Source organism: Synechococcus sp. N19 (assembly GCF_900474045.1).
Lineage (GTDB): Bacteria > Cyanobacteriota > Cyanobacteriia > PCC-6307 > Cyanobiaceae > Parasynechococcus.
In genome coordinates this window covers 109,856-153,246 of sequence record NZ_UCNR01000004.1, presented here as the reverse complement: position 1 = coordinate 153,246, position 43,391 = coordinate 109,856, and the positions used below count along the sequence as shown (strand labels likewise).

At 61.3% G+C, this 43,391-nt stretch carries 48 protein-coding genes; 19 read left to right on the top strand and 29 right to left on the bottom strand.

Features of this window, described 5'->3' with window-relative positions:
• The first annotated feature begins 304 nt into the window (after positions 1-304).
• Entirely contained in the window at positions 305-820 is a 516-nt protein-coding gene (fldA, locus tag DXY02_RS01880) for a flavodoxin FldA (RefSeq protein ID WP_114987753.1), read from the top strand.
• A gap of 1,258 nt (positions 821-2,078) precedes the next feature.
• On the opposite strand, the gene DXY02_RS01875 is transcribed toward fldA, so the two are convergent.
• Together DXY02_RS01875 and DXY02_RS12060 are read right to left on the bottom strand one after the other, a co-directional pair.
• Positions 2,079-2,447 carry a hypothetical protein gene (locus tag DXY02_RS01875; protein ID WP_114987752.1) on the bottom strand — a complete coding sequence of 123 codons (369 nt, stop codon included), beginning with the start codon at positions 2,445-2,447 and terminating at the stop codon, positions 2,079-2,081.
• Positions 2,448-2,714: 267 nt separating this feature from the next.
• A complete protein-coding gene (locus tag DXY02_RS12060; RefSeq protein ID WP_206749620.1) occupies positions 2,715-3,068 on the bottom strand; it encodes a hypothetical protein in 354 nt (117 codons plus the stop codon).
• A 211-nt stretch (positions 3,069-3,279) separates the two neighbouring features.
• On the opposite strand from DXY02_RS12060, the gene DXY02_RS01870 reads away from it, so the two are divergent.
• The 3 genes from DXY02_RS01870 (at position 3,280) to DXY02_RS01860 (ending at position 4,653) form a co-directional block, all read left to right on the top strand.
• Positions 3,280-4,026: a phycobilisome rod-core linker polypeptide gene (locus DXY02_RS01870; RefSeq protein ID WP_114987751.1), complete on the top strand. Its 747-nt coding sequence runs from the start codon at positions 3,280-3,282 to the stop codon at positions 4,024-4,026.
• A gap of 25 nt (positions 4,027-4,051) precedes the next feature.
• A complete protein-coding gene (locus tag DXY02_RS01865) occupies positions 4,052-4,378 on the top strand; it encodes a ferredoxin (protein WP_114987750.1) in 327 nt (108 codons plus the stop codon).
• 116 nt (positions 4,379-4,494) lie between these two features.
• Complete coding sequence (locus DXY02_RS01860; RefSeq protein WP_114987749.1) at positions 4,495-4,653, top strand: metallothionein; 159 nt, start codon at positions 4,495-4,497, stop codon at positions 4,651-4,653.
• Positions 4,654-5,542: 889 nt separating this feature from the next.
• Here DXY02_RS01860 and DXY02_RS01855 read toward each other — a convergent pair.
• The 3 genes from DXY02_RS01855 to DXY02_RS01845 form a co-directional block, all read right to left on the bottom strand.
• Positions 5,543-5,677: a high light inducible protein gene (locus DXY02_RS01855; RefSeq protein WP_114987765.1), complete on the bottom strand. Its 135-nt coding sequence runs from the start codon at positions 5,675-5,677 to the stop codon at positions 5,543-5,545.
• Between the two features lie 342 nt (positions 5,678-6,019).
• The gene (locus tag DXY02_RS01850) at positions 6,020-6,199 is read right to left on the bottom strand and encodes a hypothetical protein (protein ID WP_114987748.1); all 180 of its coding nucleotides are present in this window, start codon (positions 6,197-6,199) and stop codon (positions 6,020-6,022) included.
• Positions 6,200-6,562: 363 nt separating this feature from the next.
• Positions 6,563-7,960, bottom strand: coding sequence for a site-specific integrase (locus DXY02_RS01845; protein WP_206749619.1), 1,398 nt, complete (start codon positions 7,958-7,960; stop codon positions 6,563-6,565).
• Positions 7,961-8,484: 524 nt separating this feature from the next.
• Between DXY02_RS01845 and DXY02_RS12335 the strand changes: the two genes are divergently transcribed.
• Entirely contained in the window at positions 8,485-8,637 is a 153-nt protein-coding gene (locus DXY02_RS12335) for a hypothetical protein (protein ID WP_170951434.1), read from the top strand.
• 485 nt (positions 8,638-9,122) lie between these two features.
• Here the strand turns inward: DXY02_RS12335 and DXY02_RS01835 are convergent, their stop codons facing one another.
• Genes DXY02_RS01835 through DXY02_RS01810 form a run of 6 tightly spaced genes read right to left on the bottom strand, consistent with a single transcriptional unit; the run spans position 9,123 to position 12,143 of the window.
• The gene (locus DXY02_RS01835) at positions 9,123-9,428 is read right to left on the bottom strand and encodes a TIGR03894 family protein (protein ID WP_114987745.1); all 306 of its coding nucleotides are present in this window, start codon (positions 9,426-9,428) and stop codon (positions 9,123-9,125) included.
• 58 nt (positions 9,429-9,486) lie between these two features.
• On the bottom strand, positions 9,487-9,723 hold the full coding sequence (locus DXY02_RS01830; RefSeq protein WP_114987744.1) for a high light inducible protein: 237 nt from the start codon (positions 9,721-9,723) through the stop codon (positions 9,487-9,489).
• A gap of 38 nt (positions 9,724-9,761) precedes the next feature.
• Positions 9,762-10,499, bottom strand: coding sequence for an MBL fold metallo-hydrolase (locus DXY02_RS01825; RefSeq protein WP_114987743.1), 738 nt, complete (start codon positions 10,497-10,499; stop codon positions 9,762-9,764).
• Complete coding sequence (locus DXY02_RS01820; RefSeq protein WP_114987764.1) at positions 10,496-10,906, bottom strand: transcriptional repressor; 411 nt, start codon at positions 10,904-10,906, stop codon at positions 10,496-10,498. The genes DXY02_RS01825 and DXY02_RS01820 overlap by 4 nt, the downstream gene beginning before the upstream one ends.
• Positions 10,907-10,956: 50 nt before the next feature.
• Entirely contained in the window at positions 10,957-11,865 is a 909-nt protein-coding gene (locus DXY02_RS01815) for an oxidoreductase (RefSeq protein ID WP_114987742.1), read from the bottom strand.
• A 20-nt stretch (positions 11,866-11,885) separates the two neighbouring features.
• The gene (locus tag DXY02_RS01810; protein WP_006852028.1) at positions 11,886-12,143 is read right to left on the bottom strand and encodes a hypothetical protein; all 258 of its coding nucleotides are present in this window, start codon (positions 12,141-12,143) and stop codon (positions 11,886-11,888) included.
• 54 nt (positions 12,144-12,197) lie between these two features.
• Here DXY02_RS01810 and DXY02_RS01805 point away from each other — a divergent pair, with 54 nt between their 5' ends.
• Both DXY02_RS01805 and DXY02_RS01800 read left to right on the top strand, forming a co-directional pair.
• Positions 12,198-12,650 carry a protein phosphatase gene (locus DXY02_RS01805; protein WP_114987763.1) on the top strand — a complete coding sequence of 151 codons (453 nt, stop codon included), beginning with the start codon at positions 12,198-12,200 and terminating at the stop codon, positions 12,648-12,650.
• Positions 12,647-13,270 carry a 2OG-Fe(II) oxygenase gene (locus DXY02_RS01800; protein WP_114987741.1) on the top strand — a complete coding sequence of 208 codons (624 nt, stop codon included), beginning with the start codon at positions 12,647-12,649 and terminating at the stop codon, positions 13,268-13,270. The genes DXY02_RS01805 and DXY02_RS01800 overlap by 4 nt, the downstream gene beginning before the upstream one ends.
• On the opposite strand, the gene DXY02_RS01790 is transcribed toward DXY02_RS01800, so the two are convergent.
• Complete coding sequence (locus DXY02_RS01790; RefSeq protein ID WP_244276102.1) at positions 13,246-13,650, bottom strand: hypothetical protein; 405 nt, start codon at positions 13,648-13,650, stop codon at positions 13,246-13,248. The two genes, DXY02_RS01800 and DXY02_RS01790, sit on opposite strands and share 25 nt — an antisense overlap.
• Before the next feature lie 88 nt (positions 13,651-13,738).
• Here DXY02_RS01790 and DXY02_RS01785 point away from each other — a divergent pair, with 88 nt between their 5' ends.
• The 5 genes from DXY02_RS01785 to DXY02_RS01765 are packed head-to-tail and all read left to right on the top strand — an operon-like array spanning position 13,739 to position 19,705.
• Positions 13,739-16,483, top strand: a complete 2,745-nt coding sequence (locus DXY02_RS01785) for a valine--tRNA ligase (protein ID WP_114987740.1) — start codon at positions 13,739-13,741, stop codon at positions 16,481-16,483.
• A gap of 4 nt (positions 16,484-16,487) precedes the next feature.
• On the top strand, positions 16,488-17,462 hold the full coding sequence (locus DXY02_RS01780; protein ID WP_114987739.1) for an ATP-binding cassette domain-containing protein: 975 nt from the start codon (positions 16,488-16,490) through the stop codon (positions 17,460-17,462).
• The gene (locus DXY02_RS01775) at positions 17,462-18,259 is read left to right on the top strand and encodes an ABC-2 family transporter protein (protein WP_114987738.1); all 798 of its coding nucleotides are present in this window, start codon (positions 17,462-17,464) and stop codon (positions 18,257-18,259) included. The genes DXY02_RS01780 and DXY02_RS01775 overlap by 1 nt, the downstream gene beginning before the upstream one ends.
• Positions 18,259-19,047 carry an ABC transporter permease gene (locus DXY02_RS01770; protein WP_114987762.1) on the top strand — a complete coding sequence of 263 codons (789 nt, stop codon included), beginning with the start codon at positions 18,259-18,261 and terminating at the stop codon, positions 19,045-19,047. The genes DXY02_RS01775 and DXY02_RS01770 overlap by 1 nt, the downstream gene beginning before the upstream one ends.
• 34 nt (positions 19,048-19,081) lie before the next feature.
• Positions 19,082-19,705, top strand: a complete 624-nt coding sequence (locus DXY02_RS01765) for a TVP38/TMEM64 family protein (RefSeq protein WP_114987737.1) — start codon at positions 19,082-19,084, stop codon at positions 19,703-19,705.
• Here the strand turns inward: DXY02_RS01765 and DXY02_RS01760 are convergent.
• From DXY02_RS01760 to DXY02_RS01750, 3 genes are read right to left on the bottom strand one after another with little or no spacing between them, the layout of a single operon-like run.
• The gene (locus DXY02_RS01760) at positions 19,681-19,866 is read right to left on the bottom strand and encodes a hypothetical protein (RefSeq protein WP_114987736.1); all 186 of its coding nucleotides are present in this window, start codon (positions 19,864-19,866) and stop codon (positions 19,681-19,683) included. The two genes, DXY02_RS01765 and DXY02_RS01760, sit on opposite strands and share 25 nt — an antisense overlap.
• Positions 19,863-21,905, bottom strand: a complete 2,043-nt coding sequence (ligA, locus tag DXY02_RS01755) for an NAD-dependent DNA ligase LigA (RefSeq protein WP_114987735.1) — start codon at positions 21,903-21,905, stop codon at positions 19,863-19,865. The genes DXY02_RS01760 and ligA overlap by 4 nt, the downstream gene beginning before the upstream one ends.
• Complete coding sequence (locus DXY02_RS01750) at positions 21,898-22,317, bottom strand: hypothetical protein (RefSeq protein ID WP_114987734.1); 420 nt, start codon at positions 22,315-22,317, stop codon at positions 21,898-21,900. The genes ligA and DXY02_RS01750 overlap by 8 nt, the downstream gene beginning before the upstream one ends.
• 78 nt (positions 22,318-22,395) lie before the next feature.
• On the opposite strand from DXY02_RS01750, the gene DXY02_RS01745 reads away from it, so the two are divergent.
• Both DXY02_RS01745 and DXY02_RS01740 read left to right on the top strand, forming a co-directional pair.
• Positions 22,396-22,938, top strand: coding sequence for a SprT family zinc-dependent metalloprotease (locus DXY02_RS01745; protein WP_114987733.1), 543 nt, complete (start codon positions 22,396-22,398; stop codon positions 22,936-22,938).
• Between the two features lie 105 nt (positions 22,939-23,043).
• Positions 23,044-23,580 (top strand): hypothetical protein, encoded by a 537-nt coding sequence (locus DXY02_RS01740; RefSeq protein ID WP_114987732.1) that lies wholly within the window; start codon positions 23,044-23,046, stop codon positions 23,578-23,580.
• Here the strand turns inward: DXY02_RS01740 and DXY02_RS01735 are convergent.
• The 7 genes from DXY02_RS01735 to DXY02_RS01705 all read right to left on the bottom strand — a co-directional run bounded on the left by DXY02_RS01735 (position 23,577) and on the right by DXY02_RS01705 (position 30,225).
• On the bottom strand, positions 23,577-24,014 hold the full coding sequence (locus DXY02_RS01735) for a hypothetical protein (RefSeq protein WP_114987761.1): 438 nt from the start codon (positions 24,012-24,014) through the stop codon (positions 23,577-23,579). The genes DXY02_RS01740 and DXY02_RS01735 overlap by 4 nt on opposite strands.
• 90 nt (positions 24,015-24,104) lie before the next feature.
• Positions 24,105-24,704: a chorismate lyase gene (locus DXY02_RS01730; protein ID WP_170951438.1), complete on the bottom strand. Its 600-nt coding sequence runs from the start codon at positions 24,702-24,704 to the stop codon at positions 24,105-24,107.
• On the bottom strand, positions 24,701-25,378 hold the full coding sequence (locus DXY02_RS01725; protein ID WP_244276101.1) for a pilus assembly protein PilZ: 678 nt from the start codon (positions 25,376-25,378) through the stop codon (positions 24,701-24,703). The genes DXY02_RS01730 and DXY02_RS01725 overlap by 4 nt, the downstream gene beginning before the upstream one ends.
• 24 nt (positions 25,379-25,402) lie before the next feature.
• Positions 25,403-27,334 carry a tRNA uridine-5-carboxymethylaminomethyl(34) synthesis enzyme MnmG gene (gene mnmG / locus DXY02_RS01720; protein ID WP_114987730.1) on the bottom strand — a complete coding sequence of 644 codons (1,932 nt, stop codon included), beginning with the start codon at positions 27,332-27,334 and terminating at the stop codon, positions 25,403-25,405.
• Positions 27,335-27,355: 21 nt separating this feature from the next.
• Positions 27,356-28,759, bottom strand: a complete 1,404-nt coding sequence (gene dnaB / locus DXY02_RS01715) for a replicative DNA helicase (RefSeq protein WP_114987729.1) — start codon at positions 28,757-28,759, stop codon at positions 27,356-27,358.
• A 71-nt stretch (positions 28,760-28,830) separates the two neighbouring features.
• Positions 28,831-29,289: a 50S ribosomal protein L9 gene (rplI, locus tag DXY02_RS01710; protein ID WP_114987727.1), complete on the bottom strand. Its 459-nt coding sequence runs from the start codon at positions 29,287-29,289 to the stop codon at positions 28,831-28,833.
• A gap of 78 nt (positions 29,290-29,367) precedes the next feature.
• Entirely contained in the window at positions 29,368-30,225 is an 858-nt protein-coding gene (locus DXY02_RS01705; protein WP_371639843.1) for an acyl-CoA desaturase, read from the bottom strand.
• A 201-nt stretch (positions 30,226-30,426) separates the two neighbouring features.
• On the opposite strand from DXY02_RS01705, the gene DXY02_RS01700 reads away from it, so the two are divergent.
• The 4 genes from DXY02_RS01700 (at position 30,427) to DXY02_RS01685 (ending at position 35,444) form a co-directional block, all read left to right on the top strand.
• On the top strand, positions 30,427-31,719 hold the full coding sequence (locus DXY02_RS01700) for a methionine gamma-lyase family protein (RefSeq protein ID WP_114987723.1): 1,293 nt from the start codon (positions 30,427-30,429) through the stop codon (positions 31,717-31,719).
• Between the two features lie 10 nt (positions 31,720-31,729).
• A complete protein-coding gene (gene gcvH / locus DXY02_RS01695) occupies positions 31,730-32,119 on the top strand; it encodes a glycine cleavage system protein GcvH (RefSeq protein WP_114987721.1) in 390 nt (129 codons plus the stop codon).
• A 70-nt stretch (positions 32,120-32,189) separates the two neighbouring features.
• Entirely contained in the window at positions 32,190-35,060 is a 2,871-nt protein-coding gene (gcvP, locus tag DXY02_RS01690; RefSeq protein ID WP_114987719.1) for an aminomethyl-transferring glycine dehydrogenase, read from the top strand.
• Between the two features lie 129 nt (positions 35,061-35,189).
• Complete coding sequence (locus tag DXY02_RS01685; protein ID WP_114987716.1) at positions 35,190-35,444, top strand: hypothetical protein; 255 nt, start codon at positions 35,190-35,192, stop codon at positions 35,442-35,444.
• A 2-nt stretch (positions 35,445-35,446) separates the two neighbouring features.
• Here the strand turns inward: DXY02_RS01685 and DXY02_RS01680 are convergent, their stop codons facing one another.
• From DXY02_RS01680 to DXY02_RS01655, 6 genes are all read right to left on the bottom strand, one after another.
• Positions 35,447-35,653, bottom strand: a complete 207-nt coding sequence (locus DXY02_RS01680) for a hypothetical protein (protein ID WP_114987714.1) — start codon at positions 35,651-35,653, stop codon at positions 35,447-35,449.
• Positions 35,654-35,742: 89 nt separating this feature from the next.
• Entirely contained in the window at positions 35,743-36,498 is a 756-nt protein-coding gene (locus tag DXY02_RS01675; protein ID WP_114987712.1) for a pirin-like bicupin family protein, read from the bottom strand.
• Between the two features lie 8 nt (positions 36,499-36,506).
• Complete coding sequence (locus DXY02_RS01670) at positions 36,507-37,022, bottom strand: NADPH-dependent FMN reductase (protein WP_114987710.1); 516 nt, start codon at positions 37,020-37,022, stop codon at positions 36,507-36,509.
• 36 nt (positions 37,023-37,058) lie between these two features.
• Positions 37,059-37,772, bottom strand: coding sequence for a rubrerythrin family protein (locus tag DXY02_RS13140; protein ID WP_114987759.1), 714 nt, complete (start codon positions 37,770-37,772; stop codon positions 37,059-37,061).
• A 93-nt stretch (positions 37,773-37,865) separates the two neighbouring features.
• Positions 37,866-39,668: a diflavin flavoprotein gene (locus tag DXY02_RS01660; protein ID WP_114987709.1), complete on the bottom strand. Its 1,803-nt coding sequence runs from the start codon at positions 39,666-39,668 to the stop codon at positions 37,866-37,868.
• Positions 39,668-41,416 (bottom strand): diflavin flavoprotein, encoded by a 1,749-nt coding sequence (locus DXY02_RS01655; protein ID WP_114987708.1) that lies wholly within the window; start codon positions 41,414-41,416, stop codon positions 39,668-39,670. The genes DXY02_RS01660 and DXY02_RS01655 overlap by 1 nt, the downstream gene beginning before the upstream one ends.
• 82 nt (positions 41,417-41,498) lie before the next feature.
• Between DXY02_RS01655 and DXY02_RS01650 the strand changes: the two genes are divergently transcribed.
• A complete protein-coding gene (locus tag DXY02_RS01650) occupies positions 41,499-42,794 on the top strand; it encodes an NRAMP family divalent metal transporter (RefSeq protein WP_170951437.1) in 1,296 nt (431 codons plus the stop codon).
• 127 nt (positions 42,795-42,921) lie between these two features.
• Here DXY02_RS01650 and DXY02_RS01645 read toward each other — a convergent pair whose 3' ends face one another.
• Positions 42,922-43,314: an Hsp20/alpha crystallin family protein gene (locus DXY02_RS01645; RefSeq protein ID WP_006849794.1), complete on the bottom strand. Its 393-nt coding sequence runs from the start codon at positions 43,312-43,314 to the stop codon at positions 42,922-42,924.
• Positions 43,315-43,391 lie beyond the last annotated feature (77 nt).

Genomic DNA, 43,391 nt, shown 5'->3' with positions numbered 1-43,391 from the left:
CCATGCACAAGCGAGCGAGCTAGGCCGTCTCTTCCACCTGGGAGGGGCGGCCTCCTCTTTGCAAAGCAAAATCGTTCGATATTACTTTTCAGCGAATAATTTGGCTACAATCTATTTAGTCAAGCAGGTTGAGGGCTCGGATCCTATTGATCAAGTATCCGGCAAGTTTTCCTAATCGTTAGTGGAGGCTGTGCGCCTTAGAAGCATAAATAAGTCGTATAGGTGCTTTGGGTGACTTCGTTATGTCAAATAAGAACAAGGGGCATAAAGCTGATATTTACTATTGATTATCCGCCTTAATTTTATGCGCTTTACTATTGTTTATGCGTCTGCAACTGGTCATACAGAAGACATCGCGGAAAGGCTGAAAGTGCTATTGCCTGGATCGGAATTAAAAGACCTTGATAGAATAGATTTTACAAAAGAGTTGGAAGAGTCTGAGGCACTCATTTGTTGTACTCCAACGTGGAATACGGGTTCTGAAACCAAGAGATCAGGTACAACATGGGACGAGCATATTGATAATATTCCTCATTTATCTCTACAAGGTAAGCCTATTGCGATTGTAGGTTTAGGTGACTCTGCGGCCTTCAGCAAGTATTTTTGTGATGCAATGGAAGAGCTTTATAGATCATTCGAATCTGCAGGAGGTCGGATGATCGGCCATGTATCAGTTGAGCAATATATCTTTGATGATTCCAAAAGCGTTGTTGACGGCATGTTCTGCGGTCTCCCATTAGATGAAGATAATGAATCCGAAAAAACCGATGAGCGACTTCAGTCTTGGTCCAGGCTAATTATGCAGGAGGCGAGTATATAAAAGTCTGAGAGCGCAATAATTGCCATTACGAAGCTTCGTCAGCTTGTTTTGGCTTCCTCATTCTTGGTTGAACTGTTACCAAGCCTTACTTTAAATTTCCCCTCTAAAAAATTAACAGGTAAGCCGCCAAAGATAGCAACAAGGGCTGGAGTTAATGCCATGCTTACAACTAATAGGCCAATTGGCTGTCTTGTTGACTCGCGAATGGCTATAATAAGAACCCCGCTGCACATAAGTGTGTAGAGAGAGAAAATGAATATAATCTTCAATGAACGCTTCATAATCTCTTGGGTTTTGTAGACAAAATACTCTGTGTAAAAGAAGGATGACTAGGTGTCTTTAGGCTCATCACATCAGTAGTCAAATAACGCTGATCTGACTCCCCGCATCGTCAGAGAGGGAGTCAGTGGTGCTATCAGCGCCCAATGGTCATCACTCCATTGGATGGAGGTTCCGAGGCTCCGCAACAAGCATGGCGTTGTGGATGGATGCTGTTACGTCGTGATGAGGCAATGGCAGTAGCCAAATGATCGTTGCCTATGTTTCGATGTGGTGGAGTCAATAATCAGACAACGCTGAACTGGCTTCCCACTAAAGAAGAGAAGCCAGTTACTCTCCAGCGCCCCAATGACTGTGGATAGGCCATTGGATGGAAAGCCCTAACGGCAGAACTTCCATAAACATCCTGACCTTTGCTGTAGGTTGACTACTAATCCGATGATGTAGAGGCAGTTATCAAATGAGTCTTATCAATTTTGCCAAAGATGCCTGTTAATGCGTACTTTCGCTTTGGCTCTGAGGATTAGTCCCGTAGATGATGTGACATAACACCAGTACTAGGCCAACGATTGGCAGCACGAAAGGAATCATGGTTTAGGATCTGGCTTGGAATACATGATGAACAGCGCACGAGCAGATCGCACATGCAAATATCACTTTTTGATGTTCAGGCGCCAGTAACGCTTAACTGACTCCCCCCGTTTAGAAGAGGAGTCAGTCCCTGAACAGCGCCCAATGGTCAGCACTCCATTGGATGGAAGTGCTGTAATAGAACTTCCAAAAGAATTGTCTCTCTAGCTATGAGCTAAGTGCAGTACAGATGAGGTAATAGCTTCATCCAATGTACGCCAGATATGTTGTGGAATGTCTGGCACTAATGCCCTAGAAAAAGTAAGGCATCATTATTCGCTTTTACCTGTGGTCATCGAGCCTTAGAATTATTACTAGTTCTAAGGCATCAGTTAATGTTTAGGTGCGATTAAATCAGACCTAGTATCGAGAAAAGACCTCTGCTTAGAACTATTAATAATGCAATTGATGTGCAAGTTATCAGGTTTAGTGATACCAGCTGAAAAATGATTGGACTTTGCATTTGTTCAGGAGTTCCCTCGTTTTTTTGTTTTCCAAGGGGTTTGTCCCAATAGGCAAAGACCAGCCCTTTCTTGCCCTCAAGTGTGTTGCGTGTGTTGAGCGCGCCGTATCCAAACTCACTAATTATTTCTGTTTGTCGCCGTATTTTTTTGCTCTCATTGACAAAGATTGATTGAATCCAATCGCTGTGTGTTTTGATTCCAGCGGCAATCCAGAAGATCGCGGTAACCCCAACAAGAACATTGAGAATGTCCATTAGTTCAAAATCATATCTTCGTTGGCTTCGGTTTTTTTATGAAATAATTTGATAGCAATTCATGTCTGCGATGCTGCTTTTGCTGGGTGAATATCGATCACATTTGGTCGTTAAAACTCCGCTTAAATGCTTGTCTTTTTGCACTCTGATGGTATATTTTTATGCTTTTTCTGGTAGCCTGAATTTCTGCTCATATTATACAGAGAAGACTTGGCTTGATTAGACATATCATCTACTTGTTTTCCTGTTCAGCTTTGTTGAGCTCCCCTACTTTTCTGGCTTAGTTGTTTGATTTGGTGGCATCGCTTTTGACTTGTCTTTAGGCTGCTTTTTGCTAGATATTGAACCCTTCTCCTTGGCTGGCTTTGGCTGTTCTCCCGCAGAAGCTTTTTCTTTGTTAGTGCTTGTCGTATTAATATTTTTCTCTATTTTCTGGCTTTTTGCTTCAGGGTCTTTCTGGTCAGGTGCGGGTGTTTCTTTTGTGACCGTTGTCTTTTTTTTGGGTTTAAGTTTGCTTGTATCTAAGGAGCCCTCGCCTAAAGACTTATATCCTAAATAGATTATACCACCCACAACTGGGATTGAAGTAATTCCACCTATCGCAATTTCGAATTCGCTCAACGCCATGGTTCATTTCCCGTGATGATCAACCCCATCATTGAGGAGCGTTGCCACATCGAACTTTTAAAAATTACCTAATGTGGTATCAAATGGTTTTAATAATATGCCTTTTGTGATCGCTGTATGTCTCGATTATCTTCGTTAGAGGTATTCATTGTTTTTACCAGTAATTTTTTGATGTCTTTAATAATGAATTGTCACCTCAGATTAATTGGCCTCCCTTTTTGCCAGGGCTCGCTTGCCATTCAAGCCATCCAGTCAAAACTCTCGAGTTGATTCAATATCAGCTTCGCTTCAGCCTTGTTTAGATCTAGCGCCTGATTTGTCTTCAGAAATAATTGAAAGGTGTTATCGGCAGATATATTTTCATGCAATGAGTTGCGATCGTGACCGTTTTTTAGAATCACAGCTCAGGTCAGGTTCCATCACTGTAAGAGATTTTATAAGAGGACTACTACTCTCCGATCGTTTTTATAGGGGCTATGTCGAATGCAATGGGAACGATCGAGTAGTTGAGCAGGTCATAGGCCGTGTCCTTGGTCGTCCTGTTTACGGACAAGATGAAGTGAAATCTTGGTCCATTGTTATTGCCGATCAGGGATTTGCAGCTTTTGTTGATGGCATCCTGGAATCTCCTGAGTATTTTGAGAGATTTGGAATTGATGGAATCCCCGCTCAAGTAAATCGTATTTTGCCAGGACGCTCTCAAGGAGAGATGCCTATCTACCAGCGACTTCCTCGCTATGGAGAAAGTTGGCGTGATCGACTGATTCGTGATGGATTAATGATCTCTGTAGATGCCTTCAATAAAATCAGTCGGCCAATGACGGTATCCCGTCTCATCTATGAAAAGCCTGAGGGTCGTCTTTTTAAACTCTGGTTTGTTTTCTTGTTTGTTTTAGGCGTCGGAAGTGTTTCCTTGGTTCTTTTAGTCTTCCGCCAGATGTTTACGATTTGAGTGTGTTATTGATTTAAACAGAATTATGTACATTTCGGAAAAATCAGTTGAAGCAGCTTTCTCGGCTAAATCAGTTAATTGTAATGGTCTACGCACTGGGCTAGAGCCATCTTTGGGTGGAGCATTGCGTGAAAAAGCAGTTTGGGTTGATGAGTCTGATTGCATTGGTTGTCGTTACTGTGCACATGTGGCCTCTAATACTTTTGTTATGGTCCCAGAAACAGGTCGTTGCCGTGCTGTGCGACAAGATGGCGATTCAATAGATCGAATCCAGGAGGCGATTGATACCTGTCCTGTTGATTGTATTCATTGGGTAGACTTTGAGTATCGTGATGACGGCGTAGAGATTTGAGCTATGTGAACACTTTAACTCTTCCTTGATTGAAGATACAAGTTGCTATGAATATGTTTGAGGGATGCGTCGATTGATTTTTGATCTATAAAGGGGGGGAATACTTTGTAAACGCCATGCAAACCACAAACCTCCCATGCGCATGTGAACCCTGTGGCTGCAGAGTTGATCCAGAAGCAGCCATCAAGAAAGAAGGCAAGATTTACTTCTCTCAGTCATGTGCTGATGGTCAGGCCGGTGATGACCAATGTTGCTCTAGTTGTAATTGCTGCTAATTATTCGCAGCAGTCACACCCCTGCAAATCATCCACTTTGCATTTGTTTAAGGGTACCACCGATACACAGCTAACTACATTTGAATCCCTAAGTACTCTTACTTGAATCCCGCCGTTCGATTCCTCTACTAATTCCAGAGCTAGGCCAACTAGCTCTTCATTATCTGTATTCTTGTAATTCAATATGACAAGACGTTGAAGTGCTTTTGAATTCAACACCATTAAAAATTCCTGGGAAGTTGATTAACGCTGAACTGACTCCCCCGTCGATGCTCATGGCGGAGAAGTCAGCGGAACTCAGCGCCCAATGGCTGTAGTTAAACCATTGACTGGAGGTTGTGGATGCTCCAACATTATTTTTGCTCTGCCTATGGATTAAGTGCTGACAATATGAAGCGTTTGCGGCGACTTAATGAGTCTCATGAATGTAGTGCACTCGTTGCCTGCAACTGTTAATACAACGCTGATCTGACTCCTCCCCTTCATAAGAGGAGCCAGGCCGTTGCTTGCTGTGTCGGCGAGGGATTGTAACGCTGACACTCAGCGCCCAATGGTTATTGGAGAAACCATTGGATGGAAGGCCCATGCGACTGAAACTTCCGAACAAAGTATGGAATGTATGTCGGATGTTCGTGCTTCAGATGTTGCCATGAGTAGTTTCAAATGAGCAGCGGCATTGTTGTGATGTCTTTTAAGGACTAGTCGGCACCTCCAGTAGAAAACAGGTGTCAGCTTTCGGATCATTGTCCAATAGCCATGGTTGGCCAGAGGGAGCCAAGTGCTGTGTTCCCACCGACGCAAATCGCTGCCACAAGCATCCCGAAGTAAAGGAGCTTGAAGTACCCAAGACGTGTCTCGGGTACCCAAACATCAATTTCCTCTTTGGGCATCAGCCCATCCCGATCTGAGAAAGGATCCCTTGACCGGTGAGTAGCTCAGTGCCAAGACCAATGATGAAACCCATCATTGCCAGGCGGCCGTTCCAGGTTTCAGCGAAAGATGAGAAGCCGAACTTGCTGTCCATAGCGTCGTTAAAAAACGTAACAATCCTATTGGTCCTCTTCTGCTTCTGTTGTGCCAAATGAATCAATCAGCTCCGCAAGCTTTACCTCTGAGCCTTATGCGGTTTTGACAACTCTTGGGAGCCTCCCGAGAGAACTCGGAGTCAGGTCAGTTCACGGCCTGCGCCAGCCACTGTCTTGGGGGTTTGGAGTACAGCTTGGAGCATGTGCCTGATCAGCTGCTCCGCGAAATTCTTTGGCGATCTGACTTTGTGGGGGCGAAACCATCTCCTTGATCAGGAGGAACTCACCTAAGGTCGGGTCATTGCACGGACCTCGACCGGCGCTGCAGATTGTGGCGTCGGTCAATCTTTTTGCTCCGACGCAGTGAGTTCGAGGAGAAGCTTGCGGCCCTCGGCGGCCACTAATCCGCGGTGGCTCAAGGCTTCGATCACAAGATCAGCTCGCCAGATGTATGAGCTGTTGGTGGAGGGGTCGTGGCGATAGTGCTCGCCGAGATTCAGGCCGCCGCCGCGGACATCCATGTTCCGCTTGAGGGTTCTTTCGCTGCATCCAGCAGCGTCCGCTATTGGGCGGGTCTTCAGCCAGGGCATTCCAAGGACACAAAAAGGGTTTGGTGCAGAGCCCCCCTGTGACCACTTCGTCGGGGCTTTATCTGCTGTTCCACCCCTGGGACCCTTTCTGAGGAGCCAACAAGCTCATGCTGTGCACTGCATGTCACCGTCACCGGTGAATGACGATCCGCGCTCCCGTGTGGGTATGGGTGCGGCCCCGAAGGAAATGATCGTGCCCATCGGTCAGGCCGGGGCCTGACCGTTCCGGTTCGCGACTAATGACCCGAGGGTCGGTGGCAGGAACTGGTTGCAACCTGTCTACTACGTGTCATCTCAGGACGCAACACTTTTGAGGTTCTGGTTGTATTCCTCGACGGCTTTTTCCAGCTCGTCCTCGCTCACCCAGGAGCTGTAATAATCCAGATGAACGCGGATTGTGTGTCCTAGCAACGCGCTCGCCTGGGAATAATGTAATTGCTTTTCGGAGTTCTTATGGGCGCGCCATGCCCATCCGTGCCGTAAACCGTATGGCTTTAATCCTGGCGTTTTTTTAACAAGAATCTTCCAATATCTGTATCGAGTCAGTAGCTGGCTGAAGGCTGCGCCGACTTCCTTGAAGGTGTTCTTCTCTTCGACTTTGGCGATCTCGTTTCTGATCGCCAGAGGGAGCTTCCTCGCTCCCCTGCCGTTGTTCCAGAGCATTGCCAGCTCCTTCCCCAAACCCTCTCTGCCATTGAGGTCTAGGGGTTTGACGAGGCGCTCAGGCTTCTCCGTTCCTTGCTCGATGGCTTTGGCGTCGCGTTTGACTTGGCCGCCGACGTACAGCTTCCCGTCATCCTCGAGCCGCATCACAGCAAGCTCGGATGGCCTGAGCCCATAAAGTCCAATTAAGCCCACGGCCAGCCTCAGTTCAAGCTTTCCGTCTGCTTCGAGATTGTCTAACAATGCCTCGAAATTTTCCGGCAGGACAGGAATGGTTTTTGCCTTTGTGATTGTTTCAGTAACTGCTGAGCCAATCAGGCCGCTCATCTTCTTCGGTGGAAGCGGCAGCCATCGTTCGGGTGCTCCCATTTCTTCGACGCCATGCCGCAGTATCCGGGCCACGTCCCGGAGGTTCCGGCGGCGGCCATCTTTGCCGGGCGGCAGTCTTAATTTTCCGGCCTTTCGGTGATCCGGGGGATAAACCTCGTCGAAGTACAGCCGAGCGAAGGCCCGCATCAGCGATGGGCCGTCGTCCGGTGTTGGCCTGGACTTCAGGGTGAGCTTGAACCGGCGGACTCTGATCCGAAGGTCATCGAGGGTTCCTTCACGACGGCTCTCCATCGACTTGAGGAAATCGTCGGCCGCGGCGACCCAGTCGAACTTCCTGAGCGCCGGAGCCTTGCCGCTTTCCTTGCCCAGGGCCTTCAAACGCTTCTCGTTGGCCTCCGGGAGGCTGTGGCCAGCCTTCACGAAGGATCTGACCTCCACAATCGCGTTGAGGATGTCGTTGACCTTGTCGGGCTGCCACGGGATCTCTGTAAGGACAGAGGGCTTTTTGCCGTCTTCCAGCTTCATCGTGATTTGGGTGCGCCCCTTCAGCTGCCGGACTGTCCAGTTTTTGCCGTTCGCGGCCTTATTGGTCGCCCGCATTGCTGCTTCCCAGGGCTGTGCGCTGCGGCTCATTGCGGTGGCGTGCTCCAAATCCGTGGGCGTGCTCCAAAGTGTGCTCCAACTGGTCGTGACACGCAACGACAGGACAGAGCACGGCTCAAGCTCTCTGGCTTGGAAACCAGTCGTGCTCAACGGTCTGGCTAGTGATTTGAAGGTTTTATCGATTTCGGCTTTCAGTTTGACAGTCTCCCTTGCAAGGAGATTGTCACTAGTTCGATCCCACTATCGCCCATTTCAAAACGAAGTGCAGCACTGCGTTTCCTGAGGTTTTGCTTCAGCTCGCCAGCGCTCGCTCTCCAGGAACATCGCTTGTTGGCTGGGCGCTGAATTCACCGCGCAGGACGCCTTCTGCCCTTCGCATCATTTTCAGGCAGGTCTTCCTGTCAGCAGCGGCGTAGGCAGCATCCATGCATTGCACGTACTGCTCTTCAGGAGTCACAAGCCGTTTGCCGTTGGGCGGAGTATCGGTCCGATTCGAATGGCTTGCCGTAGCTGCAATTACTCATCCGCTCGGTGCGTCGGACGGTTGGGTGTGCAAAGGTGGGGCGACGCCAAAGAGCCTGATTGAAGGCCCACTGCGCGAGAACCGATAACTCGATTCCATGAACAGAAGATCCAGCACTCCCCCGAGGGAGTGGCGAAAGGCTGGCAGCAATGCCAGCAGAATTGACCTCAGCGGCTATGCCTCATCTCAGCATCGCCGTTTCCTGAAGGCGGAAGCCGAGCAGGCCCCAGGGGAGCCCAGGCATCGCTGACGAGGTTCGTCCCTTCAGCGGAATGAAGACGCCTCAGCTGTTGCTGCCATCATCCATGACACGTCTGATCAGGCTTTGCGTGAGCCAAAGCAGACCAATGAAACCGGCCGTGACGATCAACAGAGTCAAGATTCAGGTTGTGGTGCGGACGTAGAGACGTGGCTCGATTTGCCACCACATCATCATTGGAAGGTAGGCCTCAAAGGCACTTTGTGATGCAGTTGGTCTTGGCGCTTGTGGTTCCCGTGGTTCTGCTAATGGGGTTCACTGCGCTTTTGGCAACTGGCAGGTTGTCGATCTCTCGCAACGCTGCGTGGTTGTTGGAACGCCAAGGCAGCATCTGGATGGCTGGAATCGTGGCACTTGCTGCTGCTGCGGCTGTGGTTGCTCTGCAGCGTTAAGCCGTCTCGCCGAAGCGCTTTTAAAAGCTTGACCCATCCCCAGCGAGGGAGCGGGATGGGTGGCTTGTCATTTGGAACTCTTGATCAGCGGCTGTTGGAGCGCTTGCGCACAACCCTGGGAGTCTCCCGCTCGGTCTTGGCATCGGTTTCAGACACCGTCTTGTCTTCGCCGGCCGCTTCTCCCTGCCCGGGCTCATCGTCGGGTTCCTGCGCCTCAATCACTCCAAGCACCATGGCGGCTTCCAGCTGATCGCTCATGTCACCGATGGTGAGCAGGGCTTTTAAGACCAGCTGGGCGCGAGGCGCTTTGGGCAGGCCGGGACGAAGCTTTTTGGTGGTGTTCCACAGCTCCAGGGCCACTTCCTTCAGCAGTTCCTTGTCAGCAGCCATTCGATTCGAACGTGAATCGCACCATTCTCGTCATCGAGGGGGTGGTCCCCCTTCCGAATCAGAAGCAGAAGGGCAGGAATTGGGTGCGGCAGGCGGCATAGCCATCAACCAGGGGACCCAGCCCGATCTGGTGAACGATGCCGGCACCGGTGAGCCCCTCGGTGATGATTCCGATCACGATGCCGACCATGGCGGCACGGCCGTTGAAGCGTTCGGCCTTTTTGAGCTGCTCCATGTGGATGTCGCGGGCAGCGACGCCTTGGAACCAGGAATCGCTGGCTTGCGAGGATTTCATCGAACTCAAGCTGTTGTTACAAAGCTTAATCCGAAAAATCAGTTTTTCAGCAGCAGTCGTTCCCCAGGTGTTGGATCGGTCCAGGAGCTGCTAGCCGGCAGCTGGGCTCCAGTGCTGGCTACGGATCCTTTCATTTGCAGGGCCCGACTCAAGGCGCCGCCAAAGCGCACGTCGCCCCCGGATGTGCTGGCGAGCACCGTGGTGGGTTGGAAGCGTTCCACCAGTTGCGGCACCACGGAGCAGCCTTTAACGAACGCTCCAAGCGCCGGCAGCCCCAGATCCACCATCGGCGTGATCACGGCATCCAGGGGCTGTGGCTCCAGGGTTGGATCGAGAAAACCGTGGGGTTCGAGATAGAGCGATCCGGCCGGATGCTCGAGCAGATAACCGTTTTCCACCATCGGCACCGGTGCACCGGCGCTGGCGCGCACCTGCAGGCCCTGGTGGTTGGTGCTCTCTCCGGGGGAGAGGGCTTTCACGCTGGTGAAGCCAAGGCGTTCCACCACCCGTGCTGCAGCCGCCGATCCAATGACGGGCAGGTCCTTGGGGAGAAGCGCCAGGGTGTCCGGATGGGCGTGGTCTGCAAGCCCCTGGGTGAGCAACAGCAGGTTCAGCTTCTCGGGCACCTTGCGCTCGCACGGCAGTTCCCCTTTGAGCAGCCACTCCCCGGGGGGGAAGCTCAGGCTGCCGCGCAACCAGGGATCCACCAGAACGCGGAGATCATCGAATTCGAGCAACCAGCCATTGGCTCCGTAGTACGTGGCGGCCAGGGTCATGACGGGCTTTGCTGCCGCTCGCGGCAGTCGCTGCAGAGACCAAAGAATTCAAGTGTGTGAAACAGGAGATCGAAGCCTTTGCGACCGTCTTCGGGCACCTCCAGGTCGTGAATCGGGCAGTGGTCGAGCGCCTGGGTCTTGCCGCAATCGACGCAGGTGAGGTGGTGGCGATCCCGCTCCAGCGGCGCATAGAGCGCCTCGCCATTGGGCAGGTGGCGGCAGCGCACCAGGCCCCGTTGCTGCAGCTGGCGCAGATTCCGATACACCGTGGCGAGGCCCATGGCCTGTTCGGGCTCCAGGCTGCGGTGCAGCTGCTGACCGCTCATCTCATCACCACAGGCCTGCAGGTTCGCCAGCAAGACCTTCTGGCGGGCATTGATCTGAGTGGCAGGGCGGCGAGTGGCCATGGTTTCAAAGGGCGACCAACCAGCGGCCACTCAACATCACAGCGTTGGATTCAGCCACTGATCAGCTGCTCGCTCAAGCTCCAGAGCCGCTGCCGTTCGGCGGGTTGGCTCGCTGCGGGCGCCACACGGCAGAGCGCCGGTGCACCCCGCAAGCCACCGAACTGTTCAGGGCCGTAGTGCTCGCCACCCTGTGCCGTCGCCGCGGTGGCGGCATGCAGTTGGGGCAGGGCACCCATGCCGGCGCTTTGGAACAAGGGATCCATCAGCCGGTAGACCAGAGCCTCGAAACGGTTGCCGACGCTGGCGATTGCGGTGGGTTGCAGGTCTGTGCGCGCGATGCCGGGATGGGCAGCCAGGGAGCGGATGGGGCTGCCCTGCTCGTGCAGGCGTGCATCCAGCTCAAGGGCAAACATCACGTTGGCGAGTTTGCTTTGGCCATAGGCGCCATAGCGGTCGTAGCTCTTGCTCCAGCTGGGATCGTCCCAGCGGATCTTGCCGAAGTACTGCGCTCCGGAGGTCACCGTCACCACGCGGGGATCGGGCCGGTTCTGCAGCAGCGGCAGCAGGGCCTGGGTCAGGGCCATGTGCCCCAGGTGATTCACCCCGAACTGCAATTCATGGCCCTGGGCGGTGGTGCGGCGCGGCGGTGCCATCACGCCAGCGTTGTTGATCAGTAGATCAAGGCAGCCGTAGCGCTCCCCGACGGTGGCCACCGCCTGTTGCACGCTGGTCAGGTCCGCCAGATCCAGGTCCACCAGATCCACCGCTCCCCCATCGCGCTCCTGCAGCAACTCCTGCTTGGCCCTCTCGGCTTTGCGGGGGCTGCGGCACGCCAACACCACGGTGGCCCCGCAGCGTTTCAAGGCGCGCGCTGTTTCCAGGCCCAGGCCGCTGTTGGCTCCAGTGATCAGGGCGATACGGCCCTGCTGGTTCGGGATGTCAGCCGCGGACCAACCCATCGCGTCATCTGAGCCTGGGCTCAGTCCTCAGGGAAGAGCAGCTCGGCCAGTTCGTCGGCGTCCACGTCGTAGACGCGGGCCAGGCTCGTTTCGATGGCGTTGGTCACCTCACCCGGCAGGAAGCGCATTGAGTTGAGGGCGTCCTCGGCGATGTCGTCGGTGAGCAGCTTGTCGTCGCTGTCCAGCTTTTCGTCATTGATCACCGCCATCACCCAGCTCTGGTAGGCGTAGACCAGATCGGAGAACTCGAGTTCGGGATCGTTCAGGTCCAGGGCCATGGTGCGAATAGCCAGTCGCCCCAGTCTGACCTTTCGCAGGAGAGGATGAACAGCATGGATTCCGCTGATGCCACTGGCCTGCAGGCCACGCTGTTTGATTTTTCAATCGCTGAGCTGGTGCGGCAGCACCGGGAGAGCTTCCAACCCCTGTGGACGGCGGAAAGTTGGGTGAAGCTGCTGATCTGGTTGTCGCTGAATTGCGGCAGCTCCGGAGATGAAGCCGGCATGGCCCGTTTCGTTGAGGCGCTTGGGCCAAGCCTCACCACCCGGATGCGGCGGGTGTTCTTTGAGCGGGAGCTGGAGGCCCTCGATCTGCAGGTGATGGCCGATCCGGCGGAGCAGCAGGTGCTGGTGTTGCCGATGGGCCCGGGTGTTCCCCTCGATCTGGAGCGCGCTGCCACAGTGATTGAACAGGTGCAGTTGCAGGACCATGTGGTGGCTGACCGGTCGCGTTGGCAGCAGCTCGATGCTGTGGTGGCGATTCCTCGCGTGGAGGCCACGGCATGAACCTGATCGGGCGTTACAGCAATCCCGGTTACGCCTCGGTGGCCGATGCGGTGCGTGAGTTCTTCGAGCGCCGGGTCGACTTACAGCGGCCTGGTGTGGCCTTCGGGCCCGAGGGTGAGGGGGAACCGGCGAAACAGAGCACCGACATCAGCCTGGTGGCGATTGATCGCTCGGAACCTGAATCCTTTGCCCTCTCGCAACTGATCCTGCGGGGGGTAACGGCCGGCCTGGAGCGCTATCTGCAGGAGCGGCCGCTGTTCCGTCAGTGCTGCCCGCAGCAGAGCCTGTTTGTGAATCCGATCTTCAACCTCCAGCACTACGCCCCGGGGGAAGGGTTCAAGCGTTGGCACTGCGATTGGACCATCAGCGATGAGGCCACCGAACCGGTGCACCGGGTGCTGGCCTGGATTCTCTATTGCAACGACGTGGATGAGGCTGGCACCGAGTTCCATTGGCAGGACCACCACGAACCGGCGGAGCGGGGCAAGTTGGTGATCTTTCCGGCTGGTCCGTCCCACATTCACCGTGGCCGGGTGAACGAGAGCGCCAGCAAGTTGATCGCCACCGGTTGGATCAACGCCGGACGCCAGGAGGACTACCTACGGCGTCTGGCTAGCTGAGTTGTTGGCAGGATCGCTGTCTGCTTCGGCCTGGAGCTGATTGCTGGGGCTGCCGAGCCGGTGGGTTTCCTCCTTGGAGGGGGGCCATTCCATTGGATACACCTGCCGCTGCGGGGCTGATCTGCGATTTCATCAACGGAGTTTTTCTGGCTGGACAGGGTCAGTTGCGGGCGGATGTGGGGATCCACGCCCTTGATGTGATCGATGGCTTCTTCGGTCACTTCCCGCAGCCGTTCGTAGTCCTTGCTGGAGATGGTTTCTGCGTTGTTGATCGTGCGCGCCACCTTCACCACCACCGGTGGTCTACAGGAGCTGCAGCCTGCGCTGGTCACGGCGAGTGCGATGCCCAAGGCCAGATGCTGGATCCCGATCGCGGCCATGCCATCGCTTCGATAGGCCGATGCTCGGGACGTTGGCCATTGCGGGCAGGGCTTTGCGAGCATGGCCTGCTGAACCGCTGAGCTTTCCGTGCCCGAACTGGCCAAGACCTACGACCCGGTTGGTACGGAGGCCCGCTGGCAGCAGGCCTGGGAGGACCAGGGAGCGTTCCATCCCGACCCGAAGGCCCCCGGTGAACCGTTCTCGGTGGTGATCCCGCCGCCGAACGTCACCGGCAGCCTGCACATGGGCCATGCCTTCAACACGGCCCTGATCGACACGATCGTGCGCTATCACCGCCTGGCGGGAAAGAACGTTCTTTGCTTGCCCGGCACCGATCACGCCTCGATCGCGGTGCAAACGATCCTCGAGAAGCAGCTCAAAGAGGAGGGCAAGACCCGCCACGACCTCGGCCGTGAGGCGTTTCTGGAGCGGGCCTGGCAGTGGAAGGCCGAAAGCGGTGGCCGCATCGTGGGCCAGCTGCGGCGGTTGGGGTATTCCGTGGATTGGAAGCGCCAGCGCTTCACCCTTGATGAAGGCCTGAGTGAGGCGGTGAAGGAGGCCTTCGTGCGGCTGCACGAGCAGGGGCTGATTTACCGCGGTGAATACCTGGTGAACTGGTGCCCCGCCTCCGGTTCGGCGGTGAGTGATCTGGAGGTGGAGATGAAGGAGGTGGACGGCCACCTCTGGCATTTCCGCTATCCGCTTAGCAGCGGCGACGGCCACCTTGAGGTGGCCACCACCCGGCCCGAAACGATGCTGGGCGACACGGCGGTGGCGGTGAACCCCACCGACGAGCGCTACGCCCATCTGGTGGGCCAGACCCTCACCCTGCCGTTCGTGGGGCGGGAGATTCCGATCGTGGCCGACGACCACGTGGAGAAGGAGTTCGGCACCGGCTGCGTCAAGGTGACGCCGGCCCACGACCCCAACGATTTCGCCATCGGCCAGCGCCACGGTCTGCCCCAGATCACGGTGATGCGCAAGAACGGCACCATGAACAAAGAGGCCGGTCAGTTCGAGGGGCTGGATCGCTTCGAGGCCCGCAAGGCTGTGGTGGCCGGTTTGGAGGAGCTGGGGCTGCTGGTGAAGGTGGAGGACTACCGCCACAGCGTTCCCTATTCCGATCGCGGCAAGGTGCCGGTGGAGCCGCTGCTCTCCACCCAGTGGTTTGTCAAAACCGAGCCCCTGGCGGCTCGCTGTCGTGAGGCCCTCGAGAAGCAGGACCCCCGCTTCATCCCCGAGCGCTGGGAGAAGGTGTATCGCGACTGGCTCACCGACATCCGCGACTGGTGCATCAGCCGCCAGCTCTGGTGGGGCCATCGCATCCCCGCCTGGTTTGTGATCAGCGAGACCGGCGGCAAGTACACCGACACCACGCCCTACGTGGTGGCCCGCAACGAAGCCGAAGCCCTGGAGAAGGCTAAGGCGGAGTACGGCGCGGCGGCGGAGATCGAGCAGGACGAAGACGTGCTCGACACCTGGTTCTCCAGTGGCCTCTGGCCCTTCTCCACCCTGGGTTGGCCCGATGCAGACAGCGCCGACCTGCAGCGCTGGTACCCCACCAGCACCCTGGTGACGGGCTTCGACATCATCTTTTTCTGGGTGGCCCGGATGACGATGATGGCCGGCGCCTTCACCGGTGAGATGCCCTTCCAGGACGTCTACATCCATGGCCTGGTGCGGGATGAGCAGAACCGCAAGATGAGCAAGAGCGCCGGCAACGGCATCGATCCGCTGCTGCTGATCGACCGTTACGGCACCGATGCCCTGCGTTTCGCACTGGTGCGGGAGGTGGCCGGAGCGGGGCAGGACATCCGCCTGGACTATGACCGCAAGAAGGACACCTCCGCCACGGTGGAGGCCTCGCGCAACTTCGCCAACAAGCTCTGGAACGCCACCCGCTTCGCCTTGATGAACCTGGGCGGCGAAACACCGGCCCAACTCGGTGAACCCGACCCCGCGGCCCTGCAGCTGGCCGATCGCTGGATTCTCTCCCGCCTGGCCCGGGTGAACCGGGAGACGGCCGAGCGCTACAGCAGTTATGGCCTGGGTGAAGCCGCCAAGGGGCTTTACGAGTTCGCCTGGAACGATGTTTGCGACTGGTATCTGGAGCTGAGCAAGCGCCGGCTCAACCCCGGTGAGAACCCCTCGGCTGAGGCCCTCGCCGATCAGCGGGTGGCCAAGCAGGTGCTGGCCAAGGTGATCAGCCAGATGCACCTGATGCTGCATCCGCTGATGCCCCACCTCACCGAGGAGCTCTGGCACAGCGTCACCGGCGAGCCGGAGACCACCTTCCTGGCCCTGCAGCCTTGGCCGGAGCTGGATGAAGGTGCTTTGGATGATGCGTTGGAAGCCTCGTTCGCTGAGCTGATCGGTGCCATCCGTGTGGTGCGCAACCTGCGGGCGGTGGCGGGCCTCAAGCCCTCGCAATCGGTGCCGGTGCGCTTCGTCACCGGCCGCGGCGAGCTGGCGGCTGTGCTCACTCAGGGCACGGCCGACATCACAGCGTTGACACGGGCGGAGTCGGTGGCGGTGATGGCGCCGGCAGAAGCCGATGCGGCTCCGGTGGCCAAGGCCCTGGCAGGGGTGAGCGGTGAGCTGCAGGTGCTGCTGCCGATCGAAGGCCTCGTCGATCTCGATGCGCTCAAAGGGCGCCTGGAGAAAGACATCGCCAAGGCGGAGAAGGAGATCAAGGGCCTGGCGGGCCGGCTGGGCAACCCCAACTTCGCCGATAAGGCCCCGCCGGAGGTGGTGGCGGAATGCCAGGCCAACCTCGATGAGAAGCAGGCCCAGGCCGATCTGGCCCGCAAGCGCCTGGCGGATCTGAGCTGAGTCGGTGATTCAGGTTGAGGGGCTGAGCAAGATTTATCGGGTTGCCGAGAAGCAGCCCGGCTTGGCCGGCACCCTGCGCCATTTCATCCGCCGCCGCACCCGGGACGTCACCGCGGTGCAGGACGTTTCCTTCCGGATTGAACCTGGAGAGATGGTGGGCTTTCTCGGTGCCAACGGCGCCGGCAAAACCACCACCTTGAAGATGCTCTGCGGCTTGATCCACCCCAGCGCCGGTGAGGTGCAGGTGGCGGGGCACCGGCCCCAGCGCCGTCAGGCGGAGTTTCTGCGCCGGATCACCCTGGTGATGGGGCAGAAGCAGCAGCTGCTCTGGGACCTGCCGCCGATGGATTCGCTGCGGGTGAATGCGGCGGTCTACGGCATCCCTGATGCTGTGGCCCGGCGGCGGATCAAGGTGCTGGCCGATCTGCTGGAGCTGGGGGAGGAACTCACCCGGCCGGTGCGCAAGCTTTCCCTGGGCCAGCGAATGAAGGCCGAACTGTTGGCGGCCCTGCTGCATGAGCCGGAGGTGTTGTTCCTCGATGAACCGACCCTGGGGTTGGATGTGAATGCCCAGGCCCGGGTGCGGCAGTTCCTGGCCGAGTACAACCGCCGCACGGGGGCAACGGTGCTGCTCACCAGCCACTATATGGCTGACATCACGGCCCTCTGCCCCCGGGTGCTGTTGATCCACCAGGGGCGCTTGTTCCACGACGGCCCTCTGGAAGCGCTGGCTGATCAATTGGCACCGGAGCGGGAGGTGCGGCTCGAGTTGGAGTCGCCCGTTTCGGCCGATGCCTTGGCGGGGTTGGGACGTCTGGAGCAGCTGGAGGGCTGTGATGTGCGGCTGCTGGTGCCCCGCGATCAGCTCACCGCCGTGGTGGCGCAACTGCTGGATCGCTTCCCCGTGCGTGATCTGGATGTGACCGATCCACCGATCGAGGGGCTGATCGGTGGGTTGTTCCGGCAGGGGCGGGTCTGATGCGGATCTTCGGGCTGAACCGCCGGATCATCCGGGTGCTGCTGGGCTCCCAGTACGCCCACATGCTCGAGTACCGCGCCGAGATCGCCCTTTGGGCTTTGTCCGGGGTGCTGCCGTTCATCATGCTCAGCGTCTGGAGCGGCAGCGACGCGCGCTCAGGGCTGGGGCTGGATGGTGTGGCCCTGGATCGCTATTTTCTCAGCGCTTTTCTGGTGCGCCAGTTCTCGGTGGTGTGGGTGGTCTACGCCTTCGAGGAAGACGCCCTGCTGGGCCGGCTCTCTCCTTACCTGCTGCAACCGCTGCATCCGCTCTGGCGTTACGTGGCGGCCCACCTCGGCGAGCAGCTCACCCGTCTGCCCTTCGCGGCTCTGATTGCAGCGGTGTTTTTTGCGGTGCGGCCCCAGGCCTTCTGGTTGCCGTCGTTGGGGGGCTTCCTACTGGCCTGGCTGGCCACCTGGCTGGCCTTCGCCATCGCCTTTCTTTTTCAGAGCCTGATTGCGGCCCTCTGCTTCTGGAGTGAGAAGGCCAGTGCCTTGGAGCGTCTGCAGTTCATTCCCTTCCTGTTCCTGTCCGGTCTGCTGGCACCGCTCACGGCCTTTCCGCCGGCGGTGCGGGCCCTGGCCCAGTGGACGCCCTTCCCGTATTTGATCGACTTCCCGGCCCGGGTGCTGGCGGGGCAGCCGGTGGATCTGTTGGCGGGCTTCGGGGCGCAACTGGCCTGGATCGCTCTGCTGTTGCCGCTGGTGCTGCTGCTTTGGCGGGCCGGCGTGCGGCGCTACAGCGCCATGGGGGCCTGATGGGACGCTATTGGCGAACCCTGCGTCGCTTCTGGGGCACGGCCGTGGCCGTGCAGCTGGAGTATCAGGCCAACGTGCTGATCGAGCTGTTGGCGGTAGCGATGAGCCTCAGCGGCAGCCTGTTCCTGCTCTCGCTGTTCTATGGCCCCGATCAGAGGTTGGGGGGCTGGAGCTGGGCCCAGGCCTTGATGGTGCAGGGGCTTTACACGGTGTTCGATGGCATGGCCACCACGTGGTTGCGCCCGAACCTTGGGGCGATCGTCACCCATGTGCGCGAGGGCACCCTGGATTTCGTGCTGCTCAAACCGATCGACAGCCAGTTCTGGTTGTCGCTGCGCACGCTTTCGCCGGCGGGGCTGCCGGAGATCGGCTTGGGGCTTGGGCTTCTGGCCTGGGGCAGCCATCAGGCAGATGTGGTGTTCAGCCTGTCGTCTCTCTTCACCGTGCTGGTGATGCTGCTGTCCGGTGGCTTAATCCTGTACTCGCTCTGGTTTCTGATCGCCGCCACCAGCATCTGGTTCGTCAAAACCTGGAATGCCACTGAGGTGCTCAGAGCTCTGCTGGCCTCCGGCCGTTATCCCCTCAACGCCTACCCACCTGCCCTACGCCTGCTGTTCACCCTGGTGCTGCCGGTGGCCTTTCTCACCACGGTTCCGGCCCAGGTGCTGTTGGGTGAGGCCGCCACACCGATGCTGATGGCTGGCTTGGCTCTGGCGGTGCTGTTCTTTGCGGCGGCGCGGGCCTTCTGGCTCTTTGCCTTGCGCTTCTACACCTCAGCATCGAGTTAGTGCAATGCTCCAGGCCATGTGTGGGTGACTCCGCTTGATCTCCTTGGTTCAGCACTGGTTGCCGGATGTGTTGGAGCTGCTGCGCTCCCCCGCTGGGGCGTTGCTGTTCATGCCGCTCTATGCCCTCTGGGTGACGCTGCTGCTGCCGGGGGTGTGGGCGTCGATGCTGGCCGGGGTGCTCTATGGCACCTGGCTTGGTAGTGGCCTGGTGTTTGTTGGGGCCTGCCTCGGGGCGGTGGTGGTGTTTCTGCTGGGGCGTTCGGTGCTGCGCGACTGGGCCCGGCGCCGGTTGGAGCAGCTCCCCAAGCTGCAGGCGGTGGAGCGGGCCGTGAGCAAGGAGGGCCTGAAGTTGGTGTTGCTGACGCGCCTCTCGCCCGCCTTCCCCTTCTCGCTGCTCAACCTGGCCTACGGCCTCAGTGAGGTGAGCCTGCGGGATTACAGCATCGGCTTGATCGGCATCCTCCCCGGCACGGTGCTGTTCTGCGGTTTGGGGGCCTTGGCCGGTGATGTGGCCCGTTTCGGTGAGGTGCTGGGGGGTGAGGCCGATGCCGGCACCTGGGCGCTGCGGGTGGTGGGGGTGCTCGCCACGCTGGCCGTGGTCTGGCTGGTGAGCCGAGCGGCTCGCCGTGCGCTTCAGGATGTGGAGACGTCGCTCTGATCGGGATTGGGCAGACGCCAGTCCCGCAGGGCAGCGATGAGGATGAACCAGGCCAGGCGTGCGCGGTTGGCTGGGCCGGTGCGCTGCTGCAGCTCAGCCAACTTGGCTCGTCCGCAGTCGGTTTTGATCCAGCGGTGCAGGGCAGGGGTGGATGGGCTCATGGCTGCAGCAGGGCGGTGAGGTCGGCTTCGCTGAGCACCGTCACCCCGAGGCTTTCGGCTTTGGTCAGTTTGCTGCCGGCGGCTTCGCCCGCCACCAGGTAGTCGGTCTTCTTGCTGACGCTGCCGCTCACCTTGCCGCCGGCCGCTTCGATCAGCGCTTTGGCTTCGCTGCGGCTGAGGTTGGGGAGTGTGCCCGTGAGCACCAGGGTTTTGCCCTGCAGCACGCCATCGGCGTCAGCTCCGGCTTGGCTGGCGGCCTCCTGCTCGGAGGCACTCGCCTCCAGGGAGAGCCCAACGCTGCGCAAGTCCTGCAGCAGTTGTTGGTTGGCGGGGGTGCGCAGCCATTGGCCCAGGCTGGCGCTGATTTCCGGGCCGATGCCATGCAGTTCGGCGATCTGCTCCGGGGCCTCCAACGCTGCTGCCGCCAGGCTGTTGATGCTGAAGAAAGCGGCCGCGAGCGCTTTGGCGTTGACCTCGCCGATGTGGCGGATGCCGAGGCCATAAAGCTGGCGGTGCCACGGCTGCTGTTTGGAGGCCTCCAGGGCGTCCACCAGGTTGGTGGCCGACTTGTCGCCCATCCGATCCAGGCTGGCGAGCAGGGCCGCATCCAGGCGGTAGAGATCCGCCAGCGAGCCCACTAGGCCGCGGTCCACCAGCTGTTCGATCAACTTGCTGCCGAGCCCATCCACATCCAGGGCGCCTTTGCTCACCCAGTGCCGCAGGCCACCCCGCAGGATCGCCGGGCAGCTGCTGTTCACGCAGCGGGTGGCGGCTTCATCGCCCTCCCGCACCAGGTTGGAGCCACATTCGGGGCAGTGCTGCGGCAGTTGCACCGGTGTGGCGTCGCTGGGCCTGAGCTCCGGCAGCACCCGCACCACTTCGGGAATGATCTCCCCGGCTTTGCGCACCACGATGGTGTCGCCTAGGTGCAGATCCAGTTCAGCGATCCGATCAGCGTTGTGGAGGGTGGCGCGGCTGACGCTCGTGCCGGCCAGGGCGACTGCTTCGAATTCAGCCACAGGGGTGATGGCACCGGTGCGGCCCACCTGAGCACCAACGCGGAGCAGACGGGTGGGGGCTTCTTCGGCTGGGTATTTGAGGGCGATGGCCCAGCGCGGGGCCTTCTGGGTGAAGCCGGCTTCGTCCTGCAGCTGAAGGTCGTCCAGCTTCACCACCACGCCATCGGTGGCATAGGGGAGGTCATGACGCCCCTGCTCCCAGTGGTCGCAGAAGCGCTGGATGGCGGCCAGGTCTTCGCAGCGCTCCCGGTTCGGGTTCACGCGGAAACCGGCCCTGTTCAGCCACTCCAGAGCCGCCCATTGGCCGGGGGGTTGGGCGTCACCCGGCAGGTGCAGGGTGTAGGCGAAAAAGTCGAGCCGGCGGGCGGCCACCACCTTCGGATCCAGTTGGCGCAGGGTTCCGGCGCAGGCGTTGCGGGGATTGGCGAACAGCGCTTCACCCCGTTGCTCCCGTTCGGCATTGATCGCCGCGAAGGTGGCATCAGGGATGAAGGCTTCTCCTCGCACTTCCACCCATTCCGGTGGGTTCACGATCTGCAGCCGCAGCGGAATGGAACTGATCGTGCGCACGTTGGCGGTGATCTCTTCACCGCGGCTGCCATCGCCCCGTGTGGCGGCCCGCTTCAGCACCCCATTGCGGTAGCTCAGGGCCAGGGCGTTGCCGTCAATTTTCAGTTCCCCCACCAGGGGCAGGCGGGTGTCTTTGGGACGGTCCAGCACCTTGAGCAGCCGCTCGTGCCAGGCCTGCAGGTCGTCGCGGTTGAAGGCGTTGTCGAGGCTGAGCATGCCCACGCGGTGCTCAACGCTGGTGAACCCCTCCGCCGGAGCTCCGCCCACCCGCTGGGTGGGGCTGTCGGACCGTTGCAGGTCCGGATGGTTCTGTTCCAGCTCGAGCAACTCGCGATAGAGGCGGTCGTAGACCGCGTCCTTCATCACCGGAGCATCAAGAACGTAATAGGCGTGGCCGGCACGGTTGAGCAGCTGCCGCAGTTCCGCGGCCCGCTCGTGCGGATCAGCCATTGACCTGGTTGATGCGGGCAATGCGCCAGTTGTCGTCCACCTTGGTGAAGGTGAAGTCGAGGGGGAGCTCTTCGTCGCCTTCGGACTTCAGCTTCACGGTGAGGATCAAGTTGCCTTCCTGTACGCGGGGGCGGCCGGACTTGAGATTGCGGAACTTGTTCAGCTTCAGGCCCGCCAGGAAGCGGATGAACTGCTGGCGGCTCACGTGCTGGCGGTAGGCCTTGGTGGTGAGCAGGTAGGCGGCATCGATGCGGCCGGCAGCCACCTGGGTGAAGAACTGCTTGATCAGCGGATTGATGCCGCGGGCGTCGAGCACCAGCTTCACGGCGTTGTAGATCCAGTACCCCAGCAGGGTGAGACCCCCGGCCAGCAGAGCTTTGCTGCCGATCTCCCGCACCAGTCCCAGTTCCATCACCAGCTGTCAAAGCAGGGCCGAGTCTGACTGACCACGGCAGGATGGCGCTGATTCGGATCTCCTCCCCCCCGTTCTGTGCCTTTGCAGCCCCTGCTGCCGCTGTTTCACCGCCTTAACCGGGAGCATTTCGGCGGTGCTTTGGTGGATGGGGGCCAGCCGCTGACGGCGGTGCGCTGGAGCGATGGCCGGATGAGCCGCACGGCGGGGTTCTACCGCCGTGGCCCCGGTGTGGGTGAGGGCCGCGGCAGCGAGATCGTCCTGTCGCGGCCGGTGCTTGAGCCCTTGCCGCAGATCGCCACGGAAAGCACGCTCTGCCACGAGATGATCCACGCCTGGGTGGATCTGGTGCAGCGTCGCCGCGAAAGCCATGGGCCGTTGTTCCGGGCCCGGATGGCCGCCATAAATGCCGCCCAGAGCCGGTTTCAGGTGAGCATTCGCCACAGCTATCCCGTGCCGCCCCGGCCGCCCCGTTGGCTGGCGGTCTGTCCCCGTTGCGGCCGCCGCACCCCCTGCCGAAGGCGCACACGCAATGCTGCGTGCCGGGCCTGTTGCGTTGAGCATTTCCAGGGCCGCTGGGATGCCAGCTGCGTGCTCAGTTATGTGGAGGCGGAGGGCTAGATGGAGGTGTTCTGGCTCACCCTGGAGTGCGGCGGTGTGGTGATTGTGTTGCTGGGATTGCGGCGGGAACAGTGGTTGCGCCGCCGCCGTCGGTAACGTCAGGGGATGGAGGAGCGTTTCGATCGGTTGGACCGGTTCCGTGATCAGCGGGATCGCCGTCTCGACCAGTTCTTGGAAACCGGCCGTCAGCTCGTGGATGGGGTGTCCGGTCGGCGACCAGGACAACGGCCTGGAGGGCGGCGCTCCGGTTTGGATCTCGATTCGGTGGGCCGCTGGGTCGGCGAAAAGGTCGAGTGGCTGCTGGAAGAGGACGATGACTGGCAGGAGCCCTGGCAAGAGGCTGGCCGTGGTCGGCCAGAGCCTGCACGTTCGATGCGTTCCGCCCGTCGCCCCCTTGAGGCGATCTCCCGCCGGAGCCGCCGCGGAGCAGCAGCGCAGGCTCCAGCGCCCCCATCAACGCCACCCGTGGCTCAGGAGTTCAACGCAGCAGACCAGGGCGAGTGGCCGGAGGACGACAGCTTCCGGGTGCAGCGCTGGTCGCGCTCTGCCCAGCCGGCAGCCCGTCCAGAGCCCGAAGCCGCGCCCAATCCCGCCGGCTCCCGCCGGGCCTTGCCGCGCTCCAGCCGCCGCCGGATCGACTAATGGCTGGCGTGCAGTGAGCGTGGGCTGACCCGGTAGCGGCAGCCCCGTGCAGCGAGCTGATGGTTCACATCCTCGAGCAGCTCTCCAGGCATCTCTTCCGCCATCTGGTCGGCTGTGGCGGTGATCGATGGGGATCCCACCTGCAGCGCTTCCAGCAGTTGGGTCCACTGCTCCACTTGCAGGCTGCGGCTCATCGGCTCATAGCCCTTCTGTTCCAGCAGCTGACTGCAGACCGTGCGGTTCCAGAGCACCGTGCGTCCCTGGCCATGGGGGCCGGTTTGCATGGCGGCGTTGGCGTCGAGGGCGCTTTGGGTGGGGCGGCCCCGCCTGTCACGCCAGCCTTGATGTTCGAGGGTCTTGCCGCAGTGAATCGCCGAAATGCCGTAGATCCGACCGAGGTCGGTGAGGCTGAGCCAGGAGGTGGTGGCAGCCATGACACGGTGCACCGAATTGGCCACATCTTCCTGTGAGCACAACTAATGGCAAGTTGTCAAGAGCAAATCCCAACAAACCCGTAGGTTTGTTCATGAATTTTGTTGAAACTCCTGGCGCAGTGTGGGGCCGAGCCAGGTTTCGAGTTGCGGGCTGAACACTTCGCGAATCACGGTGAGGGCCTTGCCCTGGCGGAAGAAGCGGTAATGGCGGCTCCAGTAGGGGCCGCGATGGCCAAAGGTCTGGTCGAGCCAGTCACCCTCCACCAGCGCTAAGCCATCCACCTCACGGAACAGCTCGGAACGCCCTTCGGTGAGGCTTTTCCAGATCGGCTGGTTGCGGTCCCGCAGGTGCCAATCCGCTTCGGCCTGGTTCCACCAGCTCTCAGCCCAGGCCAGCGGGGTGCCGCCGCAGGTGAGCCACACCTGGCGGCGCAGCAGTGGTGCCTTCAATTCCCTCACCTCTTCCGGTGCCCCGGGGTTGTCGCTCTGGTCGGCCTCCATGGCGACCAGATCCACGGCAACCGGTGAACCGGTGAGCAGGCGCAGGTGGCGGGTGGGGCTGCCATCGCCCAGCAGCATCAGCCGCCAGGGGCCGGGCAGTTGACGCGGACCCTCCGCTGAGAGCACGGCGTCGGTGGGTGCTTGCCAGAGCTGGTGCGGTGATGGATGAAGACGGGGAGTGGGGTTCAGAACAGTCCTCCCACCGAGAGGGTTTGGCGTTGGCCGTTGCGGCTGATCACGGCACCGCTGTCGGTGACCTCGCTGAGCACCCAGCCACTTCTGCCGATCGCTTCACCGATGCCGGCGGACACCGATCCCTGCCCCAGTTGAAATATGGCGGAACTGCTGCCACCAGGGTTCTTCACCACACCGGTGAGTTGCGGGATTGGCCCCATCGGTGCCAACGCCTGATCGCTGCCCAGCGGCTCAACCGTCAAGGGTTGTTGGATCGGCACGGTCAGCGGTTCGAGGCTTTGGATGGCAAGGGAGGCCTCCTCGGGCGTTGCTGTCTCTTCTGCCCGGCTTTCTCGGGCCGCCACTTGCTCGCGCTGCTGCTCGATCAGGGCGGCGTTTTGCTTCCGTTCCAGCTCCAGGCGGGAGCGTTGCAGGCTGCTCACCAGCCAGGCGCTGCAGATCACTCCGGCAACGGCGATGCCACTGATCAGCGGCAGCAGCCAGGTGGAGGGGGAGCGGCGTTCGCTGGGTTCGCTTGGTTTGGTTGTTGGTTCGTGCACATCCACATCCACCGGCACCAGGTGCGGCTGGCTTGGGGCGGTGACCGTCTCGCGGTCGAACACGTTGTCCATCACCTGCTCAGCCCGCAGGTTCCAATAGGCACGTGAGGTGGGAACCCGGGCTGGCAAGGCAGAGGTTTCAGGAGCCCAACGCTATCGAGCTTCTGCAGTGGGGGCGAGGGGTTGGCGTTCCCTTTGCTGCAGTTCCAGCCACATCAGCAGCGCGGTGATGTCCGCTTTGCTGACGCCAGGGATGCGGCTGGCCTGCCCCAGGGTGCTGGGTTGAATCGCCGTGAGCTTTTCGCGTGCTTCATTCGAGAGGGTGCCGATGCCGGCGTAGTTGAGATCGGCCGGCAGCTTGCGCTGGCTTTGGCGTTTCACCTGATCGATCTGCTGCTGCTGCCGTTGCAGGTAGCCGCTGTATTTGATGTCGATCTCGGCGCCCTCGCGCACGGGCAGGGGCAGATCGGCATCAGCCAGGCCATGGCGCACCAGATCGGCGGCGTGCATGCCGGGCCGGCGCAGCAGGTCGGCCAGGGTGATCGAGCCTTTGATCGCTGCACCGGTTTCTTCTTCCACCGTCGGGGCCACTGGATCGCTCGCCTTGAGCCGCACGGTTTCCAGCCGCTGCTTTTCGCCCTCCATCGCCTGGAGTTTGTCTTCGAACAGCTGCCAGCGACGGTCGTCGATCAGGCCCAGCTCACGGCCCAACGGTGTGAGGCGGCGGTCGGCGTTGTCGCCCCGCAGGATCAGGCGGTATTCGCTGCGGCTGGTGAGCACCCGGTAGGGCTCGCGCAGGTCCTTGCTCACCAGATCGTCGATCATCGTGCCGATGTAGCTGCCCTCTCGGGGGAAGTGCACCGGCTCCTGGCCGCCGATCAGCCGGGCGGCGTTGACGCCGGCCACCAGGCCCTGGGCGGCGGCTTCCTCATAGCCCGTGGTGCCATTGAGCTGGCCGGCGCTGAACAGGCCGCGCACCCGCTTGGTTTCCAGGGAAGGCTTGAGCTGGGTGGCGGGCAGATAGTCGTAATCCACCGAGTAAGCCGGCCGCAGCATCACCGCTTGCTCCAGGCCCGGCAGGCTGCGCAGCAGTTGCAGCTGGATCGGTTCCGGCAGGCCGGTGGAGAAGCCCTGCACGTAGATCTCCGGGGTGTCGCGCCCCTCTGGCTCGAGGAAGATCTGGTGGCTGTCCTTGTCCGCAAAGCGAACGATCTTGTCTTCGATTGAGGGGCAATAGCGCGGACCCTTGCTGTCGATCACACCGCCGTAGATGGCGGTGAGGTGCAGGTTGTCGCGGATCAGCTGATGGGTTTCGGCGGTGGTGCGGGTGATGTGGCAGCTCATCTGCTCACCGCTCACCCAGGCGGCTGGGTCAAAGGAGAAGAAGCGATCGGCCGCATCACTGGGCTGCTCCTCCAGTTGATCGAGGGCGATGCTGCGCCGGTCCACCCGGGCGGGGGTACCGGTTTTGAGCCGGTCGGTCTGGAAGCCCAGTTGCTGCAGCGCCTCCGTGAGGCCTTCGGCGGCCTGTTCCCCAGCGCGGCCGGCGGCCATCGATTGATGCCCCACCCAGATGCGGCCGCCGAGGAAGGTGCCGGCGGTGAGGATCACCGCTTTAGCGCCGTAGACGCTGCCGAAATAGGTGCGGATGCCACTGATGCGTTGCTGGTCGCCTTCACCGCTGGTTTCCAGGCTGGTCACCATCGCTTCGCGCAGGGCGAGGTTGGGGGTGTGCTGCAGCAGTTGCAGCATCTGGCGGGAATAGAGGCGTTTGTCGGTCTGGGCGCGCAGGGCCCAAACCGCCGGGCCGCGGCTGGCGTTGAGGATGCGCTTCTGGATCGCGGTGGCATCGGCCAGGCGGCCGATCACCCCACCGAGGGCATCTACTTCATGGACGAGCTGGCTTTTGGCGGGGCCGCCAACGGCCGGGTTGCAGGGCTGCCAAGCGATGCGATCGAGATTGAGGCTGAACAGGGCGGTGTTCAGGCCCAGCCGGGCAGCCGTGATCGCTGCTTCACAGCCGGCATGGCCGCCGCCGACCACGATCACGTCGAAGGATTCGGTGGGGACGGCGCTGAAGCTCATGCCTCCATTATCTGAGTTGGCTCAGGCCGCCAGGTTGCGGAAGCGGGTGAACTGCGGCTCGAACAGCAGCTTCACCGTGCCCACCGGACCGTTGCGGTGCTTGGTCACGATCACTTCGGTGATGCCGCGATCCGGTGTTTCCGGGTTGTAGTACTCATCGCGGTAGATCATCAGCACCAGGTCGGCGTCCTGCTCGATTGAGCCCGATTCCCGCAGGTCGCTCAGCATCGGTCGCTTGTTGGTGCGTGCCTCCACACCCCGGCTCAGCTGGGAGAGGGCAATCACCGGCACGTTCAGTTCCCGGGCCATCTGCTTCAGGCCCCGGGTGATGCGCGAGAGCTCCTGCACGCGGTTGTCCGAGCCCGAGCCTTCCATCAGCTGCAGATAGTCGATCATCACCAGCCCCAGCTCCTTGCCCTGTTCGGCCATCAGCCTCCTGCAGAGCGAGCGCATCTCCAGCACACCGGAGTTCGGTTTGTCGTCTATGAAGATCGGCAGTTGCCCCAAGCTGTTGATGCCCTGGCCCAGCAGCGGCCATTCCTCCTGCTGTAGGCGGCCGGTGCGCAGGCGGCCCGCTTCGATGCCCACCTCCATCGAGAGCAGGCGATAGGTGAGCTGCTCCTTGCTCATCTCCAGGGAGAACAGGCACACCGGCATGTCGTGCAGCTGGGCCACGTTTTTGGCCAGGTTCAGCGCAATCGAGGTTTTGCCCATGGCTGGCCGGCCCGCCACGATGATTAGGTCGCTGCGCTGCAGGCCCTGGGTCATCGCATCCAGGTCGTAGAAGTTCACCGGGATGCCGGCCACCGAGGTGCCCAGCGAGCGGCTTTCGATCTCCTCAAAGGTCTGGGTGAGGATTTCGGCCGTGGGGGTGAGCCCCTTGGAGGGTTTCTCCTGGCTGATGGCAAAGATCTTCTGCTCCGCCTGGTCCAGCACCTGCTCCATCGGCAGGCTTTGATCAAAGCCCAGCTGGATCACTTCATTGCCGGAGCGGATCAGCTGGCGGCGCAGGAACTTGTCCATCACCAGCCGGGCCACCTGCTCGATCGAGGCGGTGGACGGCACCCGCTCCACCAGCTCCACAAGTCGGTTGTTGCCGCCCACTTTCTCCAGGGCGCCGGTGTCGGCCAGCCAGGCGCTCATGGCGGTGAGATCCGTCGGCTTGCCCTGGCCGTGCAGCATCAGGGCGGTGCGGAAGATCTCCCGGTGGGCGTTCAGATAAAACGCCTCCGGCTGCAGTACATCGGCCACGCGCCCAATTGCATCGGGATCGAGCAGGATGCCGCCAAGCACCGCTTCCTCCGCCTCCAGGTTCTGGGGCGGAAGAGAATCGGGCAGAGCCTCGAAATTAGGCTCATCGTCGCGGCCTTTGCCAAAACCACGGCGTCCCCCATCGTTGTTCTCTGGCAGGGGGACGCTCACCATGGCGGCAGGGCGTGAAGCGAAGGGATCACACTTTGGCTCGAATGAGCCGTTTGAGTGTCAATTGACAGCGATCAGTAGCCGACCACTTCCAGGTTGATCTCAGCGGTGACTTCGCTGTGCAGCTTCACCGTCACGGTGTACTTGCCGGTGCGGTGGATCTCAGGCACCACGATGTCGCGGCGGTCGATCTCCTTCTTGGTGGCGGTTTCGATGGCTTCTGCCACGTCACCGTTGGTGACGGTTCCGAACAGCACGTTGTCTTCACCTGTCTGCTTCTTCACGGTGAAGCGACCAATGGTGGAGAGGGCAGTCTTGAAGTCGATGGCTTCTTGCTTCAGAGCGGCCTGACGCTCAGCTTCCTTGGCCCGGCGGTGCTCCACCTGCTTCATCACAGCAGGGGTGAGGGGCACTGCTTTGCCGAAGGGCAGCAGGAAATTGCGGGCGTAACCCGGAGCCACTTCCACCAGGTCTCCGTCCTTGCCGAGGCTGAGGATGTCCTCATTCAGAACGACTTGTACACGCTTAGGCATGGGACCGGTATGAAGGATGGAGACGGGTGCGATCGACCACGTTACGACGTGGCCGGTTGTTGAAGGTTGCTTTGAGCCTCAGGAGGCTCCGGGGACGTAGCGGGCCGTGCGGATCCGGCTGGCCAGTCCGAGACGCTTGAGCAAGCGCACGTGCTGCCAGGTGAGATCGAACTCGAACCAGCGCAAACCGTGGCGTGCACTCGCCGGATGGGCGTGGTGATTGTTGTGCCAACCCTCCCCAAAGGAGAGCAGTGCCACCCACCAGCAGTTGCGGGAGAGGTCGGGGCAATCGAAATTGCGGTAGCCGAAGGCGTGGGTGGCGGAGTTCACCAGCCAAGTCACGTGGTACACGACCACGAGGCGCAGAGGAATGGCCCACAGCACCAGGCCAAGTCCACCGCCGTGCACCTGGGCGGCTTCACCGAACCAGTAGAGCCCAAGGCCCAGGGGGACCTGCAGCAGCAGGAACCAGCGGTCGAGCCAGCGGTAGAAGGGGTCACACTGCAGATCGCCGGCGTAGCGGTCGAGTTCCTTCAGGGCCGGGATGTCGTGCAACATCCATTCGCTGTGGGCCCACCACAGGCCACGGCCAGCGTCATGGTGATCCGTGGGCTGATCCGAAAAACGGTGGTGATGGCGGTGCAGACCCACCCATTCGATCGGGCCGCTCTGGCAGGCCAGGGTGCCCATCAGCACCAGGATGCGCTCAACCCACACCGGCACCACCAGGCTGCGGTGCGCCACCAGACGGTGCAGGCCCAGGGTGACGCCCAGCACCGTTATCCAATAGAGAACGCCAAAGGCCACAACGCCCTGCCAGCTCCAGAAGCGCGGGAGCAGCGCCACGGTGGCGAGCACGTGCATCACCAGCATGAAGCTGGTGGTTCCCATCTTGAATTTGCGCTGACGCGCGGGCAGTCGGTCGCGCGGTGCCATCACCGCGGCCCGCTGCCGAAGCTCGCGGGTGTCAGCTGTTTGCGAGGAAACCAAGCGGATTCTCCTTGGATTGACAAAGCCGCTCAGACAGGAAAACCAGGGAGCGGATGGTGCCGTTAGTGACAGAAATCTAAAGGAGTTGCCGCATTGCAGCGGCTCCCCGCTTTGTGAATTCTGGCGTTGGCCAGGGTTTAGGAAGGCATGACATCCGTCAGGCAAGTGGTGATCAGTGCGTTTGCAGAGGACCTGATCAACGCGGTGGAGCGGGAGCAGGCTGACCTGGCTGCAGCGAGGACGGCGGCGGTGGAGCAACGCCTGCAGCGCGTGTTGGAGGCCCTGGCGGCGGAGCGCGTTGGCACCCAGCACTTTGCGTCGCTCACCGGTTATGGCCACGGGGATCAGGGCCGCGAGGTGGTGGATCGGGTTTTTGCCCGGGTGCTGGGGGCCGAAGCCGCCGCGGTGCGCCTGCAATTCGTCAGTGGCACCCACGCCATCGCCGCTGCACTGTTCGGCGTGCTGCGGCCCGGGGATCGTCTGCTTTCGATCACGGGTCGTCCCTACGACACCCTTGAGGAGGTGATCGGTCTGCGCGGCAAGGGCCAGGGTTCCCTGGCGGAATTCGGGGTTGCCTACGACGAAATCGATCTGCAGCCGGATGGGGCGGTGGATCAGGCGGCCTTGAACCAGGCCCTGGAGCAGCCCTGCCGGATGGTGCTGATCCAGCGCAGCTGCGGCTACAGCTGGCGTCCGTCGGTCACGGTTGAGCAGATCGCCGGGCTGTGTGAGCGCATCCATGCCCGCCAGCCCGACTGCGTTGTCTTTGTCGACAACTGTTACGGCGAGCTGGTGCAGGAGCAGGAACCGACGGCGGTTGGGGCGGATCTGATCGCTGGATCGTTGATCAAGAACCTCGGCGGCACCATCGCCCCCACCGGCGGCTACATCGCTGGACGGGCCGATCTGGTGGAGCAGGCCTGCTGCCGGCTCACGGCACCGGGCATCGGCAGTGAGGGCGGCACGGGATTTGACCTGCAGCGTCTGGTGCTGCAGGGGCTGTTCCTGGCACCGCAGATGGTGTCGGAGGCCTTGATTGGTGCCGATCTGGTGGCGGGGGTGTTTGAGCGGCTGGGCTTCCCCGTCAATCCAGCGCCCGGGGCGATGCGCAGCGATTTGATTCAGGCGGTGCGGCTGGGCAGTCCCGATGCCCTCAAGGTGGTGTGCCGTGCCTTCCAGGCGATGTCGCCGATCGGGGCCTACCTCGATCCAGTGCCGGCCTCGATGCCAGGTTATGCCTCGGATCTGGTGATGGCCGGGGGAACCTTCATCGACGGTTCCACCAGTGAATTTTCGGCCGATGCGCCGCTGCGGGAACCGTTCAACCTCTATGTGCAGGGCGGCACCCATCGCGCCCACATCCGCCTGGCCCTCTCCCGTGCGTTGTGTGACCTCAATGCGGCAGGACTGATCAATCTCCCGCAGACTGGGACCACCTGAAACTGCCTCGATGGCGTTTGCGTTCCCCGACTCTTTTCGCTTCGCCGACAGCCACGAGTATGCCAATGCCGATGGCGAGCTGGTGCGGGTGGGCATCAGTGCCTTCGCCGTTGATCAGCTGGGCGACATCGTGTTCGTGGATCTACCGGATGTGGGCGCCAGCCTGACGAAGGGCACCAGCTTTGGTTCGGTGGAGTCGGTGAAGGCTGTGGAAGACATGTATGCACCGATTGCCGGTGAGGTGGTGCAACGCAATGAAGCGGTGCTGGTCAGTCCGGAGGAACTTCAGAACGACCCCCACGGTGAGGGCTGGCTGTTGGTGCTGCGTCCGTCGGATCCCTCCGAGCTCGACAGCCTGATGACCGCCGAGGCCTACGGCGCCAAGGTCAACGCCGGCTGACATCAACGCTGGCTGTCATCAGCGCTAGAGCTTCGCTCTTACGATCGTTCGGCGGGCTGTGCATTCGACGTTGACTTCTCCTTTTGCACAGCGGCACATCGGCCCGAGTGAGGCGGAACAGCTCCGCATGCTCAATGCCCTGGGCTACAGCGATCTGCAGGAGTTCATCGCTGATGTCGTGCCCGCCGACATCCTCGATCCCAAGCCGCCGGTTGAGGCCTTGACCGAGGGTTGTGGGGAGGCAGAGGCCCTCCAGCAGCTGAAGCAGCTGAGTGAAACCAACACGCTGCGTCGCTCCCTGATCGGGCTGGGTTATTACGGCACGGCAACCCCGGCTCTGATCCAGCGCCACGTTTTTGAGAATCCGGCCTGGTACACCGCCTACACCCCCTACCAGGCGGAAATCGCCCAGGGTCGCCTGGAGGCCCTGCTCAACTTTCAAACCCTGATTAGTGAGCTCACGGGCTTGCCGATCGCCAACGCGTCGCTGCTTGATGAAGCCACTGCTGCCGCCGAGGCGATGAGCCTCAGCTTCGGGGTGTGCCGTCGCACTGAAGCGACACGGTTCCTGGTGGACGCCAATGTGCTGCCTCAGACCTGGGCGGTGCTGCAGACCCGCGCCGAACCCCTCGGCATCAGCCTTGAGCGGATCGACCCGGCCACAGCGCCGATCGATGCCTCGGTGTTTGGTGTTCTGCTGCAGTTGCCCGGCGCCGATGGATGCCTCTGGGATCCAACCGCCGTGATCGAAGCGGCCCATGCCGCCGGTGCCTTGGTCACCGTTGCGATCGACCCCCTGGCGCAGACTCTTATGGCGCCCGTGGGATCCCTCGGGGCCGACATTGCCGTGGGCAGCGCCCAACGCCTGGGGGTGCCGATGGGATTTGGTGGTCCTCACGCCGCCTTCTTCTCCACCGTTGAGGCCTACAAGCGCCAGATCCCGGGCCGTCTTGTGGGGCAGTCCAAGGATGCGGAAGGCCGTTCGGCCCTGCGCTTGGCGCTGCAAACCCGTGAGCAGCACATCCGTCGCGACAAGGCCACCAGCAACATCTGCACGGCACAGGTGCTGCTGGCCGTGATGGCCTCGTTTTATGCGGTGCACCATGGCCCTGATGGTCTGCAGGCCATCGCCCAGCGCATCGCTGGCCTGCGCAGCCAGTTGGAGCAGGGCCTGCGGGTCCTTGGTTATCCGCTGGAGCTGGCTGACCGCTTCGACACCGTCACCGTGCACTGTGCGTCGGCACCGGCTGTGCACCGCGCTGCCGCAGTTGCTGGTTTCAATCTGCGGGTGCTGCCTGATGGTGCAGCGCCGGCGGACGCCACCGGATTCGGCATCAGCCTCGATGAGCTCTCGGACCAACAGGAGCTGCAAGCCCTGCTCGCTCTGCTGGCGGAGGCCTGCGGTCAGGCCACCCCGCAGCTCGAGGTTGAGCAGCCCCCGTCCCTTTCCCTGCCGCAGCGCAGCCAGCCCTGGCTGAGCCAGCCGGTTTTTCACCAGTACCGCAGCGAATCAGAGCTGTTGCGCTACATCCAGCGGATGGTGAGCCGTGATCTCTCGCTGGTCCACGGGATGATTCCGTTGGGCAGTTGCACCATGAAGCTCAACGCCGCCGCTGAGCTGCAGCCGGTGAGCTGGCCTGCGTTTGCGGCCTTGCATCCCTTTGCCCCAGCCGATCAGGCCCAGGGCTATCGCCGTCTGGCCGAAGATCTGGAGCAATGGCTGGCCGCCCTGACGGGCTTTGCCGCCGTGTCGTTGCAGCCCAATGCCGGTTCCCAGGGGGAATACGCCGGGCTGCTGGTGATTCGCGCCTGGCACCGCTCCCGCGGTGAAGCTCATCGCGACATCTGTCTGATCCCCACCAGCGCCCACGGCACCAACCCCGCCAGTGCCGTGATGGCCGGCCTCAAGGTGGTGGCTGTCGCCTGTGATGACGAGGGCAACATCGATCAGCAGGATCTGGCGGCGAAGGCGGCCGAGCACGCCGATCGGCTGGCGGCGCTGATGGTCACCTACCCCTCCACCCACGGCGTGTTTGAAACCGGCATCCGTGAGATCTGCGCGGTGGTGCATCGGCACGGGGGCCAGTTGTACCTCGATGGGGCCAACCTCAATGCCCAGGTGGGGCTGTGCCGTCCTGGTGCCTTCGGTGCCGATGTCTGCCACCTCAACCTGCACAAGACCTTCTGCATCCCCCATGGGGGCGGTGGCCCTGGCGTGGGCCCCATTGGTGTGGCGGCGCATCTGGCGCCCTTCCTGCCGGGGCACCCTTTGCAGGCCAGCGCCGCATCGGCCATCGGTCCGGTGTCCGCAGCTGCGCTCGGTAGCGCCAGCATCCTGCCGATCAGCTGGATGTACCTGCGGATGATGGGGGCGGAGGCCCTGCGGCAGGCCAGTGCCGTGGCGCTGTTGTCGGCCAATTACCTCGCTCATCGGCTTGATGCCTCGTACCCCGTGCTGTTTCGCGGCAGCACCGGCCGGGTGGCCCATGAATGCATCCTCGACCTGCGCCCGCTCAAACGGGATGCGGGGATCGATGTGGATGACATCGCCAAGCGTTTGATGGACTACGGCTTCCATGCGCCCACCGTCAGCTGGCCGGTGGCCGGCACGGTGATGGTGGAGCCCACCGAAAGCGAAACCCTGGCGGAGTTGGATCGTTTCGCCGATGCCCTGGTGGCGATCCGTGAGGAGATTCGCGCCATTGAAACCGGCAGAAGCGACCCTCAGAACAACCCGCTCAAGCGTGCTCCCCACACCCTGGCGGCCGTCACAGCGGATTACTGGGATCGTCCCTACAGCCGTCAGCAGGCCGCCTTCCCGATGGAGGGGCAGCAGGAGAGCAAGATCTGGCCCGCTGTGGCACGGATTGATAACGCCTTTGGTGATCGCAACCTGGTGTGCACCTGTCCGTCGGTGGAAGAGGTGGCTGTGGCGGCTTGAAGCCCTGGTGCAAGGGGTTCAGAGCGTGTAAATTTTCACTGAAAGTGGAAAAATTGGTTTGATTCCGTTCATCGCCCTTGCGAGTTCGGTCAAACTGTTCGACAACTGATTCGTCTGTCGGGGGACACCATGGATCGGGACAACAACAAGAAATCTGCGCTCAGCAGCGTTGAAGGGCCTGCCCTTCCTCAACTTCCTGAGGGTCTGGAATCGGCCTTCAATCGTGGCCATACCTTGTCAATTGAAGGAACCAATGTGATTCGGGTTCCCTTTGGCACGCGCCGTTCCCGTCGCACCCGCCCCGAGCGGCCCGATCACTGGGCCACCCTGGTGATTCCTTTACAACCGGTGGGCGATCCCACTCCACCGCCGGCAGCGGCCTGAGTTCAGGCCACGCCGATCTCTGATTCTTCCTGGGCCAGACGCCAGTCCAGCAGGGCTTTGACGTCGGCCAATGAGCAGGTTGGTGTGCGGAAGGGTAGCAATCGCATCGGGCTGCGTTCCGGCCTCACCAGCCAGCTTCGGTTGGTTTGAGGCATCAAAAGAAAGCCGCGGTACCGAACCGAGGCCTCCTGGCCGATCATGAATCCCATCGCTCTAGGGATTGTTTGGAAGTGACCCCGTCATTTCAGGGCACATGATCTGGTATCGCGCACTTGCACCAGATCTTTTCCGGATTGCTTCACGCCATGGCAAACAGCAGCACATCGGCGCGTTCACCGAGGCCGATCAGCTCGCTTTGTGTTGCTGTGTCCTGGATCAGGCCCACACCATCGCCCCGCCGCAGCGCCTGCTTGGGGGAGCCTTCACGGTTGAGCGTCAGCTCCCCATCAATCACCTGAAGCCAGAGCCATCGCTCCTTGGCGGCGGGCAATGGCAACTGCTGTTGGCGTTGCGGTTGGGCACGCCAGAGGCGCACGGGACGTTCGATGGCCATCGCATCGCCGGTGGCGTCGGGCTCAATCAGGGGCGTCCAGCCCTCGCCGATGGCGAAGGGTTTCTGCTCGTAGGCGGGCTGGATGCCCAGCTGTGCTGGCTCAATCCAGATCTGCAGCAGCCTGCAGGGCGCCCCGGTCTGGTTGATTTCGCTGTGAACGATGCCGCTGCCGGCACTCATCCGTTGCACCTCGCCGGCATGCAGCACCGCGCTGTTGCCCATCGAGTCGGCATGGCTCAGGGCTCCCTCCACCATCACCGTGATGATTTCCATGTCCCGGTGGGGGTGCATGCCGAACCCCTGGCCTGCAGAAATGGTGTCGTCGTTGATCACCCGCAAGGGGCCGAAGCCCATCCAGTTCGGATCCTGATGGCTGCCGAAGCTGAAGCTGTGCCAGGAATCGAGCCAGTCCAGCTGGCTGTGGAAGCGCTCGTCTGCAGGTCGCAGGATCACGGTTGACGTGGTGGCGTGTTGACCTGTTGGCGGGGCCATCCGGGACATCGAGGTGTTCAGAGTTGGAGGGGTTGCATCTGCAGAAGCCGCTGCACCAGGTCGTTGATGCTGTCGTCCTGGGCTGGTTTGGCGTGGTTGCTCAGCAGCTGACGCCCCACCACCTGGGCCCCGAGGTGGGTGAGCTGGATGCGCAGCGATACCAGCAGTTCCATGCCGCCACCGCCGGAGAAGGTGGCCATGGCGATCGGCCGCCCGTTGAACAGGGATCGGAAGTCGTCGTCGGTCACCGAGAGCCAGGCAATGGCATTGGTGAGCGACGGCGGAATCGAGCCGTTGTATTCCGGGGCGCAGATCACCCAGCGTGGGGTTGCGTGCAGCTGGTCGTGCAGGGCGACAAGGTCAGGGCCCGCCCCTGCTGCCTGGACCCGTGGCGTGAACAGGGGTAGGTCGAGCTGGGTGAGATCGATCAGTTCGGCGCTGGCGTTCTGAGCTGCGGCGGCCTGCACGAAGCGTTCCGCCAGCTTGCGGTTCTCGCCATTGCTCGCCGTCAGAACGATGAGATCAGAGGGCATGGAGATGAAGGCTCTTGATGGAATCGTGCAAGGGCATCAGGCTGTCTTCAATTCGGCTTCGCGGTAAGGAACAAAGCTGGCTTTGCGGGCGCCGCAGATCGGGCAGTGCCAATTGTCGGGAATCGCCTCAAACGGCGTGCCTGGGGCGATGCCGGAATCAGGATCCCCCTCGGCGGGGTCGTAGATCATCGAGCACACCTTGCAGATCCACTTGCCTGGGATCGGTTGATCGGCCTGGCCTGCGCTGCCCTTGCCTTGCAGGGCCTCGAGGGCAACGCCATAGGTTTCGGCGTGATGCTGCTCGATCGGGGTCAGCAGGCCGAAGTTCTTGGCGGCGGTGCGGAACAGGCCCGCATGCTCCTTGGATTCGCTGCTTTGCTCGGCGAATTCCGCTGCGGCTCCGCTGTCCCGGTCCTGCCGGGCCTGGGCGGCGAACTCCGGATACATCGTTGTGTACTCATAGGTTTCACCTTCAATCGCCAGCTCCAGGCAGCGGCTCAGGATGGCCTGCTTTTGCTCGTCGCTGAGTTGCTCGGGATCGTTCACCACCAACTCAGGGTGCAGCAGGCGGAAGTGGGCGAAGGTGTGTTCCGTTTCCTGCGCTGCGGTGTCACGAAACAACTTGGCCAGGTCCTTGTGGCCCAGCTGTTTGGCCACCTCTGAAAAGAAAAGGTATTTGCGGTTGGCCATGCTCTCGCCACCGAAAGCGGCCTCGAGATTGGCGTGGGTGGAAGGCCTGGAAAGGTCCATCGATGGCACCAGGGATCGTTCCATCAGCCTAGTTCTAACTCATAGTGAGTATGAGTTAGTAGGAAGTTCGGTTTGCCGGCTCAGGCTGCCGGCTCAGTAGTTGGCGCCGCTGCGGCGTTGGTGCACGGCGGTGCTGCCCTCCGCATCCAGCACTCCGCCGTGATCCACTTCGGCATAGATCAGCCAGTGGTCGCCGCATTCCATCCGCTGGCTCACCTTGCCGTCCAGCCAGGCCAGAGCATCTGGCAGCAAGGGCTGTTCGGCGGGGCTGGTGTCCAGCTCGAGGCCTGCAAAGCGATCGGCACCGGGTTCGAACGGTTGCAGGAACTGCTTCATCAGGGCGGTTTCGCGGCCTTCGGCCAGCACGTTCAAGGCGAAGCGATCGCCCTTGTGCAGCAGCGCTTCCACGGCACGGTCCTTGGCCACGGCCACGGTGATGCCAGGGGGATTGAAGCTGGCCTGGCTCACCCAGCTGGCCACCATGGCGCCGCTCAGCTCCGCTTTGCGGGTGGTGAGCACGCAGAGGGAGCCGATTACACGGCCCAGGGCCAGCACCGCTGGATCGCTGCGGCTTTCGCTCAAGCCTCCCGCACTGCGCCGTTGCGCCCGTTTCTGGCTCTGCAGCAGCTGGCGGGCGAAACGGGTGCCGGTTTCCTCCAGCTCCTTCACCCGGGCGGCATCCGGACTGAACTTCACCCGGATCGGCTCGAAGCCAAAGCTGAAGCCGCCATCCCGCAGCTTCGTTTCCAGCAGGTCCACCGCCTCGCCGCTCCAGCCGAAGCTGCCGAACACCCCCACGGGCTTGCTGCGATCCCCCTCCGCCAACAGGGTTCCCAGGGCCGAGACGATCGGTGTGGGGGCATGGCCCCCCAGGGTGGGTGAGCCGATCAACACGGCATCGGCCTGCTGGATCGTGCTCACCAGTTCATCGGCGGGGGTGAATTCGCAGTTCAAGCTGCTCACCCGGATGCCGGTGCGGCTGACCCCGCGGGCCAGGGCATCGGCAATGGCTGCGGTGTTGCCGTAGGCGCTGGCAAACAGCAAAGCCACCGTCAGGCTGGCGTTCTGCTGGCCTTCGCCCCAGCGGCGGTAGTCATTCAGCAGGCTGCGCCAACTGGCTTCGATGGCCGGGCCATGGCCCGGCGCGATGGTGCGGATATCGAGTTCTTCGAGCCGTTCCACCAGGGCATCCACCTGACGGGCCATGGGGGCCATCAGGCAGTCGTAGAAGTGCCGGCGTTCTTCTTCGGTGCTGCTGCGGTTGCTTTCGGCCCAGCTGTCCGTGCAGAGGTGGGCACTGAAGAACTTGTCGCTCATCAGCAGGCCCAGGCTTTCCTCGAAGGCCAGCAATCCGCCGGGCCAGCGGGGGGTTGGGGCCGGCAGCAGCATCAAGCTGCGCTGATGGCTGAGCGGAAGTGTTTGCTCCTGGCGGATCACCCGTAGGGACGGCAGATCGGGCAGTGGTGGTTGCTCGCTCGTCTCACCGGGAGGGGCCGGCTTGCGTTGGCTCCACAGCTCTTCGATCAGCTTGGCGCCGGGGTTGGAGACGATCAGTTCCAGGCTGGCGTAGGCCTCCGCCAGATCCCGCAGCAGGGCAACGCGGTTGGGGTTGACGTGGCCCACCACCACCAGCAGCGGTGCGTCGCTGCTGGGCAGGGCTTCGGCAAGCACCGGCAGAAAGGCCGCGCTGTATGCAACCCCCGGGGGATGGACCAGCACAGCAGGGGCACCATCACCGGCCTCGAACAAAACACTGTTGGCGGTGCTGCCCCGCTCCAGGGCGTATTCCAGTTCAAAGCGGTGCCGTTGAGGGCTCAGACCGCGCAGACCAACGACCCCATCGTCGATCGGCAGCTGGATCGTGCGACGCGAGGTTGCGGTGCTGCTCACGCTCATCAGTAGTGGTTCCCCACTTTGCGGTGGTGCACCGCCGTGCTGGCCTCGGCATCGGCCACATTGCCCTGCTCCACCACGGCATAGATGATCCAGTGATCGGGGCCCTCCATCCGTTGCTCCACTCGGCAGCCCAGAAATGCCAGGGCATCGGCGAGCACCGGGCCGCCATCAGCGGTTCCCTCCAGCACGTTCACCCCAGCGAAACGATCGGCACCGGGGGGGAAGCGCTTGAGGAAATGGCGCATCAGTTGTTGATGATTGTCCTGCCGTAGAACGTTCAGCACGAAGCGGTCGCCCACCTGCATCAGGGCTTCGATCGCACGGTCTTTGGCGACGGCGATGGTGAGGCCCGGTGGGGTGAAGCTGGCCTGGCTCACCCAGCTGGCCACCATGGCGCTGCGGCGTTGCGATTCGCCCTCTCCCTGGCTGGCGGTCACCACATAAAGGCCACCGCTGATGCGACCCAGGGCCTTGTCGAGGTCGCCATCGAGGCTTTTCATCGCCGCGATCGTCTTTTCTTTGGTCAGCAGCTGGCCGAGGTCGGTGCCCGACTCCTCACAGCGTTGGTAGTCGCTGCCCTGGGGCAGCTGTTTGATCCGCAATGGGCTGAAGGCTTGCTTCTGCCCCTGGCTGCGCAGTTGATCGGCGACGGCGTCGATCGGTTCATCGTTGCCGCCGAAGGCGTCGTACACCCCCACCAGTTGTTTGGGATGCAGGGCCGCCAGCAGGGTTCCGATCGAGGCCTGGAGATCCGGTTCCGGTTCCGCGGGCCAGGTCGGCACCACAACAGCCTTGGCATCGCCCACTAGGGCGGTGAGTTCCTGGGGATCGGTGGCCCGCAGGTCCACCAGCTGCACCTGGGCATCCGCCTTGCCGATGCCGTGGGCAATGGCCTGGCTGATCCGATCGGAGAAGCCGTACTGGCTCAGATAACAAACGGCGGCATAGCTCTCGCCTTTGCTGCGCTGGCCGCTCCACTCGCGGTAGTCGCTGATCCAGTGGCTGAGGTGATGCCGCAACAGCGGCCCGTGGCCCACCGCGATGGTGTTGATCTCCGGCAGGCCATCCATGCGCTTGAGGGCCTGCAGCACGCTGCGGGCATTCGGGCCCATCAGGCAGTCGTAGTAGAAGCGGAAATCAGGGGCGATGGCACCGGGGTCGGCGTCGAAGACGTCGTCAGAGCAGTAATGCAGACCAAAGGCATCGCAGGTGTAGAGGATGCCGGTGCCGTGATCGAAGGAAAAGATCGTGTCCGGCCAGTGCAGGTTCGGAGCACTGAGGAATTCGAAGCGGTGCTGGATGCCGCTCTCGGGATTGGTGCCGAGATCCAATTCCTCGCCCGACTTCACCGCACGGGATTTGAACGGCCTGTGCACCTGGTCCTTGAGGAACTGCAGGGCCACCTTTGATCCCACGATTTCGATCTCGGGATTGAGATCGATCAGGTCACCGATCAATCCGGAGTGGTCGGGTTCGGTGTGGCTCACGATCAACACATCGATCGCGGTTGGATCGATCTGCTCGTTGAGCAGCGGGATCCAGGTCTCGCGGAACTTGGCGTGGCTGGTGTCGATCAGGGCGGTGCGTTCTCCCCGAACCAGGAAGGCGTTGTATGTGGTGCCGTTGCGCAGGCCGAATTCAATGTCGAAGCGGCTGCGGTCCCAGTCGAGGGAACGAATCGTCGTGGTGTCGGCGGCGATGGCCTCGCACTGCAGCGACAGCTTCGGAGCAGTGGGAGCAACGACCATGAAACCGACCGTGACGGAAGTCGACTCTACGGAGATTCAGCGGGACAAAGCGGCGGAGACTGGTATGAACTGCAACCTTGTGATGGCGTCATCGACGCTGCGACGCAGCATTGGACCCGGGATTCTCTTGGCCGGTGCCTGCATTGGTGGATCCCACTTGATGTCGTCCACTACGGCGGGAGCCCGATTCGGCTTTGCGCTGGTGGGCCTGATCCTGCTCACCAATCTGATCAAGTACCCGTTCTTGCGCGTGGGCACCCGCTTCACAGCGGCCACCGGACTGTCGCTGCTGGAGGGGTTCCAGAAACGCAATCCCCTCTACCTGCCGCTGTACCTGGCGGTGAGCCTGGTCACCGGCACCTTCACCATCGCGGCGGTGAGTTTTGTGGCGGGGCTGCTGCTCACCAACATTCCTCTGCTGGCGGGGCTCGACCCCTACGGACTGTCCATTGCCGTGCTGGCGGTGAGTGGCCTGGTGCTGCTGCTGGGGCATTACCGGGCGCTCGACCGTCTCTCCAAACTGTTGGTGGTGCTGCTCACCCTGCTCACGGGGGTTGCGGCTGCATCGCTGCTGATCCGTGGCCCCGTTGGTGATGTGGCGGCCAGTTGGGTCAGCACGGATCCCAGCCCCTGGACCCTGGCCAACCTGGCCTTCCTGATTCCCCTGATGGGCTGGATGCCCGGACCGGTGGAGATGTGCGTGTGGCCATCGTTGTGGATGTTCTCCCGTGCGCGCGACACCGAGCACACCGCAACGCCAAAGGAGGCCGAGTTCGATTTCAACCTCGGCTATGGCGTCACCGTGGTGACGGCGATGTTCTTCGTGATCCTGGGCGCCTACACGATGTATGGCAGCGGTGACGGAATGCTGGCCGGCAGTGGTGTGTCCTTCGCCCAGAAGCTGATCAAGCTCTATACCGCCGCCATGGGTGGTTGGGCGGCCTGGGTGATCGTCCCGGCGGCCTTTTCCGCCATGTTCAGCACCACCCTCACCTGCCTCGATGCTTACCCCCGCAGCATTGCGGCGATCCAGGGCTTGCTGCGTCATCACGACAGTGGGGATTCAGCGCCGGGGCCAATGCAGCGTCGCTTCGATATCTGGGTGATCGTGCATTTCCTGGCCGCTGTGCTGGCGCTGGTGGTGGCCAAGAGCGGCGGAATCGGCGTGAAGGATTTCGTCTTTGGGGCGATGACCGGCAGCTTCCTCACTGCTCCTCTATTCGCCTGGATGGCCATGGACACGATCAACAGCAGCCTGGTTCCAGTGGAGCACCGTTATGGGCGGCTCACCCAGGCCTTTTGCTGGTTCGGTCTGGTGTTTTTCAGTGGCTTCAGCCTGCTGTTCATTGGCCGTTTCTTCCTCGGCCTCGGCGGCTGATTTCGCCCTGGCTTCAATAAAAAACCCCTGCCGTGGGCAGGGGTTGGACTTCCGTTCTTCTTGTCTTGGTGTGTTGGGCTTGCCCAGCCCAAGGCTTTCAGTGCTCAGGTTCTGATTCAGGACCTGATCAGCTCTCCACCTTCACCGAAACGCTGGTGTGCTCCACCGCTTTGCCGGCGTTGATTTCAAGAATGCCGTCCCGATAGCTGGCCTTGAGCTGGTCGCGATCGAGGCTCTGGGGGAAACGGAAGCTGCGGCTCCAGGTGCCGCTGCGGAATTCGCTCAGCAGCGGTGCGTTGCTGTCATCGCTGCCTGTGGCTGGGCGTTCAGCGCTGATCACCAGGTTGCGATCGGTGGCCTTGACGTCAATGGAGTCGCGGTCCACCCCGGGCAGTTCCAGTTGCACGGTGTAGCTGGTCTCGGTTTCGCGGATTTCGGCGTTGGGAACGCGCTCAGCGGTGGCCAGTTGTTGTTCGAGACGCTCGAACAGATCAAAGGGGGATTGGCGCAGGGTCAGCATGATGGTGGCTCCGAAGAATGAACATCTGCGGACTGGGTTGATCGCCCGCCATCACAATCTGCGCCGCTTGGATGAGA

Bases quoted from the DNA above. Each gene is read 5' to 3' on its own strand.
- DXY02_RS01675 (WP_114987712.1), bottom strand. From the start codon at position 36,498: ATGTCCCGGATGGCCCCGCCAACAGGTCAACACGCCACCACGTCAACC.
- DXY02_RS01830 (WP_114987744.1), bottom strand. From the start codon at position 9,723: ATGAAATCCTCGCAAGCCAGCGATTCCTGGTTCCAAGGCGTCGCTGCC.
- DXY02_RS01670 (WP_114987710.1), bottom strand. From the start codon at position 37,022: ATGCCCTCTGATCTCATCGTTCTGACGGCGAGCAATGGCGAGAACCGC.
- DXY02_RS01685 (WP_114987716.1), top strand. From the start codon at position 35,190: ATGGATCGGGACAACAACAAGAAATCTGCGCTCAGCAGCGTTGAAGGG.
- DXY02_RS01645 (WP_006849794.1), bottom strand. From the start codon at position 43,314: ATGCTGACCCTGCGCCAATCCCCCTTTGATCTGTTCGAGCGTCTCGAA.
- DXY02_RS01770 (WP_114987762.1), top strand. From the start codon at position 18,259: ATGGGACGCTATTGGCGAACCCTGCGTCGCTTCTGGGGCACGGCCGTG.
- DXY02_RS13140 (WP_114987759.1), bottom strand. From the start codon at position 37,772: ATGGACCTTTCCAGGCCTTCCACCCACGCCAATCTCGAGGCCGCTTTC.
- DXY02_RS01650 (WP_170951437.1), top strand. From the start codon at position 41,499: ATGGCGTCATCGACGCTGCGACGCAGCATTGGACCCGGGATTCTCTTG.
- DXY02_RS01740 (WP_114987732.1), top strand. From the start codon at position 23,044: ATGGAGGAGCGTTTCGATCGGTTGGACCGGTTCCGTGATCAGCGGGAT.
- DXY02_RS01875 (WP_114987752.1), bottom strand. From the start codon at position 2,447: ATGGACATTCTCAATGTTCTTGTTGGGGTTACCGCGATCTTCTGGATT.
- DXY02_RS01680 (WP_114987714.1), bottom strand. From the start codon at position 35,653: ATGGGATTCATGATCGGCCAGGAGGCCTCGGTTCGGTACCGCGGCTTT.
- DXY02_RS01775 (WP_114987738.1), top strand. From the start codon at position 17,462: ATGCGGATCTTCGGGCTGAACCGCCGGATCATCCGGGTGCTGCTGGGC.
- DXY02_RS01760 (WP_114987736.1), bottom strand. From the start codon at position 19,866: ATGAGCCCATCCACCCCTGCCCTGCACCGCTGGATCAAAACCGACTGC.
- rplI (WP_114987727.1), bottom strand. From the start codon at position 29,289: ATGCCTAAGCGTGTACAAGTCGTTCTGAATGAGGACATCCTCAGCCTC.
- DXY02_RS01805 (WP_114987763.1), top strand. From the start codon at position 12,198: ATGGATTCCGCTGATGCCACTGGCCTGCAGGCCACGCTGTTTGATTTT.
- DXY02_RS01820 (WP_114987764.1), bottom strand. From the start codon at position 10,906: ATGGCCACTCGCCGCCCTGCCACTCAGATCAATGCCCGCCAGAAGGTC.
- DXY02_RS01655 (WP_114987708.1), bottom strand. From the start codon at position 41,416: ATGGTCGTTGCTCCCACTGCTCCGAAGCTGTCGCTGCAGTGCGAGGCC.
- DXY02_RS01835 (WP_114987745.1), bottom strand. From the start codon at position 9,428: ATGGCTGCTGACAAGGAACTGCTGAAGGAAGTGGCCCTGGAGCTGTGG.
- ligA (WP_114987735.1), bottom strand. From the start codon at position 21,905: ATGGCTGATCCGCACGAGCGGGCCGCGGAACTGCGGCAGCTGCTCAAC.
- DXY02_RS01815 (WP_114987742.1), bottom strand. From the start codon at position 11,865: ATGGGTTGGTCCGCGGCTGACATCCCGAACCAGCAGGGCCGTATCGCC.
- DXY02_RS01790 (WP_244276102.1), bottom strand. From the start codon at position 13,650: ATGGCCGCGATCGGGATCCAGCATCTGGCCTTGGGCATCGCACTCGCC.
- DXY02_RS01850 (WP_114987748.1), bottom strand. From the start codon at position 6,199: ATGGATGTCCGCGGCGGCGGCCTGAATCTCGGCGAGCACTATCGCCAC.
- DXY02_RS01660 (WP_114987709.1), bottom strand. From the start codon at position 39,668: ATGAGCGTGAGCAGCACCGCAACCTCGCGTCGCACGATCCAGCTGCCG.
- DXY02_RS01700 (WP_114987723.1), top strand. From the start codon at position 30,427: ATGACATCCGTCAGGCAAGTGGTGATCAGTGCGTTTGCAGAGGACCTG.
- DXY02_RS01810 (WP_006852028.1), bottom strand. From the start codon at position 12,143: ATGGCCCTGGACCTGAACGATCCCGAACTCGAGTTCTCCGATCTGGTC.
- mnmG (WP_114987730.1), bottom strand. From the start codon at position 27,334: ATGAGCTTCAGCGCCGTCCCCACCGAATCCTTCGACGTGATCGTGGTC.
- DXY02_RS01800 (WP_114987741.1), top strand. From the start codon at position 12,647: ATGAACCTGATCGGGCGTTACAGCAATCCCGGTTACGCCTCGGTGGCC.
- DXY02_RS01705 (WP_371639843.1), bottom strand. From the start codon at position 30,225: ATGGCACCGCGCGACCGACTGCCCGCGCGTCAGCGCAAATTCAAGATG.
- DXY02_RS01865 (WP_114987750.1), top strand. From the start codon at position 4,052: ATGTACATTTCGGAAAAATCAGTTGAAGCAGCTTTCTCGGCTAAATCA.
- DXY02_RS01825 (WP_114987743.1), bottom strand. From the start codon at position 10,499: ATGACCCTGGCCGCCACGTACTACGGAGCCAATGGCTGGTTGCTCGAA.
- DXY02_RS01750 (WP_114987734.1), bottom strand. From the start codon at position 22,317: ATGGAACTGGGACTGGTGCGGGAGATCGGCAGCAAAGCTCTGCTGGCC.
- DXY02_RS12335 (WP_170951434.1), top strand. From the start codon at position 8,485: ATGAACAGAAGATCCAGCACTCCCCCGAGGGAGTGGCGAAAGGCTGGC.
- gcvH (WP_114987721.1), top strand. From the start codon at position 31,730: ATGGCGTTTGCGTTCCCCGACTCTTTTCGCTTCGCCGACAGCCACGAG.
- DXY02_RS01735 (WP_114987761.1), bottom strand. From the start codon at position 24,014: ATGGCTGCCACCACCTCCTGGCTCAGCCTCACCGACCTCGGTCGGATC.
- DXY02_RS01860 (WP_114987749.1), top strand. From the start codon at position 4,495: ATGCAAACCACAAACCTCCCATGCGCATGTGAACCCTGTGGCTGCAGA.
- dnaB (WP_114987729.1), bottom strand. From the start codon at position 28,759: ATGGTGAGCGTCCCCCTGCCAGAGAACAACGATGGGGGACGCCGTGGT.
- DXY02_RS01855 (WP_114987765.1), bottom strand. From the start codon at position 5,677: ATGGACAGCAAGTTCGGCTTCTCATCTTTCGCTGAAACCTGGAACGGC.
- fldA (WP_114987753.1), top strand. From the start codon at position 305: ATGCGCTTTACTATTGTTTATGCGTCTGCAACTGGTCATACAGAAGAC.